The sequence below is a fragment of the Streptomyces sp. NPDC002138 genome, from assembly GCF_040296485.1.
GTDB lineage: Bacteria > Actinomycetota > Actinomycetes > Streptomycetales > Streptomycetaceae > Streptomyces.
This window is the reverse complement of record NZ_JBEOXE010000022.1, coordinates 57,672-112,156: the sequence shown is the minus strand read 5'-3', so window position 1 is coordinate 112,156 and position 54,485 is coordinate 57,672. Positions and strand designations below refer to the sequence as shown.

Annotated in this window: 54 protein-coding genes and 1 tRNA gene (2 of these 55 cut by a window edge); 26 read left to right on the top strand and 29 right to left on the bottom strand. The window is 73.4% G+C overall.

The window, feature by feature from the left end:
* Together ABT084_RS16975 and ABT084_RS16970 are read left to right on the top strand one after the other, a co-directional pair.
* A protein-coding gene (locus ABT084_RS16975) for a glycerol-3-phosphate dehydrogenase/oxidase (RefSeq protein ID WP_351043923.1) crosses the window boundary here: on the top strand, window positions 1-287 show its final stretch. It extends 1,321 nt beyond the left edge of the window; only the last 287 of its 1,608 coding nucleotides appear in the window; its start codon lies off the left edge, out of view; its stop codon occupies window positions 285-287.
* Between the two features lie 147 nt (window positions 288-434).
* Window positions 435-1,415 carry a PAC2 family protein gene (locus ABT084_RS16970; RefSeq protein WP_351043920.1) on the top strand — a complete coding sequence of 327 codons (981 nt, stop codon included), beginning with the start codon at window positions 435-437 and terminating at the stop codon, window positions 1,413-1,415.
* A gap of 332 nt (window positions 1,416-1,747) precedes the next feature.
* On the opposite strand, the gene mshC is transcribed toward ABT084_RS16970, so the two are convergent.
* From mshC to ABT084_RS16950, 4 genes are all read right to left on the bottom strand, one after another.
* Window positions 1,748-2,977: a cysteine--1-D-myo-inosityl 2-amino-2-deoxy-alpha-D-glucopyranoside ligase gene (gene mshC / locus ABT084_RS16965; protein WP_351043917.1), complete on the bottom strand. Its 1,230-nt coding sequence runs from the start codon at window positions 2,975-2,977 to the stop codon at window positions 1,748-1,750.
* A 121-nt stretch (window positions 2,978-3,098) separates the two neighbouring features.
* Window positions 3,099-4,061, bottom strand: a complete 963-nt coding sequence (locus tag ABT084_RS16960) for an SCO1664 family protein (protein ID WP_502968954.1) — start codon at window positions 4,059-4,061, stop codon at window positions 3,099-3,101.
* Complete coding sequence (locus ABT084_RS16955; RefSeq protein ID WP_351043915.1) at window positions 4,025-4,615, bottom strand: DUF3090 domain-containing protein; 591 nt, start codon at window positions 4,613-4,615, stop codon at window positions 4,025-4,027. The genes ABT084_RS16960 and ABT084_RS16955 overlap by 37 nt, the downstream gene beginning before the upstream one ends.
* Before the next feature lie 92 nt (window positions 4,616-4,707).
* Window positions 4,708-5,442 (bottom strand): histidine phosphatase family protein, encoded by a 735-nt coding sequence (locus ABT084_RS16950; RefSeq protein ID WP_351043912.1) that lies wholly within the window; start codon window positions 5,440-5,442, stop codon window positions 4,708-4,710.
* Between the two features lie 54 nt (window positions 5,443-5,496).
* On the opposite strand from ABT084_RS16950, the gene corA reads away from it, so the two are divergent.
* Window positions 5,497-6,489, top strand: a complete 993-nt coding sequence (gene corA / locus ABT084_RS16945; protein WP_351043909.1) for a magnesium/cobalt transporter CorA — start codon at window positions 5,497-5,499, stop codon at window positions 6,487-6,489.
* On the opposite strand, the gene ABT084_RS16940 is transcribed toward corA, so the two are convergent.
* Entirely contained in the window at window positions 6,467-7,294 is an 828-nt protein-coding gene (locus ABT084_RS16940) for a ferritin-like domain-containing protein (RefSeq protein ID WP_351043906.1), read from the bottom strand. The two genes, corA and ABT084_RS16940, sit on opposite strands and share 23 nt — an antisense overlap.
* A gap of 241 nt (window positions 7,295-7,535) precedes the next feature.
* The gene (locus ABT084_RS16935; RefSeq protein ID WP_351043903.1) at window positions 7,536-8,585 is read right to left on the bottom strand and encodes an LLM class F420-dependent oxidoreductase; all 1,050 of its coding nucleotides are present in this window, start codon (window positions 8,583-8,585) and stop codon (window positions 7,536-7,538) included.
* 122 nt (window positions 8,586-8,707) lie between these two features.
* Between ABT084_RS16935 and ABT084_RS16930 the strand changes: the two genes are divergently transcribed.
* Window positions 8,708-9,700 (top strand): aldo/keto reductase, encoded by a 993-nt coding sequence (locus ABT084_RS16930; RefSeq protein ID WP_351043900.1) that lies wholly within the window; start codon window positions 8,708-8,710, stop codon window positions 9,698-9,700.
* Window positions 9,697-12,171, top strand: a complete 2,475-nt coding sequence (locus tag ABT084_RS16925; RefSeq protein ID WP_502968952.1) for an ATP-dependent DNA helicase — start codon at window positions 9,697-9,699, stop codon at window positions 12,169-12,171. The genes ABT084_RS16930 and ABT084_RS16925 overlap by 4 nt, the downstream gene beginning before the upstream one ends.
* A gap of 80 nt (window positions 12,172-12,251) precedes the next feature.
* Here ABT084_RS16925 and ABT084_RS16920 read toward each other — a convergent pair whose 3' ends face one another.
* Window positions 12,252-12,917, bottom strand: a complete 666-nt coding sequence (locus ABT084_RS16920; RefSeq protein WP_351043897.1) for a hypothetical protein — start codon at window positions 12,915-12,917, stop codon at window positions 12,252-12,254.
* Window positions 12,918-12,964: 47 nt separating this feature from the next.
* Here ABT084_RS16920 and ABT084_RS16915 point away from each other — a divergent pair, with 47 nt between their 5' ends.
* Window positions 12,965-13,153, top strand: coding sequence for a DUF5703 family protein (locus tag ABT084_RS16915; RefSeq protein WP_283452490.1), 189 nt, complete (start codon window positions 12,965-12,967; stop codon window positions 13,151-13,153).
* Window positions 13,154-13,201: 48 nt separating this feature from the next.
* Here the strand turns inward: ABT084_RS16915 and ABT084_RS16910 are convergent, their stop codons facing one another.
* The 3 genes from ABT084_RS16910 to ABT084_RS16900 all read right to left on the bottom strand — a co-directional run bounded on the left by ABT084_RS16910 (window position 13,202) and on the right by ABT084_RS16900 (window position 15,902).
* Window positions 13,202-14,020, bottom strand: a complete 819-nt coding sequence (locus tag ABT084_RS16910) for a chaplin (RefSeq protein ID WP_351043894.1) — start codon at window positions 14,018-14,020, stop codon at window positions 13,202-13,204.
* Window positions 14,021-14,202: 182 nt separating this feature from the next.
* Entirely contained in the window at window positions 14,203-14,436 is a 234-nt protein-coding gene (gene chpH / locus ABT084_RS16905; protein WP_351043891.1) for a chaplin ChpH, read from the bottom strand.
* A 140-nt stretch (window positions 14,437-14,576) separates the two neighbouring features.
* Window positions 14,577-15,902: a M20/M25/M40 family metallo-hydrolase gene (locus ABT084_RS16900; RefSeq protein WP_351043888.1), complete on the bottom strand. Its 1,326-nt coding sequence runs from the start codon at window positions 15,900-15,902 to the stop codon at window positions 14,577-14,579.
* Between the two features lie 168 nt (window positions 15,903-16,070).
* Here ABT084_RS16900 and ABT084_RS16895 point away from each other — a divergent pair.
* From ABT084_RS16895 to ABT084_RS16885, 3 genes are all read left to right on the top strand, one after another.
* Window positions 16,071-16,158: transfer RNA gene (locus ABT084_RS16895), tRNA-Leu, on the top strand.
* Between the two features lie 147 nt (window positions 16,159-16,305).
* A complete protein-coding gene (locus tag ABT084_RS16890) occupies window positions 16,306-16,791 on the top strand; it encodes a DUF2975 domain-containing protein (RefSeq protein ID WP_351043887.1) in 486 nt (161 codons plus the stop codon).
* Complete coding sequence (locus ABT084_RS16885; protein WP_351043884.1) at window positions 16,791-17,012, top strand: helix-turn-helix domain-containing protein; 222 nt, start codon at window positions 16,791-16,793, stop codon at window positions 17,010-17,012. The genes ABT084_RS16890 and ABT084_RS16885 overlap by 1 nt, the downstream gene beginning before the upstream one ends.
* A gap of 61 nt (window positions 17,013-17,073) precedes the next feature.
* Here the strand turns inward: ABT084_RS16885 and ABT084_RS16880 are convergent, their stop codons facing one another.
* The 3 genes from ABT084_RS16880 to ABT084_RS16870 all read right to left on the bottom strand — a co-directional run bounded on the left by ABT084_RS16880 (window position 17,074) and on the right by ABT084_RS16870 (window position 21,311).
* Window positions 17,074-18,561 carry an amino acid permease gene (locus ABT084_RS16880; protein ID WP_351043881.1) on the bottom strand — a complete coding sequence of 496 codons (1,488 nt, stop codon included), beginning with the start codon at window positions 18,559-18,561 and terminating at the stop codon, window positions 17,074-17,076.
* A gap of 215 nt (window positions 18,562-18,776) precedes the next feature.
* Window positions 18,777-20,327, bottom strand: a complete 1,551-nt coding sequence (locus ABT084_RS16875; RefSeq protein ID WP_351043879.1) for an APC family permease — start codon at window positions 20,325-20,327, stop codon at window positions 18,777-18,779.
* A gap of 27 nt (window positions 20,328-20,354) precedes the next feature.
* The gene (locus ABT084_RS16870; RefSeq protein WP_351043877.1) at window positions 20,355-21,311 is read right to left on the bottom strand and encodes a hypothetical protein; all 957 of its coding nucleotides are present in this window, start codon (window positions 21,309-21,311) and stop codon (window positions 20,355-20,357) included.
* 214 nt (window positions 21,312-21,525) lie between these two features.
* Between ABT084_RS16870 and ABT084_RS16865 the strand changes: the two genes are divergently transcribed.
* The gene (locus tag ABT084_RS16865; RefSeq protein ID WP_351043874.1) at window positions 21,526-21,996 is read left to right on the top strand and encodes an ASCH domain-containing protein; all 471 of its coding nucleotides are present in this window, start codon (window positions 21,526-21,528) and stop codon (window positions 21,994-21,996) included.
* 155 nt (window positions 21,997-22,151) lie between these two features.
* Here ABT084_RS16865 and ABT084_RS16860 read toward each other — a convergent pair whose 3' ends face one another.
* Entirely contained in the window at window positions 22,152-23,807 is a 1,656-nt protein-coding gene (locus tag ABT084_RS16860) for an FAD-binding dehydrogenase (protein WP_351043872.1), read from the bottom strand.
* Between the two features lie 94 nt (window positions 23,808-23,901).
* Here ABT084_RS16860 and ABT084_RS16855 point away from each other — a divergent pair, with 94 nt between their 5' ends.
* From ABT084_RS16855 to ABT084_RS16820, 8 genes are all read left to right on the top strand, one after another.
* Window positions 23,902-24,432, top strand: a complete 531-nt coding sequence (locus ABT084_RS16855) for an NUDIX hydrolase (protein WP_351043965.1) — start codon at window positions 23,902-23,904, stop codon at window positions 24,430-24,432.
* A 9-nt stretch (window positions 24,433-24,441) separates the two neighbouring features.
* Window positions 24,442-24,840, top strand: a complete 399-nt coding sequence (locus ABT084_RS16850; protein ID WP_351043869.1) for a YidH family protein — start codon at window positions 24,442-24,444, stop codon at window positions 24,838-24,840.
* Window positions 24,837-25,163 carry a DUF202 domain-containing protein gene (locus ABT084_RS16845; RefSeq protein WP_351043867.1) on the top strand — a complete coding sequence of 109 codons (327 nt, stop codon included), beginning with the start codon at window positions 24,837-24,839 and terminating at the stop codon, window positions 25,161-25,163. The genes ABT084_RS16850 and ABT084_RS16845 overlap by 4 nt, the downstream gene beginning before the upstream one ends.
* A 125-nt stretch (window positions 25,164-25,288) precedes the next feature.
* Window positions 25,289-25,585: a hypothetical protein gene (locus tag ABT084_RS16840; protein ID WP_351043865.1), complete on the top strand. Its 297-nt coding sequence runs from the start codon at window positions 25,289-25,291 to the stop codon at window positions 25,583-25,585.
* A gap of 93 nt (window positions 25,586-25,678) precedes the next feature.
* Window positions 25,679-26,590 (top strand): MBL fold metallo-hydrolase, encoded by a 912-nt coding sequence (locus ABT084_RS16835; protein ID WP_351043862.1) that lies wholly within the window; start codon window positions 25,679-25,681, stop codon window positions 26,588-26,590.
* A 229-nt stretch (window positions 26,591-26,819) separates the two neighbouring features.
* On the top strand, window positions 26,820-27,851 hold the full coding sequence (locus ABT084_RS16830; RefSeq protein WP_351043859.1) for a phosphotransferase family protein: 1,032 nt from the start codon (window positions 26,820-26,822) through the stop codon (window positions 27,849-27,851).
* Between the two features lie 11 nt (window positions 27,852-27,862).
* Complete coding sequence (locus tag ABT084_RS16825) at window positions 27,863-29,101, top strand: acyl-CoA dehydrogenase family protein (protein ID WP_351043857.1); 1,239 nt, start codon at window positions 27,863-27,865, stop codon at window positions 29,099-29,101.
* Window positions 29,102-29,254: 153 nt separating this feature from the next.
* Complete coding sequence (locus ABT084_RS16820; protein ID WP_351043855.1) at window positions 29,255-29,893, top strand: acetate uptake transporter; 639 nt, start codon at window positions 29,255-29,257, stop codon at window positions 29,891-29,893.
* A gap of 22 nt (window positions 29,894-29,915) precedes the next feature.
* Here the strand turns inward: ABT084_RS16820 and ABT084_RS16815 are convergent, their stop codons facing one another.
* From ABT084_RS16815 to ABT084_RS16805, 3 genes are read right to left on the bottom strand one after another with little or no spacing between them, the layout of a single operon-like run.
* Complete coding sequence (locus ABT084_RS16815; protein ID WP_502968951.1) at window positions 29,916-30,641, bottom strand: TetR/AcrR family transcriptional regulator; 726 nt, start codon at window positions 30,639-30,641, stop codon at window positions 29,916-29,918.
* A gap of 56 nt (window positions 30,642-30,697) precedes the next feature.
* Window positions 30,698-32,401 (bottom strand): class I adenylate-forming enzyme family protein, encoded by a 1,704-nt coding sequence (locus ABT084_RS16810; RefSeq protein ID WP_351043852.1) that lies wholly within the window; start codon window positions 32,399-32,401, stop codon window positions 30,698-30,700.
* Window positions 32,398-33,201, bottom strand: a complete 804-nt coding sequence (locus tag ABT084_RS16805) for an SDR family oxidoreductase (protein ID WP_351043849.1) — start codon at window positions 33,199-33,201, stop codon at window positions 32,398-32,400. Before ABT084_RS16805 ends, ABT084_RS16810 begins: the two co-directional genes overlap by 4 nt.
* Before the next feature lie 110 nt (window positions 33,202-33,311).
* Between ABT084_RS16805 and ABT084_RS16800 the strand changes: the two genes are divergently transcribed.
* The 5 genes from ABT084_RS16800 to ABT084_RS16780 all read left to right on the top strand — a co-directional run bounded on the left by ABT084_RS16800 (window position 33,312) and on the right by ABT084_RS16780 (window position 37,641).
* Window positions 33,312-34,616, top strand: coding sequence for an exo-beta-N-acetylmuramidase NamZ family protein (locus tag ABT084_RS16800; RefSeq protein WP_351043847.1), 1,305 nt, complete (start codon window positions 33,312-33,314; stop codon window positions 34,614-34,616).
* 135 nt (window positions 34,617-34,751) lie between these two features.
* Window positions 34,752-36,125: a serine-threonine protein kinase gene (locus tag ABT084_RS16795; RefSeq protein ID WP_351043844.1), complete on the top strand. Its 1,374-nt coding sequence runs from the start codon at window positions 34,752-34,754 to the stop codon at window positions 36,123-36,125.
* Window positions 36,126-36,279: 154 nt separating this feature from the next.
* Window positions 36,280-36,822, top strand: a complete 543-nt coding sequence (locus tag ABT084_RS16790; RefSeq protein WP_351043842.1) for a hypothetical protein — start codon at window positions 36,280-36,282, stop codon at window positions 36,820-36,822.
* Window positions 36,823-36,843: 21 nt separating this feature from the next.
* The gene (locus tag ABT084_RS16785; RefSeq protein ID WP_351043839.1) at window positions 36,844-36,966 is read left to right on the top strand and encodes a hypothetical protein; all 123 of its coding nucleotides are present in this window, start codon (window positions 36,844-36,846) and stop codon (window positions 36,964-36,966) included.
* Window positions 36,967-36,981: 15 nt separating this feature from the next.
* A complete protein-coding gene (locus ABT084_RS16780; RefSeq protein WP_351043836.1) occupies window positions 36,982-37,641 on the top strand; it encodes a hypothetical protein in 660 nt (219 codons plus the stop codon).
* Here ABT084_RS16780 and soxR read toward each other — a convergent pair.
* A complete protein-coding gene (gene soxR / locus ABT084_RS16775; RefSeq protein ID WP_330329626.1) occupies window positions 37,628-38,086 on the bottom strand; it encodes a redox-sensitive transcriptional activator SoxR in 459 nt (152 codons plus the stop codon). The genes ABT084_RS16780 and soxR overlap by 14 nt on opposite strands.
* 102 nt (window positions 38,087-38,188) lie before the next feature.
* Between soxR and ABT084_RS16770 the strand changes: the two genes are divergently transcribed.
* Entirely contained in the window at window positions 38,189-38,650 is a 462-nt protein-coding gene (locus tag ABT084_RS16770; protein ID WP_351043832.1) for a MaoC family dehydratase, read from the top strand.
* On the opposite strand, the gene ABT084_RS16765 is transcribed toward ABT084_RS16770, so the two are convergent.
* The 3 genes from ABT084_RS16765 to ABT084_RS16755 all read right to left on the bottom strand — a co-directional run bounded on the left by ABT084_RS16765 (window position 38,641) and on the right by ABT084_RS16755 (window position 41,033).
* Window positions 38,641-39,306, bottom strand: a complete 666-nt coding sequence (locus tag ABT084_RS16765) for a TetR/AcrR family transcriptional regulator (protein WP_351043829.1) — start codon at window positions 39,304-39,306, stop codon at window positions 38,641-38,643. The genes ABT084_RS16770 and ABT084_RS16765 overlap by 10 nt on opposite strands.
* Window positions 39,307-39,377: 71 nt before the next feature.
* The gene (locus ABT084_RS16760) at window positions 39,378-39,695 is read right to left on the bottom strand and encodes a YiaA/YiaB family inner membrane protein (protein ID WP_351043826.1); all 318 of its coding nucleotides are present in this window, start codon (window positions 39,693-39,695) and stop codon (window positions 39,378-39,380) included.
* 180 nt (window positions 39,696-39,875) lie between these two features.
* The gene (locus ABT084_RS16755) at window positions 39,876-41,033 is read right to left on the bottom strand and encodes an acyl-CoA dehydrogenase family protein (protein ID WP_351043823.1); all 1,158 of its coding nucleotides are present in this window, start codon (window positions 41,031-41,033) and stop codon (window positions 39,876-39,878) included.
* Between the two features lie 79 nt (window positions 41,034-41,112).
* On the opposite strand from ABT084_RS16755, the gene ABT084_RS16750 reads away from it, so the two are divergent.
* Window positions 41,113-41,757 carry a TetR/AcrR family transcriptional regulator gene (locus ABT084_RS16750; RefSeq protein ID WP_351043821.1) on the top strand — a complete coding sequence of 215 codons (645 nt, stop codon included), beginning with the start codon at window positions 41,113-41,115 and terminating at the stop codon, window positions 41,755-41,757.
* Window positions 41,758-42,036: 279 nt separating this feature from the next.
* Here ABT084_RS16750 and ABT084_RS16745 read toward each other — a convergent pair whose 3' ends face one another.
* From ABT084_RS16745 to ABT084_RS16710, 8 genes are all read right to left on the bottom strand, one after another.
* Window positions 42,037-43,116 (bottom strand): Zn-dependent alcohol dehydrogenase, encoded by a 1,080-nt coding sequence (locus ABT084_RS16745; protein ID WP_351043818.1) that lies wholly within the window; start codon window positions 43,114-43,116, stop codon window positions 42,037-42,039.
* Between the two features lie 26 nt (window positions 43,117-43,142).
* The gene (locus tag ABT084_RS16740) at window positions 43,143-44,555 is read right to left on the bottom strand and encodes an aldehyde dehydrogenase family protein (protein WP_351043815.1); all 1,413 of its coding nucleotides are present in this window, start codon (window positions 44,553-44,555) and stop codon (window positions 43,143-43,145) included.
* A gap of 106 nt (window positions 44,556-44,661) precedes the next feature.
* Window positions 44,662-46,203 carry a CitMHS family transporter gene (locus tag ABT084_RS16735; protein WP_351043812.1) on the bottom strand — a complete coding sequence of 514 codons (1,542 nt, stop codon included), beginning with the start codon at window positions 46,201-46,203 and terminating at the stop codon, window positions 44,662-44,664.
* A 73-nt stretch (window positions 46,204-46,276) separates the two neighbouring features.
* Window positions 46,277-48,478: a molybdopterin oxidoreductase family protein gene (locus ABT084_RS16730; protein ID WP_351043810.1), complete on the bottom strand. Its 2,202-nt coding sequence runs from the start codon at window positions 48,476-48,478 to the stop codon at window positions 46,277-46,279.
* Window positions 48,479-48,752: 274 nt separating this feature from the next.
* Complete coding sequence (locus ABT084_RS16725; protein WP_351043954.1) at window positions 48,753-49,379, bottom strand: TetR/AcrR family transcriptional regulator; 627 nt, start codon at window positions 49,377-49,379, stop codon at window positions 48,753-48,755.
* Window positions 49,380-49,397: 18 nt separating this feature from the next.
* A complete protein-coding gene (locus tag ABT084_RS16720) occupies window positions 49,398-50,678 on the bottom strand; it encodes a hypothetical protein (RefSeq protein ID WP_351043952.1) in 1,281 nt (426 codons plus the stop codon).
* A gap of 197 nt (window positions 50,679-50,875) precedes the next feature.
* Window positions 50,876-51,733: a cupredoxin domain-containing protein gene (locus ABT084_RS16715; protein ID WP_351043949.1), complete on the bottom strand. Its 858-nt coding sequence runs from the start codon at window positions 51,731-51,733 to the stop codon at window positions 50,876-50,878.
* Between the two features lie 98 nt (window positions 51,734-51,831).
* Window positions 51,832-54,075, bottom strand: a complete 2,244-nt coding sequence (locus tag ABT084_RS16710; protein ID WP_351043807.1) for a right-handed parallel beta-helix repeat-containing protein — start codon at window positions 54,073-54,075, stop codon at window positions 51,832-51,834.
* 231 nt (window positions 54,076-54,306) lie between these two features.
* Between ABT084_RS16710 and hmgA the strand changes: the two genes are divergently transcribed.
* Window positions 54,307-54,485 carry the 5' end (the start) of a homogentisate 1,2-dioxygenase gene (gene hmgA / locus ABT084_RS16705; RefSeq protein ID WP_351043804.1) on the top strand. It continues 1,135 nt past the right edge of the window, so the window shows 179 of its 1,314 coding nt (coding positions 1-179); its start codon is at window positions 54,307-54,309; its stop codon lies beyond the right edge, outside the window.

The window sequence follows — 54,485 nt, the reverse complement described above, 5'->3', positions numbered from 1 at the left end:
GTGACCCGGGCTCCCGGATGGACCCGCTGACCGCGCGCCACCTGGCCTCGCACTACGGCTCGCTGGCCTTCGACATCGCGCGCCTCGCCAACGAGGACCCGGCGCTGGCCGAGCGGATCCACGAGGACGGCCCGGAGATCTGGGCGCAGGTCGCCTACGCCCGTGACCACGAGTGGGCGGAGACGGTGGACGACGTCCTGCGCCGCCGTACGACGGTCACCGTGCGCGGTCTCGACAACGCCGAGGTACGCGGCCGGGTCGAGGAGATGCTGAGCCGCAAGGCATAGCGGAAGGACGCCTGAGGCATAGCTTCCGCGCAGGTGGGGAAGAGGGGTGGTCCCGGGGACCACCCCTTTTCCATGGGCTGTGGCAGGCATCCCGTCAAGGCTTAGGCTGGCCCCCGTACACAAGGGGAACTTCGGAAGGAGACCTGGGTGATCGAGCTTGAGGGCGTGCCCGAGCTGATCGACCCGGTCATGGTGGCCGCGTTCGAGGGCTGGAACGACGCGGGTGACGCCGCCTCCGGTGCGGTCACGCACCTGGACCGGGAGTGGAAGGGCGAGGTGTTCGCGGCGCTCGACGCTGAGGACTACTACGACTTCCAGGTCAACCGTCCGACGGTGTGGCTGGACAACGGGGTACGGAAGGTCACCTGGCCGACCACCCGGCTGTCCGTGGTCCGGGTGGGCGGCGCCAAGCCGCGCGACCTGGTCCTGGTCCGGGGCATCGAACCGTCCATGCGGTGGCGGTCGTTCTGCAACGAGATCCTCGGTTTCGCCCATGAACTGGGCGTGGAGATGGTGGTCATCCTGGGCGCGCTGCTCGGGGACACCCCGCACACCCGGCCGGTGCCGGTGAGCGGGGTGACGTCCGATCCGGACCTGGCGCGGACGATGGACCTGGAGGAGACCCGGTACGAGGGCCCCACGGGCATCGTCGGGATCCTCCAGGAGGCCTGCACCCACGCGGGGGTGCCGGCCGTCTCGCTGTGGGCGGCGGTGCCGCACTACGTGTCGCAGCCGCCGAACCCGAAGGCGACGCTGGCCCTCCTGAACCGGCTGGAGGACCTGATCGACATCCGCATCCCGCTGGGTGAACTCCCGGAGGACGCGCGGGCGTGGCAGGTGGGCGTGGACCAACTGGCCGCCGAGGACAGCGAGGTGGCGGAGTACGTCCAGACGCTGGAGGAGGCGCGGGACACGGCGGACCTGCCGGAGGCCTCCGGGGAGGCGATCGCGCGGGAGTTCGAGCGGTACCTGCGGCGGCGGGACGGTGGGCCGGGGACGGGTGAGCCGGGGGACGGTTCGTACCTGTGGGACCCGTCGAGCGGCAAGCCGAGGCCGCCGCGGCGCAAACCGGACCCCTCCGGGGAGGACCCGGCCGACCCCCCGCCGGAGGAAACCCCGGACCCGTAGCCCTCGCTCGCCGGGCGGGCTGCCTTCGCCCTCAAACGCCGGGCGGGCTGACATCTCCACCCCCGCCGGGCCCCAGCGCCCTCAAACGCCGGGCAGGCTGCACATCCAGCCCCGCCGGCAGGGCGGGACCGCCCGCGGCACAACCAGCCCCGCCGGCGTTTGAGGCGCCCCCGGAGGGCGGACCAGCCGCACCCGGACGCAGCGCCCTCAAACGCCGGGCAGGCTGCACAACCAGCCCCGCCGGCGTTTGAGGCGCCCCCGGAGGGCGGATGCGGGGCGGGCGTGCCGCAGCCCCCGGCCTGGGAGGGCGGGGGCTGCGGGGGGAGCCTGGGTTAGAGGGCTACGCCCAGGAGGGCGTCCACCGTGCGCGAGACGAGGCCGGGCGCGGCCTCGTCGGAGCCGCCGGAGGCGATCTGGGCGTCCGCCCAGCGATCCACGGCCGCCAGCGCGGCAGGCGCGTCCAGATCGTCCGCGAGCGCCTCCCGCACCTCCTCCACGAGCGCGTCGGCCGAAAGCCCGTCCGGCCGGGACACGGCGGCCCGCCACCGCTCCAGCCGCGCCACCGCATCGGCGAGCACCTGGTCCGTCCACTCCCAGTCGGCCCGGTAGTGGTGCGACAGCAGGGCCAGGCGGATCGCCGCCGGGTCCACCCCCGCCCGCCGCAGCGCGGACACGAAGACCAGGTTGCCCTTGGACTTCGACATCTTCGCGCCGTTCAGCCCGACCATGCCCGCGTGCACGTAGGCCTTGGCCATCGGGAACTCGCCGGTCAGCGCCTGCGCGTGCGAGGCACCCATCTCGTGGTGCGGGAAGGCCAGGTCGGACCCGCCGCCCTGGATGTCGAAGCCCATGCCCAGGTGGTCCAGGGCGATGGCGACGCACTCGATGTGCCAGCCGGGCCGGCCGCGGCCCAGCGAGGCCCCGTCCCAGCTCGGCTCGCCCGGGCGGGCGGCCATCCACAGCATCGGGTCGAGCGGGTTCTTCTTGCCCGGGCGCTCCGGGTCACCGCCGCGCTCGGCGGAGAGCAGCCGCATCGCCTCGGCGTCGAGGTGCGAGACCCCGCCGAAGTGCGGGTCGGACTCGACCGAGAAGTAGGTGTCGCCGTCGAGTTCGTACGCGGCGCCCGCGTCCCGGAGCCGCTCCACGAGCGGCACGATGCCGGGTATGGCCTCGACGGCCCCGATGTAGTGCTGCGGCGGGAGCATCCGCAGCGCGGTCATGTCCTCGCGGAACAGGGCGGTCTCGCGCTCGGCGAGTTCGGTCCAGTCGTGGCCGTCGCGCAGGGCCCGCTCCAGGAGCGGATCGTCCACGTCGGTCACGTTCTGGACGTAGTGCACCTGCCGCTTGGTGTCGAGCCACACGCGCTGCACGAGGTCGAACGCGTTGTAGGTCGCCGCGTGACCCATGTGGGTCGCGTCGTACGGGGTGATTCCGCAGACGTAGATACGGGCGACGGGACCGGGGGAAAGGGTGACCTTCCCCTGAGTCGAAGTGTCGTGGATCTGGAGGTCGCGGCCCTTGCCAGGCAGGGCGGGGACCTCAGAAGCGGGCCAGGCATGCATGACTCGAGCCTAACCGGACGGGTGTTCCTGAAACGAACCGGACCTGCGCTCTTGGCGTGATCGCCGCCCTTGCGATCCGGCCCGTTGTGTGCGTACGTCCCCGCGCGGCCGGGGTCGGCCGTCAGACGGGCGGCCAGGGGATCGAGGGCCAGTCGCCGGAGGGCCGGGGGTGCTCCCCGGTGCGCAGCAGATCCGCCACCCGGCCCCGTACGGCGTCCAGCTCGGCCGGTGTGATCAGTTCCGCCAGTCGGGTGGCGAGCGGGGCCCCGTCGGCCAGCAGGAGGGTCAGGGAGGCGAGCGCCGCGCGGGCCTCACCGGTCAGCGGCTCTCCGGCCCAGCCCCAGAGCAGGGTGCGCAGTTTGTCCTCGGTGTGGAAGCTGACGCCGTGGTCGATGCCGTAGAGCCGGCCGTCGGGGGCGGGCAGCAGGTGGCCGCCCTTGCGGTCGCCGTTGTTGATCACGGCGTCGAGGACGGCGAGCCGGCGCAGCCGGGGGTCGTCGGCGTGCACGAGGAGCGCGGTGCGGCCTTCGCCGACCTCGGCGAGCGCGACGGGCTTCCAGCCCTCCCCCGCTTCCTCGCCCTCGACCAGGGCGAGGAGGTTCCCCGCGGGATTCCCCTCCCCGGCGTCGTCGGTCTCCCCCGCCTCGTCGCCGGACTCGATCCACTGCTGGACCATGCCCTCGCCGTACGGCCCGTCGCGCAGCACGGTCGCCGGGATCAGGCCCCACCCCATGGCCTCGGAGACCAGGAAGGCGGCGCGCTCGCGCTGGGCGAGGTTCCCGTCGGGGAAGTCCCACAGCGGCCGCTCGCCCTTGACCGGCTTGTAGACGCAGTCCACGCTCACCCCGTCCTGGGTGGCGGTGCACAGCAGTACGGCGTTGGACGCCTCGCGGATCCGCCCCTGGACGGTCAGTTCGCCGTGGGTGAGCACGTCGAGGACCCCCTGGGTCCGGTCCTCCCGCGTCGCGTCCCCGTCTTCCCGCGTCGCGTCCCGGTCTTCCCGCGTCGCGTCCCGGTCTTCCTGCGTCACGTCGTCCCCCATCGCGTTCACGCCCCGCGCCGGTAGCCGTTCTGGCGCGGACAGACGTGCCCCTCGGGGTCCAGCGGGAGGCTGCACAGCGGGCAGGGCGGCCGGCCCGCGTTGACGACGTCCAGGGCCCGCTTGGCGAAGGCGCGGGCCTGCGCCCCGGAGAGGCGCACCCGCAGCATCGGCGGGCCGTTCTCCTCGTCCTGGAGCAGCCGCTCCTCCGCCTCGGCGAGGTCCTCGTCCGAGTCGGCGTCGAGTTCCACCAGCGCCTGCGCCTCGACGATCATGCGCTGTTCCTCGCCGTCCCAGGCCAGGGCCATGGTGCCGACGCGGAACTCCTCCTCGACCGGCACGTCCAGCGGCGCCGTGTCCGCCGCCTCGGCGGGGGCGACCGCGGGCACGGGGGCATTGCCCCCGGTGCGCCGTACGACTTCGTCCAGCAGCTCGTCCATCCGCTCCGCGAGCGCCGCGACCTGGGTCTTCTCCAGGGACACGCTGGTCACGCGCGGTCCGGTGGAAGCCTGGAGGAAGAAGGTACGGCGTCCGGGCAGGCCGACCGTGCCGGCCACGAAGCGGTCCGGGGGGTCGTAGAGGAACACCTGACGGGGCACGTCCAGTCTCCAGTCTCTGCGGCAGCGGGAGCTCTGCGCACGCGTGTCTGTGCTGATGAATCGGGGCCAGTCCACCCTACTGCGCCGTTCGATCACACAGCGCCCGCACCGCCTCCCACGACGGCGTTCCCGCCGTCTTCGGCGCCTTTGTCCGCGCCCTCCGCAGCGCCCTCCGCCGCGGGATCGGCGGACGGCCGGGGGGCGAGGCCCGCGAAGTCCCCGGTGTCGCCCAGCCGGAGCAGGAACGGGCGGGTCGGGGTGTAGCGGATCGCGGTGATCGAACAGGGGTCGACGTGGATGCGCTGGAAGAGGTCGAGGTGCATGCCGAGGGCGTCGGCGACGAGCGACTTGATGATGTCGCCGTGCGAACACATGAGGTACGCGGCGTCGGCGCCGTGCTCCTCGTCGATCCGCGCGTTCCACTCGCGCACGGCGTCCACGGCGCGCGCCTGCATGGCGCGCATGGACTCGCCGCCGGGGAACGCCGCGGCCGAGGGATGCTGCTGGACGATCCGCATCAGGGGTTCGTCGGAGAGTTCGGAGAGTTTGCGGCCGGACCAGTCGCCGTAGTGGCACTCGCCGATCCGCTCGTCCGGGTGCAGCGGCAGCTCCGGCCGGGCGGCGAGCAGCGGCGCCAGCGTCTGGCGGCAGCGCTCCAGCGGGCTGGTGACGGCGGCCGCGAGCGGCAGGTCCGCGAGGCGGCCCGGCAGCGCGGCGGCCTGTTCGGCGCCGCGTTCGTCCAGCTCGACGCCGGGGGTCCAGCCGGCGAGCAGTCCTGCGGTGTTGGCGGTGGACCGCCCGTGTCGTACGAGGATCAGCGTGGCCATGCGGACAGGGTATGCGCTCGGCGTGTTGTGCGGCCGGGGCCGGGTCAGGGAAGAATGCCCCGGGTGATTGTGGACTGCGCGATTTACCGGGACGGCCGCCGTACCGATGGACCGGATGACTTCTCGGACGCCCTGGCCGAGGCCCGGGCCGCCGGGGACGCCTTCCTGTGGGTCGGTATGCACGAGCCGTCGGCGAAGGAATTCGAGCACGTCAGCCAGGAGTTCGGGCTGCACGCGCTCGCCGTCGAGGATGCCCTGACCGCGCACCAGCGGCCGAAGCTGGAGGTGTACGACGACTCGCTGTTCGTCGTCCTGAAGCCGGTCATGTACGACGACGCCTCGGACACGGTGACCACGGGCGAGCTGATGGTCTTCATCGGCGACTCGTTCGTGGTGACGGTGCGGCACGGCGAGGGGGCCGCGCTCACCGCCGTACGCCACCGGCTGGAGCAGGAGCCGGACGTGCTCAAGCACGGGCCGACGGCGGTGCTGTACGCGGTGGCGGACGCGGTCGTGGACCACTACATCGAGGTGGCGGCGGAGCTGCAGTCGGATCTGGAGGAGCTGGAGGCGGAGGTGTTCGCGCCGATTCCCTCGGACGCGAAGAACACGGCCGGCCGGATCTACGGATTCAAGCGGCAGGTGCTGGAGTTCCGGCGGGCCACCAGTCCGCTGCTCCAGCCGATGGACCGGCTCGCCTCGGGGAACGTGCCGTTCGTGCACGATCACTCGCGGCCCTTCTTCCGCGACGTCTCCGACCACCTGACCAAGGCGAACGAGTACATCGAGGGCCTGGACCGGCTGCTGTCGGACGCCCTGTCGGCGCACCTGGCGCAGATGGGGGTGCGGCAGAACGACGACATGCGCAAGATCTCGGCGTGGGCGGCGATGGCGGCCGTACCCACGATGGTCGCCGGGATCTACGGCATGAACTTCGAGCACATGCCGGAGCTGAAGCACCCGTGGGGCTATCCGGCCGTGGTGGTCGTGATGGTGGTCCTGTGCGTGGGCCTGCACCGGATGTTCAAGCGGCGGGGCTGGCTGTAGCGACCGGCACGCCCGGGCGGGACCGTCCTGCACCGGGGCCGCTGCCGCCGCCGAGGGCGTCGCGCCGCTCGGGCATCCGCAGGCTCACCATGCGGTGCCAGCCCGCGAAGCGCTCGTACGCGTAGCGGGAGCGGATTCCGGCGGCGAGCGCGGCGGACTTCGGCGCGGGCCATCGCAGCAGCCGTCCCATGTGCGCCATGACGGCGAGGCTGACGTCGCGGTGGACGGCGATCTCGGCGAGCGCGCTCTGGCGCAGCAGCCGTTGGATGGTGCGGCCGTGGCCCCCGGCGGCGAGGCGCAGCAGTTCCTCGTGGCAGTAGGCGAGGTGGTTGTCCTCGTCGGCGCTGATCATGCGCAGGGCCCTGCCGACCTCCGGGTGGTCCCCGAAGTGCCGTACCAGCAGGTTCATCTGGTCGGCGGCGCGCTGCTCGGTGACCCGGCTGTGGGCGAGGTAGACGACGATGTCCCGCTCGGTCAGGGGTTCGGCGCGGCGCAGCTTGTCGTGGGCGAGCCCGATGCCGAGCCGCTCCAGCTTCATCGTGTAGTCCGTGTCGGCCGGGACGGTGACGGCGTGCAGTCCCCGGTGGCGCAGCAGGGCGTGGAAGATCCGTCCGTGCTTGTCCTCGTCGGCGCCGTGCCGGACGATCCGGGGCGCGAGGTGGCGCAGGCCGTGCGGCACCAGCGCCGCGATCCGCGCGTTCTCCCAGCCGCCCTGGGACTCGCCGCTGGCGGCGATGGAGCAGAAGAGCTGGAAGGAGTCGTCGTGGTCGAGGATCTCCCGGAACAGGCTGCGGGCAGAGAGCATGGGACGGAACACCTCCGGGCGGATCGGGCCTTCACTCAAGTCCCGATCCCCGGGGCGGGCAACCGTAGGTAGGCCATACGTAGCCCGTGCGGAGCCGATACGTCGCACTACTCGGCCGAACGACGGACCCGAAGGGGTACGCCCGGGGGCGTAACCCGCCGGGCCCCCGGCGCGTTGTTCGCTGTGCCGGCCGTGGCGGGGAAGACCCCCCGAGCCCCCACCACGGCCGCAGGGCTTTTGACTACGCGACCCCGGCCCGCTCCAGGGCCTCGGTTCCGGCGCGCAGGGCGGCGACCCGCTCCTCCAGGGTGAACCCGGCCGGGGCCAGCGTCAGCGTGGTGACCCCGGCCTCGGCGTAGGCCGTCATCTTGTCGGCGATCCGCTCCACGGAGCCGAGCAGGGTGGTCGAGTCGATCAGCGAGTGCGGGATCGCGGCGGCCGCGCCGGTCTTGTCGCCCGCCAGGTACTTGTCCTGGATCTCGGCGGCTTCCTTCTCGTAGCCCATGCGCTGGGCGAGCTGGTTGTAGAAGTTCTGCTTGCGGCTGCCCATGCCGCCGACGTACAGGGCGGTGTAGGGGCGGAACATGTCGGCGAGCGCGGTCACGTCGTCGCCGACGGCGAGCGGGACCGTCGGGCAGACGTCGAAGCCGTCCATGGTCAGTCCGGCCTTCTCGCGGCCCGCCCGGATGTGGGTGAGGGCGGTGGCCTCGAGGTGCTCGGCGGCCGGGAAGATCAGCAGCGCGCCGTCGGCGATCTCGCCGGTCTGCTCCAGGTTCTTGGGGCCGATGGCGGCGATGTAGAGCGGGATGTGCTCGCGCGTGGGGTGCACCGTGAGCTTGAGCGGCTTGCCGGGGCCGCCGGGCAGCGGCAGGGTCCAGTGCTCGCCGTCGTGCGAGAGGCGCTCGCGGCTCATGGCCTTGCGCACGATCTCGACGTACTCGCGGGTGCGGGCCAGCGGCTTGTCGAACTTCACGCCGTACCAGCCCTCGGAGACCTGCGGGCCGGAGACGCCGAGACCCAGGCGGAAGCGGCCGCCGGAGAGGGAGTCCAGGGTGGCGGCGGTCATCGCGGTCATCGCGGGCTGGCGGGCCGGGATCTGGAGGATCGCGGAGCCGATGTCGATGCGCTCGGTCTGGGCGGCGACCCAGGCCAGCACGGTGGGGGCGTCGGAGCCGTAGGCCTCGGCGGCCCAGCACACGTCGTAGCCGAGGCGGTCGGCCTCCTGGGCGACGGCCAGATTGTCGGCGTCCATGCCCGCGCCCCAGTAGCCGAGATTGATGCCGAGCCGCATGTCGTCCCCTTTAAGCCGGTACACGTCTGTACTGATGAGTAACGTCGCTGTCCCCGGGGACTCTAGCGCGCCGGGGCACCATCCGTCAGGGCCTCACGCGTCCCGCAGTACGCTCAGCGCTCATGGAGCAGAGGCATCTCGGCCGCACCGGCCTGCGCGTGTCCCGGCTGGGCCTCGGCACCCTGACGTGGGGCCGGTCGGCCGGCGGGGAGAGCGAGGAAGCCGCCGCCGATCAGCTCAAGACGTTCTGGGACGCGGGCGGCACGCTGGTCGACACCGCCGACGTGTACGGGGACGGCGAGGCGGAATACCTCCTGGGCCGGCTCCTGGACGGGCTGGTGCCGCGCCGGGACCTGGTCATCGCCACCAAGGCGGGCGGGGCGGCGGATCCGGACCGCCGCTTCGACTGCTCGCGCGGGCACCTGCTGGCGGCGCTGGACGATTCGCTGGCGCGCCTGGGCACCGATCACGTCGACCTCTGGCAGGTCCACGCCTTCGACCCCTTCACCCCGCTGGAGGAGACCCTGCACGCGCTGGACCTCGCGGTCAGCAGCGGGCGGGCGCGGTACGTGGGGGTGACGGACTTCTCCGGCTGGCAGCTGGCGAAGGCGGCGACCTGGCAGCTGGCCGCGCCGGGCGTCAGGACGCGGCTCGCCTGCACCCAAATGGAGTACTCCCTGCTCCAGCGCGGCGTGGAGCGGGAAGTGCTGCCCGCGGCCCTGGACCTGGGCGTCGGGCTGCTGCCCTCGTCCCCGCTGGGGCGCGGGGTGCTGACCGGCAAGTACCGCGACGGCATCCCCGCGGACTCCCGGGGGGCCTCGCAGACCCTGGCCGCCTTCGTGGATCCGTACCTGGACGACACCGCGAGCCGGATCGTGGACGCGGTGGCGACGGCGGCCCACGGGCTGGCCGTGACCCCGCTCCAGGTGGCCCTGGCCTGGATCCGCGACCGCCCTGGGGTCGCGGCCCCGATCGTGGGGGCCCGTACGTCGGCCCAGCTCGCGGAGGCCCTGTCGGTGGAGGCGCTTAGTCTTCCCGAGGAGATCTGCCGCGCGCTGGACGACGTCTCGGCGCCCGTGCACCGCTATCCCGATCCTGACTGGAGCATGCTGTGAGTACGGACCGCACGGACCCGCCCCCGGAGGCCACCCCCACCGCCCCCGAGGCGACAGGGGCGCACGCGGAACCGGGCGCCTCCGGCGAGGCGGCGCGGAACGACGCGGCCCCGCCCGCCCCGGCCGCCGACGGCGACGCCCCGTCCGCCGTGGAGCCGGAGGGTGTCGACGGCGACGCGCCGTCCGCCGTGGAGCCGGACGGTGTCGAGGGTGACGCTCCGTCTGCCGCCGAGGCGGACGGTGTCGAGGGTGCGGCCGACGCGGACGCGGCCGGGGCGGAAGGCTCCGGCGGTGGCGTGGACGGCCAGGACGAGGGCGCGGCGGAGTCCGGCGGGCCGGACGCGTCGGCCGACGCGGAGGGCTCGGGCGGTGCCGACGGCGCTCCGGCCGACGAGAGCGGCGCGCACTCCGGCGCGGGCGACGACGGGGGCGCCGGAGCGACGGGCGCGGGGATTCCCGGGCAGAGCGGCGAGGCCGGCGCGGCCGCGGGCGGGCTCAGCGAGGCCGCCGCCGAGCTGGCCGCGCAGAAGGTCGAGCGGGAGCGGATCGCGCGGCGCAAGGCCGAGCGCACGGCTCCCGTCGAGGCCGGGGCCAAGCTCAGCGGCACGGCGGCGGACCTGCTGGCCGCCGTCCGCGCCGTGGAGGGCGGGGAGAAGCCGCCCTCGCGGTACTTCGACGACGCCCCGGCCGCGCCCCGCCGCACCCCGGCCCCGGCACCGGCCCCCGCCGCCGAACGCCCCCGGACCGCGCCGCGGCCCCCCGCGCCCGCGGAGGCCGTCGCGGCCGTGCGCGCGCTGCTCGCCCGTACCGGCGGCCCCGAGGCCGTCGCCGCCAAGGCCGCCGAGGCACTCGGTGAGGACGCCGCCGGGCGGCTCACCGAGGACCCCTGGCAGCTGCTGTCGGTACCGGGCGTCCGCCCGACCCAGGCCGACGGGTTCGCCCGCGCCCTGCTGGGCGCGGACTGCGGCCCCGGGGACGAGCGCCGCACGGCCGCCCTCGTGGCCTGGCTGCTGGCCCAGGCGGCCCTGAAGGGCCACACCGCGCTGGAGGCCTCGGTGCTGACCGGCGCCCTCGGCCAGTACGCCGTGCCCGACCCGGCCGAGGCCCTGGAGCAGGCCATCGGCGACGGCGACGTCCTCGTCTTCCAGGAACCCGTCGGGGAGCCCGTCGCGGAGGGCGAGGAGCAGCCCGTCCGGATCCTGGTCGGCCCGGAGGGCCTGGCCCTGGCCGAGGAGAGCCTCGCCGACGGCCTGGCCCGCCTGGTCAACACCTTCGGTGAGGCCGCCGACCCGGCCGAGTGGGCCAAGGCCGCCCCCGGCGACGGCGCCGCCGCCGAGCTGATCCGCGCCGTCGCGGGCCACGGCCTGGTGACCCACACCGGCGGCGAGGCGGCCCGCGCGGAGCCCCTGGCCCTGCTCGCCACCGCCCGCGCGCTCGGCCTGCGCGCCTGGCTCGCCTGCCACACGCCCGCGACCCGGGACGCGGCGGGCGAGGGCGCCGCGACCGTGGCGGGGCTGCTGGCCGGGACCGAGGGACCGGGCCGGGACCAGGACGGCCAGCTCGCCCTGGACCTGCTCGTCGTCACCGACGCCCCGCAGCTCGATGTGGAAAGCGCCGCCGCGCTCGTCGAATCCGTCCCCGACGGTGCCCGGCTGGTGCTGTCCGGGGATCCCGCCGTGCTCGGATCCGCGGGCCCCGGGCGGGTGTTCGCGGACGTACTGGCCGCCCGCGCCTGCCCCGGGCTCGCCTCCCGCGTCCCGGACCCGGGCCCGCTCGGCGAGCTGGTCTCCGGGGTCGGCGCCGGCGAGCTGCTCGCGGTCGAGGCCCCCGGCAAGGAGGTCGTCATCGTCCCGGTGCGCGATGCCGGGGAGGCCGTCCACCGCACGGTCCAGCTGGTGTCCGAGTCCGTACCGCGCGCCTTCGGCATCCCCGCCGAGGGGGTCCAGGTCATCACCCCGGGCCACGGCGGCTCGGCGGGCACCCGGGCGCTGAACGCCGCGCTCAAGGAGCGGCTGAACCCGGGCCCCGGCCGGTTCGGCGGTTTCGACCCCGGCGATCGGATCGTGTACGTGCCCTCCCCGGGCCGCGCGCTGCCGGGCCGGGTGGTCACGGCCGACGCCGAGGGGCTCCACCTGGACTGCCCCGGCGCGGGCGGGCGGGTCGTCGTACCGAAGGAGCGGGTGGAGTCGGCGGTGCGCCACGGCTGGGCCGTGACGGCGCACCAGGCCGTCGGCTCGCGATGGCCGGGTGTGGTCGTCGTGCTGCCCGGTGACGCGGCGGACGCGCTGTCGCGGGACTGGGTGTACACGGCCTTCGGGCGGGCCGAGCGGCACCTGTCCGTGGTGCACGGCGTGGACCAGGCACTGCCGCGCGCGGTGGCGGAGGTCACGGCGAAGCCCCGGACGACCCGGCTGAGCGGCCTGCTGCGCGCCCTCACGGCCGCCGCGGCGGCCGGGGACCGCCCGGAGTGAGCCGGGAGTGAGACCGGGGCCCCGTCCCGCGCGGTGATGCGCGGGGCGGGGCCCCGGGTCGGTACTGGATCCGCCCGGTCCTAGGCCGTCTCTTGGGTGGCGGTCGGTGCCAGGCCGGGGTGTTCGGCGTCGATGTCGTCCTCGTCGAACTCGTCGTCGAAGACGGAACTCACGTCGAACCGGTGCAGCACGTGCTCCGGATCGGCGTGGTCGAAGGGGGAGCCCAGCCACTCCCCCGGTTCGGCGGCTTCCTCGGTGGGCGCGAGCCAGAGCGTGGAGTCGCCCTCCTCGAGCCCGAACTCCTTGTAACGGGAGGCGATCTCGTCCGGCTCGTACTCGCCGAAGAGGACGCCGAGCGCGCCCCCGGTCCCGCCGTCGTGGACGCGTTCGGCGTCCGGGTCGTGGGCGGCCACGCGCTCGGCCTGGGCGATCAGCCGCTGCGGTTCGGCGACCACGTAGTCGCGGCGGATCAGCACGCTGAACGCGGTGGGGTCGGCGGGGCCGGTGTACGGGACACCGTCCTCGGTGTCGGGGATCTCGAAAGGAGTGACCTCGTCGTAGCGGTCGTAGAGGAGTTCGTCGTACTCCTCGGCGGCGGCGGCGAGTTCGTTGAACGCGGCGTAGACGGCCGGATCATCGTCTCCGGACCTGCCCTCGACCGCCGCGAGGTGACGGTCCAGCGCGGTCTTGACGGCCTCGGCGGCGGCACGTACCTCGGCAACAGTGGGCAGAGCGGCATCAGACATAGAGCAGACGCTATCCGTACCGGGGCTCCGTCTGCACAATAGATGCGATGCCGGAATACGAATTTGTCGACGTGTACGTACCGCGCGGGGTGCCTCGCAAGGAGGCGACCCGGCTGCTGACCGACCATGCCGAGTACGGGAACTGGGAGCTGGACCGGCTCACGCTGCACCGCGACGGGAGCCGTCGGGTGAGACTGCGGCGCCGGATCATCCGTCAGATACGCGCGACCTGGTGACGCGGGCCCCGGCAGGGGCCCGCGTCACGGGCGGTACGTGAGCCCCCGTCAGGCGGCGTTGCGGGCCCGCCGGTAGAGCAGGGCGCCGGCCAGCAGCATCCCGCCGGCGAGCGGTACGGCCGCGCCCACGGCGCCACCGGCTCCGGTGGCGGCGAGGGCCTCGGTACCGGTGCCGGTACCGCTCCCGCTCGGGGTTCCGGGGTGGGTGACCGGGGTGCCGGTAACGCTCCCGCTCGGGGTTCCGGGGTGGGTGACCGGGGTGCCGGTGCCCGTCCCGTGGCCGCTCTGCGTGCCCGGGGTCCCGCCCGGGGTGCCGGTGTGTCCGCCGGGGGCGCCGGGGTTCCCGCCGGGGGTGCCCGGCGTACCGGGGTTGCCGCCGTGCCCTCCGGTGCCGCCGTGCCCGCCGGGCGTGCCCGGGTTACCGCCGTGGTCGCCGTTGCCGCCGTGGCCGCCCGGCGTGCCCGGGTTACCGCCGTGGTCGCCATTGCCCCCGTGGCCGCCCGGGTGGCCGCCGTGCCCCCCGTGGTCATCCGGCTCGCACGGCTCGTCCGGGTGGTTCTGGCCCGGGTACTCGTGGCCCTGGTGGCCGCTCGGCCTGCCGGAGGTGTTCGCGCAGTGGTTCCCGAACGCGGGGTTCAGGGCTCCCACCACCGTCACGCTGTTCCCGCAGGCGTTCACCGGCGCGTCCACGGGAGCCTCGAGGGCGTTCCCGGACAGCAGTCCCGGCGAGTTCGCGGCGTGCCCGGACGCGGTGGCACCGCCGCCGTCGGCGTGGGCGTACCCGCCGCCCAGCGCCAGCATGCCGCCCGCGGCCGCCATGGTGATCAGTGTCTTCCGGGCGGTCTGTTGCCGTCGGATGTGTCGCATGTGTACGTGTCCCCAACCCTGGTCCGCTGTGCGCGGCCGCAGCTCTGTACGTTCGCTTCGGATCGGCGTACCGGCGGTACCGGTCTCCCCCGCCTCGTACGTTCCGTACGCCGAAGAACTGTCCGGAAAGCCCTGCGCCCCGGAGCGCTGGAATGCGCTCCGGGGCCGGGGACTTCAGAGCGTCAGCTGTTGACGCAGGTGGTGCCGAACGCCGGGTTCAGCAGGCCGATCACGGAGATCGTGTTACCGCACACGTTCACCGGGATGTGGACCGGAACCTGGATGACGTTGCCGGAGGCGACACCGGGGGAACCGATGGCCGCACCCTGGGCACCGGCGTCGGCGACGGCCAGACCCGCACCAGCGAGTACGAGGCCACCAGTGGCAGCCGCAGCGGCGACAACCTTCTTGATCATTGTTCCTCCTAGTAGGCAATGCGGTACCAGCCGCGGACCGCACCACCTGTAACGAGGAGTTCCCACCGGGGCTACGAGCGTATGAGCGCATTCACTCTTCCCAGTGGAATCCGCACACGCACCCGATTCCCTCCGCGGGCTCAGGCGTTGTCGATGAACCGGTCCAGGACCCGCACGCCGAACTTGAGGCCGTCGACCGGAACCCGCTCGTCCACCCCGTGGAACATCCCGGCGAAGTCCAGCTCGGGCGGCAGCTGGAGCGGTGCGAAGCCGAAGCAGCGGATGCCCAGGTCGTCGAAGGACTTGGCGTCCGTACCGCCGGAGAGCATGTACGGGACCGCGCGCGCGATCGGGTCCTCGGCGCGCAGGGCGCCCTGCATGGCGTCGACGAGCCTGCCGTCGAAGTCCGTCTCCAGCGCCTTGTCCCCGTGGACGTCCTCCCGCTTCACGCGCGGGCCGAGGATCCGGTCCAGGTCGGCGAAGAACTCGTCCTCGTAGCCCGGCAGGAAGCGGCCGTCGACGTGCGCGGTGGCCTGGCCGGGAATCACGTTGACCTTGTAGCCCGCGCCGAGCATGGTCGGGGCCGCCGAGTTGCGCAGGGTGGCGCCGACCATCTTGGCGATGCCGCCGAGCTTGGCGAGCGTCGCGTCCATGTCCTCGGGGTCGAGCGGGGTGCCGAGCGCGTCCGAGAGTTCGTCCAGGAAGGACCGTACGGTCTTGGTGACGCGCACCGGCCACGTGTGGCGGCCGAGGCGGCCCACGGCCTCGCACAGCTCCGTGATGGCGTTGTCGTTGTTCGTCATCGACCCGTGGCCGGCGGTGCCGTCCACGGTGAGGCGCATCCAGTGCATGCCCTTCTGGGCGGTCTCCACCAGGTACAGCCGCAGGTTCTCGTTGACGGTGAAGGAGAAGCCGCCGACCTCGCCGATCGCCTCGGTGACCCCCTCGAAGAGCTCGGGATGCTTGTCCACGAGGTGCCGGGCCCCGTAGGTGCCGCCCGCCTCCTCGTCCGCGAGGAAGGCCAGCACGATGTCCCGCGGAGGCTTGCGGCCGCTGCGCATGCGGTCGCGCACGACCGCGAGGGTCATCGCGTCCATGTCCTTCATGTCGACGGCCCCGCGACCCCAGAGGCAGCCGTCGGCGATCTCGCCCGCGAAGGGGTCGTACGTCCAGTCCGCGGCGTTGGCCGGGACGACGTCGGTGTGGCCGTGGATCAACAGCGCGGGCCGGGACGGGTCCTCGCCCTCGATGCGGGCCACGGTGGAGGCCCTGCCCTTGTGCGACTCGAAGATCTGCGGCTCCAGGCCCACCTCGGCGAGCTGCTCGGCGACCCACTCGGCCGCCTTGCGCTCGCCGGGACCCGAGTGGTCGCCGTAGTTGCTGGTGTCGATCCGGATGAGGTCCCGGCAGAGGTCGACGACCTCGTCCTCGCCGGAGACGGTCCTGCCCGCGCTCGACTCGCTCACGCTGCTTCCTCCCACTGATCAGTACCGAACTGCCCCCATCCTCCCGCCCCGGACGGCTGCGCCCAAGGGCGATCCCCGGTCATCGGGGGGTGTGATCGAGGACCCCGGAATGTTTGGTAATGTTTTCCCTGTCGGAACGGCCCGCGAGGGACGCGAGACAGACACCTTGTCCGGGTGGCGGAATGGCAGACGCGCTAGCTTGAGGTGCTAGTGCCCTTTATCGGGCGTGGGGGTTCAAGTCCCCCCTCGGACACCAGCAGGACCCCAGCTTCGGCTGGGGTCTTTTGCGTTTCCGGGGCCGCGCACACCCCGGCCCCCACCTCGACTCCCGCCTCGGCCCACCCCTTGCCTGACTTATCGATATTCGATAGATTCCCATCGCTAGTCGATAGGAGGAGGGGTCATGGGGAAGCTGGCCGTGCATGCGCTGCGCGTCGTGCTCGTGGTGATGTTCGCCGGGGCGGTGTTCGTACAGGGGCTGATGGTCTGGGCGTTGGCCACCGACCCGGAGGACGGGACGCTGCCGCTGACCCCGCTCCGCGTGGTCGTGATCCTGGGCGCCGGGGCGCTCCAGGTCGTCCTGGTCTGCGTGGGGCGGCTGGTGACGATGGTGCGGCGCGGCACCGTCTTCTCCCCCGCCGCCTTCCGGTACGTGGACGGCGTCATCGGCGCGGTCGTGGCCGGCGCCCTCCTGTGGTTCACGCTGGCGGCCCTCATGGCGACGGGCCCGGAGATGGAGCCGCCCGGGATCCTCGCGCTGGGCGGGATCGGCGTGGCGGTCCTGGGGGTCGCGCTCATCGTGCTCGTCCTGCGGATGCTGCTGGCCCAGGCCGTGGCGCGCGACGTCGAGGCCGCGCGGATGCGGGCCGAGCTGGACGAGGTGATCTGATGCCGATCACCGTGGACATCGACGTGATGCTGGCCCGGCGGAAGATGTCCGTGGGCGAGCTCGCGGAGCGTGTCGGGATCACCCCCGCCAACCTCGCCGTGCTCAAGAACGGCCGCGCCAAGGCGGTGCGCTTCGCGACCCTCGCCGCGCTCTGCGAGGTGCTCGAATGCCAGCCGGGCGACCTGCTGCGCTGGGAGGCCGAAGTCTCCGCGGACGCGTGAACGCGCGAAAGGGCCCCGCCGCGTGGAGAACACGGCGGGGCCTGTGTGCGCGGGGGCGCGGTCAGTCGCGGCGCGGCGCGGCGGCCTCCTCCCGCTCCGCGGCGATCTCGGCCACCCGGCGGCGGACCAGGAACCAGCCGCCGACCAGCGCGGCGGCGATGAGCGGGAGGAAGAGGATCGTGCGGCGACCCACGCCACCGTCGCTCCACATCAGGACCAGCACGGTGACCAGGAAGACCAGGGTCACGATCTGCGTGTACGGGGCCCAGGGCAGCCGGTACGAGGGGCGCTCCACCCGGCCCTCGCGGGCCCGGCGCCAGAAGTGCAGGGAGCAGAGCATGACCATCGCCCAGGTGCCCAGGATGCCGATGGAGGCGAAGTTCAGGACGATCTCGAAGGCGTCGTCGGGCATGAAGTAGTTCAGGCCCACGCCCATGACGCCGAAGGCGGCCGTGAAGAGGACGCCGCCGTAGGGGACCTTGCCCCGGTTCATCTTGGCGGTGAATTTGGGCGCGGAACCGGCGGTGGCCATCGAGCGCAGGATGCGGCCGGTGGAGTACAGGCCGGAGTTCAGGCTGGAGAGGGCCGCGGTGAGCACGACCAGGTTCATGATGCCCGCGGCGCCGGGGACGCCGAGCTTGTCGAAGACCGTGACGAAGGGGCTCTGGTCGGCGGAGTACTCCGTGTACGGCAGGAGCAGCGCCAGCAGGACCACGGAGCCGACGTAGAAGACGCCGACGCGCCACATGATCGAGTTGATCGCCTTCGGCATGATCTTCTCGGGGTTCTCGGTCTCGCCCGCGGCGACTCCGCACAGCTCGACGGAGGCGTAGGCGAAGACGACACCCTGGACCACCAGGAGCATGGGGAGCATGCCCGCGGGGAAGATGCCGCCGTTGTCGGTGATGGAGCCGAGGCCGGGGGTGTGGCCGTCGATCGGGTGGCTGGTGGCGACCAGGTAGATGCCGACCAGGAGGAAGGCGACGAGGGCGCCGACCTTGACGATCGAGAACCAGAACTCCATCTCGCCGAAGTACTTCACCGAGATCAGGTTCACGGCGAGGACCACGGAGAGGGCGATCAGCGCGAGGATCCACGACGGGATGTCGCTGAACATCGACCAGAAGTGGGCGTAGGTCGCGGCCGCCGTGATGTCGGCCACGGTGGTGGTGGACCAGTTCAGGAAGTACAGCCAGCCCGCCGTGTACGCGCCCTTCTCACCCATGAACTCGCGCGCGTAGGAGACGAAGGCTCCCGAGGACGGCCGGTAGAGGACCAGCTCGCCCAGCGCCCGGACGACGAAGAAGGCGAAGACGCCGCACACCGCGTAGGCGATCGCGAGGGAGGGCCCGGCGTTGGCCAGGCGGCCACCCGCGCCGAGGAACAGGCCGGTGCCTATGGCTCCGCCGATCGCGATCATGTTGATGTGGCGGGACTTCAGGTCCTTGCTGTAACCCTCGTCACCGGCGTCCACGTGAACGGACTGGACGGACGCCTTCGGTGCGGCAGGGGCCCGGGACGCGGCCTCTTTCAGGGTGCGGTCACTCATCTATGACTTCGCCTTCGTGGGGTGAACGGGCAGGTCCGGGCCGCCGCGCAGGAGAGCTGGGTGGTTTCGCCTGTGCCCCGCGGTCCGGATTTGATCGCCCCAGGAGACCATGCGTGTCGCGCTCAGGCCAAAACCGGCCCTTTACCCGCAGAGGCCCCCGGCACCCCTCGAAAGGGGTACCGGGGGCCTCCGTGCCGTTCTCGGGCGTACACCGGTCAGGCGTGCGCGGTGGCCTCCGCGGCCTGGTCCAGGCGGAAGGCCTCGTTCCCCAGGCCGATACGGGCGTGCACCTCGGGGCGCCGGGAGCGCAGGACCGCGCCGTACACCAGGCCGCCCACCGCGGCGAGGCCGATGATGCCGGGCAGCGCCCAGCTGAGCGCGGAGCCCTTGTCGGCGCCGACCAGGACGGCGAAGTCCTTGACGGTGTAGACGGCGATGCCGAGCAGGGCGAGGCCGGCGGCCCCCGCGGCGACCAGGCGCCAGACCTGGGCGGAGGCGGTGCCGCGGCGGACGAAGAAGGCGATGACGGCGAAGGAGGCGGCGGCCATCAGCAGGGTGATGCCGAGGGCGCCGACGCTGCCCATCCAGGTGAAGAGGTGCAGGACGGGGGCGGTGGGGTCACCGGCCGGGTTGTCGTCGGTGAGGGCGAAGCCGAGGACGACGGCGGCGGAGACGCCGGTCTGCAGCAGGGAGCCGGTGCCGGGGGCGCCGGTGCCCGCGTTGGTGCGGCCGAAGGCGGCGGGGAGCAGGCCCTCGCGGCCCATCGCGAAGGCGTAGCGGGCGACGACGTTGTGGAAGCTGAGCATGGCCGCGAACATGCCGGTGACGAAGAGCACGTGCAGGACGTCGGTGAAGGCGGCGCCGAGGCGGTCCTCGGTGAGCGCGAACAGCAGTCCGGGGCCCGCGGCGGCGGAGGTCTTGACGACCTGGGAGGGTCCGGTGGCGACCGTCAGGGCCCAGGCGCTGAGCGCGAAGAAGAGGGCGACGAAGCCGACGGCGAGGAACATGACGCGGGAGACCACGATGTGGGGCTTGCTGGTCTCCTCGGCGTAGACCGGGGACTGCTCGAAGCCGACGAAGGCGGCGATGCAGAAGCACAGGGCGGTGCCCAGGCCCGGGCCGCTGAGGGTGGCCGGGTTGAAGGCGTGCAGGGAGAGGCCCTCGGCGGCCGGCTTGCCGAGGGCGGCCAGGTCGAAGATGACGACGAGGGCGCACTCGATGAGGATCAGGATGCCGATCACCCTGGCGTTGAGGTCGATCTTGAGCCAGCCGAGGGCGCCGGTGGCGGCGACCGCGAGGAGGGCCGGTATCCACCAGGCCACCTCGAGGTCGAGGTAGGTGGTGAGCAGTCCGGAGACCTCGAAGCCGAGGATGCCGTACACGCCGACCTGCATGGCGCTGTACGCGACGAGGGCGACCACGGAGGCGCCGGCGCCGGCGGTGGCACCGAGGCCGCGCGCGATGTAGGCGTAGAAGGCGCCGGCGTTGTGGACGTGCCGGCTCATCTCGGCGTAGCCGATGCTGAACAGCGCGAGGACGACGCCGAGGATGACGAAGAGCAGCGGCTGGCCGACGATGCCCATGACGCCGAAGGTGGTCGGCATCACGCCGGCCACGACCATCAGGGGGGCGCTGGCCGCCAGTACGGAGAGCAGCAGTCCCGCGGTGCCGAGCCGGTCGGCGCGCAGGGCGCGGTCCTGCCCCTTGTACGTGCGGATCTCGGCCGCGCTGTCGCGCGGGGACGTCGTGGAACTGCCCGTCGCCATGGCGGGGGTCCTTTCGGAGAGGGAAGTTCAGGCGGAGCCGAGCGCGGCGCTGCGCGCGGCGAGGAAGGCCTTGTGCGGGTCGAGGTCCGGATAGGACCAGGGGGCCCGGGTGGCATGGCTTCCGATGCGGTGGAAGAGTGCGGCGGCCTCGGCCGGGCGGCCCTCGCAGAGCTTGGCGTGGGCGAGGAAGTTGAGGTCGACACGGTTGCGGGGGTGGTCCTCGCGTTCCCACTCGAGCCACCAGTCGAAGGCGGAGCGCAGGACCTGCCGGGCGCGGCGGCCGGACCAGTGCTCGGCGGCCGCGGTGGCGCCCGGGCCGGACCCGCCGTGGGCGGCGGCGAGGACGCGGTAGCGCTCGGCGTGGGCGATGACGGGGAGGACGGCGAGCGGTGAGTCGGCCGGGGACTCCTCGGCGGCCCAGGCGGCGAAGTCGTAGACCTCGTGGAGCGGGTCGTGTCCGCTGCCGGGGAGGCGTTCGGCGAGCCGGGCGACCATCACGTGGTGGGCGTGGTGGTGTTCCCGGTGCCGGGCGCGGACCTGGTCGAAGTGCCGGCTGAACTCCTCCTCGGTGCCGAAGGCGCGGGAGAGGAGCAGCAGGCCGAGCCAGGGCGTGGGGTCGGCGGGCAGCAGGGCGGCGGCGCGGCGGCAGGCCTCCTCGGCCGCTTCGGGGGTGCCCTTGCGGCGCAGGGCGGTGAAGACGGCGGCGCAGGCGAGGAGGGTGGCGGCGTCGGCGCTCTCGGGTTCGGCGAGCAGCCATTCGCGGGCCCAGGCGGTGGCGGCCGGGGTCTCGGCGAGGACGACGACGCGGTGGCCGCGGCGGTCCCAGTCGTCGGCGGTGGCCGCGAGCAGGCTCCGGGCGGTGGCCCAGCGGCCCTGGGTGAACTGGGAGCGTACGTCGACGAGTTCGACGTCGCAGAGCGCCGCGTCGAAGAGCTGGGCGTCCCGCTTGCGGGCGCGGCCGAGGGGCGGCGGAGGCGGAGACATCCGCGGTTTCCCTCCAGAACGCGAGCGCGGGTCGACACGAGCGGTGGATGATCACGCACAGCAAACCGGCAGGTACAGCTCCGCGTCAAGGTTTGGTCCACGGGGTGGCGGGTTTCAACTGGTGCGGGGGGTGGCGGAGTTGGTGTGCATATGCCGGTTCGGTGACCTGTGTGCGGGCGGCTTGCGAGGGCGGGCGGGCACCTAGGGTGGCGGCATGACGATCCACGACGATCTGCCGCCCTTTCTGCTGGGGTTCCCCGGGCCCCTGCGCGACCGGTTGGTGGCGGCGGTGCTGAGCGGTGCGAAGACCACGACGACGGGCCTGCTGGCGGGGTACGAGGCTGAAAACGAGCCGCTGCCGCGGGCCGGGGACCGGATGGCGCTCATCGACTCGGCGGAGCGTGCGGTGGCGGTGGTGGAGGTGCTGGACGTGCGGGTGCTGAGGCTGGCGGAGGTGGACCTGCGGCACGCGGTGGACGAGGGCGAGGGGGACACCTCCGTGGCCGAATGGCGTGCCTCGCACGAGGAGTTCTGGCACAGCGCGGCCCTGCGGGAGGCCCTGGGCGACCCGGATTTCACCGTGGACGAGGACACGATGGTCGTCGCGGAGCGGTTCCGGGTCGTGGAGCGCCCGGGCTCTCCCACCCGGACCCGGGCGGGCCGTTCGAACCTGCCCGGCGATTGAGGGCCCGCCGGAGGCGACGCGGACCCGCGGGGGGCGACGGCGCGTTGCCTCCACGCGGTGCGTGGGCCCTCCGGGGGCGCCTCGAACGCCGGCGGGGCTGGAAATGGCGGCCCGGGTCGCCACGGCGGGGCTGGACAGGGACGGCGGACCCGGGGTCAGCTCACTGCCTTGGCCGCGGCGCGGCCCGCGGCTCGGCCCGAGAAGAGGCAGCCGCCCAGGAAGGTGCCCTCCAGGGCCCGGTATCCGTGGACCCCGCCACCCCCGAAGCCCGCGGCCTCCCCCGCCGCGTACACCCCCGGCAGCGCCTCACCGCCCGCGTCCAGCACCCGCGAGGACAGGTCGGTCTCCAGGCCGCCGAGGGACTTGCGGGTCAGGATGGAGAGCCGGACGGCGATCAGCGGCCCCGCCGCCGGGTCCAGGATCCGGTGCGGGGCGGCCGTACGGATCAGCTTGTCGCCGAGGTACCTGCGGGCCCCGTGGAGGGACATGACCTGGAGGTCCTTGCTGAAGGGGTTGGCGATCTCCCGGTCGCGCGCGGTGATCTCGCGGCGCAGCGCCTCCTCCTCGATCAGCCCCTCCTTGGTGATCGCGTTCATGCCGCGGACCAGGGCCCCGAGATCGCGTTCGACGACGAAGTCGACGCCGTTGTCCATGAAGGCCTTGACCGGTCCGGGGACGTCCTGGCGGGCCCGGTTGATCACCTCGCGGACGGACTTGCCGGTGAGGTCGGGGTTCTGCTCGGAGCCGGAGAGACCGAACTCCTTGCCGATGATCCGCTGGTTGAGGACGAACCAGGTGTGGTCGTGGCCGGTCTTCATGATGTGGTCGAGGGTGCCGAGCGTGTCGAAGCCGGGGAAGAGCGGTACGGGCAGCCGCTTGCCGGTGGCGTCCAGCCAGAGCGAGGACGGCCCGGGGAGGATCCGGATGCCGTGCCGGGACCAGATCGGGTTCCAGTTCTCGATGCCCTCGGTGTAGTGCCACATCCGGTCCTTGTTGATGTGGCTGGCGCCCGCCCGCTCCGCGATGCCGAGCATCAGGCCGTCCACGTGGGCGGGGACCCCGGACAGCAGCCGCTCGGGCGGGGTGCCGAGCCGCTCGGGCCACTGGGCGCGCACCAGGTCGTGGTTGCCGCCGATGCCGCCCGAGGTGACGATGACCGCCTGGGCGCGCAGGGAGAAGGAGCCCGCGCTCTCGCGGCTGCTCGCGCTGCCCCGTACGGCGTCGGAGGGCTCCAGGACCTCGCCGGTGACGGTGTCCAGCGCCCCGGCGGTCCGCGAGAGACCGGTGACCCGGTGCCGGAACCGCAGCTGGACCAGCCCGCGGGCCACCCCGGCCCGGACCCGCCGCTCGAAGGGCGCGACCAGCCCCGGGCCGGTGCCCCAGGTGATGTGGAAGCGGGGTACGGAGTTCCCGTGCCCGGTGGCGTCGTAGCCGCCGCGCTCGGCCCAGCCGACCACGGGGAAGAACCGCACCCCCTGCCGGTGCAACCACGGGCGCTTCTCCCCGGCCGCGAAGTCGACGTACGCCTCGGCCCAGCGGCGCGGCCAGGCGTCCTCCTCGCGGTCGAACCCGGCGGTGCCGTGCCAGTCCTGGAGGGCCAGGGCGTGGCTGTCCTTGATGCGCATGCGGCGCTGCTCGGGGGAGTTCACGAAGAACAGGCCGCCGAAGGACCAGTGGGCCTGGCCGCCGATCGACTGCTCGGGCTCCTGGTCGAGCAGGATGACCTTGCGGCCCGCGTCCACCAGCTCGGCGGTGGCCACGAGCCCCGCCAGCCCGGCGCCGATCACGATCACGTCTGCGTCGTACCCCATGCGTTTCCCGTCCTGACCTCGGTGGATGGGAGAGATCCTGGCTACCTCGCGGTAACCAGTCAACAGTGAGGAAGGGATGGGCCGTATGAACGCGATGGATCCGGCGGACGAGGTACTGGACGTGGTCGACCGGGAGGACCGGGTGACCGGGCGAGCCCCGCGGGGCGAGGTGTACGCCCGGGGGCTGCTCCACCGCTGTGTGTTCGTGCGGGTCCGGGACGCCGAGGGGCGGATCTTCGTGCACCGGCGGACGGCGTCGAAGCTGGTCTTCCCGTCCCGCTACGACATGTTCGTGGGCGGGGTGCTGGGCGCCGGCGAGAGCTACGCGCAGGCGGCGCTGCGGGAGGCCGAGGAGGAGCTGGGGGTGTCGGGGCTGGAGCCGCCGACGCCCGTGCTGAAGTTCCTGTACGAGGGCGAGGGCGGGGCCTGGTGGTCGTACGTGCACGAGGTCCGGTGTGATCTGCCGGTGCGCCCGCAGGTCTCCGAGGTGGAGTGGTACGCCTTCGTGGAGGAGGCCGAGGTGGCGCGACGGGCGGCCGACGGATCCTGGCCGTGGGTCCCGGACGGGCTGGAGGCGTACCGGCGGCTGGAGGCGTTCCACCGATCATCGGACTTCGGCCACTAGATTGGCCGGATGATCGACTTCGTCAGGGGCGTGCGCCTCTGGTTCGCGCCGCGGCGGATCCGGGACGAGGGCGCGACCCCCGACTACCGGTTCTCCCTCGCCAACGAGCGGACCTTCCTCGCCTGGATCCGGACGGCGCTGGCCCTGGTGGGCGGCGGCTTCGCGGTGGACCAGTTCCTGCCGGACCTGCGCTGGGCGGTGCGGGTCGGGATGGCCCTCGCGCTGCTGGCGGTGGGCGCGGCCTGCGCGCTGCGGGCGGTGAACCACTGGGTGCGGTGCGAGCGGGCGATGCGGCGCGGGGAGGACCTGCCGCTGTCGCGGTTCCCGGTGGTGCTGAGCCTGGGGGTCGGGCTGGTCGCGGTGGCGATGATGGTCGTCATGCTGCTGGGCTGGACGACGGGGCGGTGAGCGGGTCCGGGGCGCGGCCGGCCGGGCGGGATCCCGGGCTGCAGCCCGAACGCACCCGGATGGCGTGGCGGCGTACGACGCTGAGCGCGTCGGTGACCGCGGTGCTCGGGGTGCGGCAGGCGCTGCGCGGGCCCGGCTCGCCGGTGGAGGTGGTCGCGACGGTGCTGATCGCGCTGATCTGGCTCGTGTTCCTGGGGGTGGCGCACCGCAGGATGACGGCGCTCGCCGCCGGCCGGCCGCCGGGGCTCGCGCCGCGCGCGGCGGTCGCGGCCACGCTGTGCACGGTGGGCCTGGCGGTGTTCGCGATGGCGCTGATCGGCTGAGCGGGGCGGCCGGGAGGCCGGGGCGGGCGCCCCGGCCTCCCGGCCGCCGGTGCGATGATCGGGCTTGCGCGCGCCGCGGGGTGCACAACGGGTGATACCGGTCGGCCCGCACTAGCCTCGGCGCCATGACGACCCTGCACCACGAGCACGCGACGCACGGACACGACCACGGCCCCGGCTGCGGGCACCCCCAGGTCGACCACGGTGACCACGTCGACTACGCGCACGACGGCCACTTGCACCGGGAGCACTCCGGGCACTGGGACGAATGCGAGCCCGCCGGTCACGTGACCCACGACGGGCACGACCACGCGCACGGCTCGGACTGCGGCCACGAGGCCGTCCGGCACGGCGACCACGTGGACTACGTACACGACGGCCACCGGCACGCCGAGCACGACGGGCACTACGACGACCACTGAGCCGCGCGCGCGGCGGTGACCCCGCCCTCCCCCGGGCCCGCGTCGACTGGCAGGATGCTGCCCGCCCGTCAACGCGACCCGGGGAGAGCGCAGATGACCGCAGAGAAGCCCTACCTCGTCCAGCCGGCTCCCGGCGTCTTCGCCTACATACAGCCGGACGGCGGCTGGTGTCTGAACAACGCCGGGTTCGTGACCGGCGGCGGCCGGAGCCTGCTCGTCGACACCGCCGCCACCGAACGCCGGGCCCTGGCCCTGCGGGACGCCATCACCTCGACCGGGTCGCCGCTGCCGCGCACCGTGGTCAACACGCACCACCACGGCGACCACACCTACGGCAACGCCGTCTTCACCCCCGAGGCGCTCGTCCTCGGGCACGACGCGTGCCGCTCCGAGCAGCTGGACGCGGGGCGCCAGTTGGAACTGATCTGGCCGGAGACCGATTTCGGCGCCCTGCCGATCACCGCGCCCGACCTCACCTACAGCGAGCGCGCGACGGTGCACGTCGGCGACACCGAGGTGGAGGTGATCCACCCGGGCGTCGCGCACACCGTCGGCGACTCGGTGGTGTGGCTGCCGCGGCAGCGGACCGTCTTCACCGGGGACCTGGTCTTCGCCGAGGGCACGCCGTTCCTGGCGATGGGCTCGCTGGCCGGTTCGCTGCGGGCGCTGGAGGTACTGCGCGCCCTGGACGCGGAGACCGTCGTACCGGGCCACGGACCGCTGACGGACCCGTCGGCGTACGAGGCCACCGAGCGCTACCTGCGGTACGTCGACCAGCTCGCCCGGGAGGGCAAGGAGCGGGGGGACGCCCCGCTGGAGACCGCGCGCCGGGCGGACCTCGGCGAGTTCGCGGGGTGGCGGGAGAGCGAGCGGCTGGTCGCCAACCTGCACCGGGCCTACGCGGAGCTGGACGGGGGCCCGCTCGGGGAGCCGCTGGACATCATGACGGTGCTGCGGGACATGACGGTGATGAACGGCGGGGTGCCGATCGCCTGCCACGCGTGACGCCACGCGCGACGGCGCGTGTGACGGCGCGTGTGACGGCGCGTGTGACGGCACGCCGTCCGGGGCGAATCCGCTCGTGGTCCGCCCCGGGCCCGGGGTGAAGTTTCGGTCCGCCCTCTGGACGGCATACCGACCGGTCGGCATGATGGCTCCCAGACAGCTGGACAGCCACGCATCCGCCGCCACCCGACCGGGCGCCGCCCGCCCACTCCGTACGGAGGTCCGCACCATGACCACAGCACCGGCCGATCCCCGGGGTCTCGATCTGGAGCGGCTGCGCGGTCACCTCGACCACGCGCTGCCGGGACTGGTGACCGGGGCGCTGAGCGGCCGGCTGATCGAGGGCGGCCGCTCGAACCTCACCTACGAGGTCACCGACGGCGCCACGCGCTGGGTGGTCCGCCGCCCGCCGCTCGGCCACGTCCTGGCCACCGCGCACGACATGCGCCGGGAGCACCGGGTGATCGCGGCGCTGGCCGGCACGGCGGTACCGGTGCCCGGGGCGCTGATGCTCTGCGAGGACGAGTCGGTGCTCGGCGCCCCGTTCTACGTCATGGAGTACGTGGACGGGGTGCCCTACCGCACCGCGGGGCAGCTCGCCGCCCTCGGCCCCGAGCGGACCCGGCGGGCGGTGCTCGGGCTGGTGGACACCCTGGTCGAGCTGCACGCGGTGGACCCGGAGGCGGTGGGCCTGGGTGACTTCGGCCGCCCCGAGGGCTTTCTCGACCGGCAGCTGCGGCGCTGGGGCAAGCAGCTGGCGGCCTCCCGGGGCCGCGAGCTGGCCGGGATCGACGAGCTGCACGGCGCGCTCGGCCGGGCGCTGCCCGCCTCCCCCGCCGCCACCGTCGTCCACGGCGATTTCCGGCTCGACAACGTGCTGATCGGCGGGCCGGACGACACCATCCGGGCGGTGCTGGACTGGGAGATGTCCACGCTCGGCGATCCACTGACCGACCTCGGGCTGCTGGTGATGTACAGCTCCGACCTGGGGCTGACCGAGTCCCCGGTGAGCACGACGAGCGGGGCGCCCGGCCATCCGGCGCCCGCCGAGCTGATCGAGCGGTACGCCGCCCGCTCGGGCCGCGACACCGGGGCGATCGCCTGGTACACGGCTTTCGCCTGGTTCAAACTCGCCGTGATCCTCGAAGGCATCCACTACCGCTTCACGCTCGGCCAGACCGTGGGAGCGGGTTTCGACCGGATCGGCGAGCTGGTTCCGGTCTTCATCGCACACGGTCTGACCACCCTTCAGGAAGGCTGAGGCACGCACTCATGGACTTCGCATTCGACACCCGGACCGAGGAACTCCGCGAGCGGCTGCTCGCGTTCATGCAGGAGTACGTCTACCCGGCGGAACCCGTCGCCGCCGAGCAGCGCGCGCGGCTGGCCTCGCCCTGGGACACCCCGGCCGTGTTCGGTGAACTGAAGGCGGAGGCGCGCCGCCAGGGCCTGTGGAACCTCTTCTTCGTGGACGGGCACGGCGCGGGCGGCCCGGCGTACGGCGCCGGGCTGACCAACCTCCAGTACGCGCCGCTCGCCGAGATCACCGGCCGCAGCCCGCACCTGGCGCCGATGGCGACCAACTGCGCGGCCCCGGACACCGGGAACATGGAGCTGCTGGCCCAGTTCGGGGACGACGCGCAGAAGAAGCAGTGGCTGGAGCCGCTGCTGGCCGGGGAGATCCGGTCCGCCTTCGCGATGACCGAGCCGGAGGTGGCCTCCTCGGACGCCACCAACATCGAGACGCGCATCGAGCGCTCCGACGACGGCGCGAGCTATGTGGTCACCGGGCGCAAGTGGTTCATCTCCGGCGCCATGAACCCGGACTGCAAGGTCTTCATCGTGATGGGCAAGACCGATCCGGACCACGCCGACGCGCGCCGCCAGCAGTCGATGATCCTGGTGCCGCGGGACACCCCGGGCGTCGAGGTCCGGCGCGCGATGAGCGTGTACGGCTACCAGGACCACGACCACGGCGGTCACGCCGAGGTGGTCTTCGACGGGGTACGGGTCCCGGCGGCGAACCTGATCGGGGACGAGGGCAGCGGCTTCGCGATCGCCCAGGCCCGGCTCGGGCCGGGCCGCATCCACCACTGCATGCGGCTGATCGGGATGGCGGAGCGCGCCATCGAGCTGATGTGCCGGCGCGCGGTGGAACGTACCGCCTTCGGCAAGGAGCTGGCCGCGCAGGGGGTCGTGCAGAACTGGATCGCGGACGCCCGGGTGACCGTGGAGCAGCTGCGGCTGCTGGTGCTGAAGACGGCCTGGCTGATGGACACGGTGGGCAACCGGGGCGCGCACACGGAGATCCAGGCCATCAAGATCGCCACGCCGCGCGCGGTGGTCGGGATCCTGGACCAGGCGGTGCAGCTGCACGGGGCGGGCGGGGTCAGCCAGGACTTCCCGCTCGCGGAGCTGTGGGCGGCGGCGCGGACGCTGCGGCTGGCGGACGGTCCGGACGAGGTGCACCAGCGGTCGCTGGCGCGGCGGGAGCTGAAGCGGTACCGCTGACGCGCGGGCGGCGGCCGGGGGCACGGGGCGGGCAGGGCCTTCCGGCCCGCGCCCCGGCGGCCGTTCGGGCTGCGAGGGGGACGTTCGACTGGTCTAGACCATCACGAAGGCCCGATATATTCGATGTGTCCCCCATCGAAAGTGTCTCTCGCCATGCCCAGCTCCCCTCTGGCCCCGGCGCCGGTGACCGCCGCCCCGGTCGCCGCGCCCGCGCCCGCCCCCGCCGCCGCGCCGGGCCGGGTCGCCAACCCCGGACCGCTCGGTCTGGCCGCCTTCGCGCTGACCACCTTCGTGCTCAGCCTCTTCAACTCGGGCCTGGTCCCGAACGCGGCCCTCAGCGCCGTCGTGCTGCCCCTGGCGCTGTTCTACGGCGGCCTCGCGCAGTTGATCGCGGGCGTCATGGAATTCCGCCGCGGCAACACCTTCGGGACCACGGCCTTCGTGTCGTACGGCGCCTTCTGGATGTCCTTCGCGGGCTACGTGAAGTTCGTCGTCCCGACGCTGCCCGCCGACCAGGCGCACATCGCCACCGGCTGGTTCCTCGCGGCCTGGTTCGTCTTCACCGCCTGCATGAGCGTCGCCGCGCTGAAGCTGGACCTGGCGCACCGCCTGCTGTTCGTCTCCCTGGCGCTGACCTTCCTCTTCCTCGCGCTGGGCGACCTCACCGAGGTCACGGCGCTCGGCCGCACCGGCGGCTTCCTCGGCCTGCTGACCGCGGGCATCGCCTGGTACGTCTCCCTCGCCGTGGTGGCCGAGGACACCTGGGGCCGCAGGGTCCTCCCGCTGGGCTGAGCGCCCCCACCGGGCCCCGGGCTCACGGACGCAGCGAGCGCAGCAGCAGGTCGGCCAGGTGATCGGCGACCTGCTGGGGCGTGAGGGGGCCGTCCTCGCGGTACCAGGTGGACAGGTGGTGGACCGACCCGAAGTGGTAGTCCACGATCAGGTCGGCGGGGGTGACGGAGGCGAAGACCCCCGAGCGCTGGCCCTCTTCGACCAGGGCCCGGAAGCGCTCGTGGTAGCGCCGCCGTTCGGCCCGTACCTGCTTGTACTTCTCCGGGCTGAGCTGGTGCATCGAGCGGAAGAAGATCATCGCGTCGTCGAGGTTCTCGATCGTGGTGACCACCACGTCGGCCGCCGCCGCGCGCAGCCGCTCCTCGACCGGGGCCGCCGAGTCGGCGATCGCGTCGAGCCGCTGCTGCTGCAGGCGCAGCATCCGCGCGTACACCTCGTGCAGCAGGTCGTCCTTGGACCCGAAGTAGTGGTAGAGCGCGCCCTTGGTGACGCCGGCCGCCTCGACGATCTCCTGGACCGAGGTGCGGTCGTAGCCCCGCTCGGCGAAGAGCCGGGTCGCGACGGCCAGCAGCCGCTGCGGCACCGGGACGTCCTGTGCCACCACGGATTCCTTGGCGCGCGCGGACTCCCTCGGCCGCTTGGACTCCTCGGGGCGCGCGGCCTCCTGCGGGCGCGCGGCCTCCTGCGGGCGCGCGGGCCCCTCCGGGCGTGCGGATTCCTGCGGCCGCGCGGGCTCCCTGGTCTCCATGGCCTTCGCCTTCCCTTCGCCTTCACCGTCGAACGCGTCGCGCCCACCGCTGGTTTTCAGCCGCGCTCGCGCAGTTCCCGTCGCAGGATCTTGCCACTGGTCGTCTTGGGGAGAACAGGCAGTACCTCGACCTGGCGCGGGTATTTGTACGCGGCGATGCGCGCGGCGCAGTACGCGGACAGCTCGCCGGGCTCCACTGACATACCGGGACGAAGACTGACGTACGCCTTCACACTCTCCCCCCGGTACGGGTCCGGGACGCCCACGACGGCGGCTTCGCGGACGGCCGGGTGGGTGTAGAGGAGGTCCTCGACCTCCCGCGGCCAGACCTTGAAACCGGACGCGTTGATCATGTCCTTCTTGCGGTCGACCACATAGAGCCAGCCATCCGCGTCCATGAACCCGATGTCCCCGGTCCGCAGTTCGCCGTCCGGGAAGGCCTTCGCCGTGTCGGCTGGCAGCCGCCAGTAGCCGGGCACGACCTGCGGCCCGCGCACGGCGATCTCCCCGCTCTCGCCGAGCGGCACCTCGCCGCCGCGCTCGTCGAGGACGCGTACGAGCGTCTCCGCGCCCGGGAGGCCGACGGACAGGGTGCCCGAGGCCGGGTCGACGGGGGCTTCGAGGTGCGGGGGGACGGAGGCGCAGGGGGCGGTGCACTCGGTGAGCCCGTAGCCGTTGCGGAGGTAGAAGCCGAAGGCGGCGCGCAGCCGCTCGACCAGGGCGGGCGGCAGCGGGGCGCCGCCGGAGGAGATCACCCGGAACGAGGCGAAGTGGTCGCGGGTGGCGCCCGGGTGCGCGGCCAGGGCCATGAAGGCGGTGGCCGGGCCGACGGTGTAGGCGGGGCGGTGTTCGAGGAAGGCGTCCAGGACCACCCCGGCGTCGAAGCGGTGGGCGAGGGCGAGGGTGCCCGCGTTGCGGAAGCAGGCGGCGAGTTCGCAGACCAGGCCGGTGATGTGGAAGAGCGGGGCGAGGGCGAAGTAGGTGGCGCCCTCGGGAACGGGGTGCCCGGTCACCTGCCGCTCCGCGTTGTAGGTGACCGCGCCGTGCGGGTTCAGGGCGCCCTTGGGGGTACCGCTGGTGCCGGAGGTGTAGCTGATGAGCGCGGTGTCGGCGGGGCCGGTGTCCGGGAGGGCGGGGGCCGGGTGGCCGTGCCGGGCGACGGCCAGGAAGTCCTCGGCGGGGGCCCGCGGGGGCGGCGGTTCGTGGTCCGGGTCCAGCACGCGGGTGTCGCCGCGGGTCTGGAAGTCCAGGTCACGGGCGGTGAGGACGGTGCGTACGTCCGTACCCGCGACCGCGTCGCCCAGGTACGCGGCCCACGCGCGCCCCTCGCACACCAGCGCGGTGGCCCCGGAGTCGCGCAGGATGTGCGCGACCTCGGCGGACTTGTACATGGGGTTGAGCGGGACGACGACCGCCCCGGCCTTCCAGACGGCGAGGACGGCGAGCGCGAAGTGCGGGGTGTTCTGCAGCATGACCGCGACCCGGTCCCCGGCGCGCACGCCGCGTCCCGCGAGGTGACCGGCGACGGAACCGGAGAGCGCGTCGGCCTCGGCGTAGCCGATCCGCCCGTCGAAGTAGGCGAGCGCGGTCCGCTCCGGCGCCCGGGCCACCGCGTCGCGGAAGGCGTGCAGCACGGTGGGCGGCGGGCTCACCGGGCCGCGCTGGGCCTCGGTGAGCCGGCCGAGCCAGGGGCGCTCGGCGTACGGCGAGCCGGGGGCGGGGGCCGGGGGCCGGTCCGGGTGGTGCGCGGGCGGGGTCACTCCGTCTCCCACTTCTGCTGGAGGTGGTTCATGCCGCTGAGCCAGCGGTCGGGATCGGTGGCGCGGGCGGCGGCGAAACCGGCGACCTCGGGGTGCGGGAGGATCAGGAACCGCCCCTCGGCCATGCCCTCGAAGAGGGCGTCCGCGACGTCCTCGGGCGCGATCGCGGTCGGCGCGAGCACCAGCTCACCGGCGGAACCCGCGGCGGTCAGCATGTCGGTGCGCACTCCTTGCGGGCAGATGGCGTGGACCTGGATCCCGCGGTGGCGGTAGGTCAGCGACAGCCATTCGGCGAAGGCGAGTGCACCGTGCTTGGTGACACTGTACGGCGCGGCTCCGATCATGGTCAGGAGCCCGGCGGCCGAGACGGTCGAGACGAACCGGCCGCTCCCCCGCTCCAGCCACTGCGGCAGCAGCGCGCGGGCGGCGCGGACGTGGGCCATCACGTTGGTCTGCCAGGCGGCGTCCCAGACGGCCTCGTCGGCGAAGGCGTCACCGCCCGAGGCGAGACCGGCGTTGGCGCAGTAGACGTCCACCGTCCCGCCCAGCGCCTCGCGGGCGTCCGCCACGATGGCCGAGGCGTCGCCGGGCAGCGCGATCGCCCGGGGTCCGATCTCCGCCGCCACGGCCGCGGCCTTGGCGGGGTCGAGGTCGTTGACCACGACGGTGGCCCCCTCGGCGGCGAACCGGCGCGCGAGGGCGGCGCCGATGCCGCCGCCCGCGCCGGTGAGGACGACGCGCGCCCCTTCGTAGCCGTGCCGGCCGTCGTACTCCTGTCGGCGGTGCTGGTCCGTGCTCACTGGATCGCCCTTCGTCGCCTGCCGCGGCCCGCGCCGGATCGCGCCGGTCGACGGCAGACTAACCAGTCGGTATGCCGGAGTGGAAGAGTGCCGACGCCTAGCGTGAGCCGATGGATCTGTCACGACGGGGACTGCTGGGAGTGGCGGGGGCGCTGGGGGCCGCGGGCGCGGTCGGCGCCGCCGCGCCGGGGGCGAAGCCGGAGCCGAGGTCGCGGGCGCGGCCGGAGGCGAGGTCGCCGGAGCGGCCGGAGGCGAGGTCGCCGGAGCGGGTGGTGACCGGGCTGGAGCGGCTGATGGCCGACGGGTACGGGGAGCTCGCCGGGCAGCGGGTCGGGGTGGTCACCAACCCCACCGGGATCACCGCCGACGCGCGCCACCTGGTCGACGTACTGCACGCGGACGAACGCGTGAAGCTGGTCGCGGTGTTCGGGCCCGAGCACGGGTTCCGCGGGACCGCGCAGGCGGGCGGCTCGGAGGGGACCTCGCGCGATCCGGCGACCGGGCTGCCCGTGTACGACATCTACGACAAGAGCGGGCAGGCGCTCGCGGACGTCTTCACGGCGGCCGGGGTGGACACGGTGCTCTTCGACGTCCAGGACGTGGGGGCGCGGTTCTACACCTACATCTGGACGCTGTACGACTGCATGCGGGCGGCCGCGCTGGCGGACAAGGCCCTGGTGGTGCTGGACCGGCCCAACCCGATCGGCGGGGCGCGGGCCGCCGGTCCGGTGCTGGACCGCGCGTACGCGAGCGGGGTGGGCCGGGAGCCGATCGCGCTCGCGCACGGGATGACGGCGGCCGAGCTGGCCCTGCTGTTCAACGGCGAGTTCCTGGCGGCGCGGCCGGCCCGGCTGCGCACGCTCCGCATGTCCGGGTGGCGGCGCGCGGCGCGCTTCGCGGAGACCGGCCTGCCCTGGGTGCCGCCGAGTCCCAACATGCCGACCCCGGACACGGCGCTCGCGTACGCAGGGACCTGCCTGTTCGAGGGGACGAACCTGTCCGAGGGGCGCGGCACCACCACGCCCTTCCAGGTGCTGGGAGCCGAAGGCATCGACCGGCGGTGGGCCCTGGAGGCCGACGCGCTGGGGCTGCCCGGGGTGTGGTTCCGGGAGGCGTACTTCACGCCGTCCTTCTCCAAGCACGTGGGGCGGGTGTGCGGTGGGGTGCGCCTGCTGGTGCACGATCCGGAGGTCTTCGATCCGGTGCGGACGGGGATCGGGCTGCTGGTGAGCGCGCGGCGCGGCTGGAGCGGGTTCGCCTGGCGCGCGGACCAGTGGATCGACCGGCTGACCGGCTCGGACCGGGTGCGGCGGATGGTGGACGCGGGGGCGGGGGTGTCGGAGGTCGCGGCCGACTGGGAGCCGGGGCTGACGCGGTTCGCGGCGGTGCGGGAGGGGTACCTGCTCTACCGCTGAGGCAGGGGGCGGCGGGGCCGCGGGGTGCTCCGCCCCCGGTGCTGCCGCGGGGCTGGCCGGGCGGGGGCTCCCGCAGGATGCTGTCGGCACACCGGCCGCGCCGCGGCCCGGCGGCGCGACGCGGAGGGGGACGTCATGGCGGGTGCGGGTGCGGGTGCGGGTGCGGGGCTGTCGGGTGCGGGTGCGGGGCTGTCGGGTGCGGGAGCCGCGGGTGTGGGCGTACGGCCGTACGTGGAGCTGACCTTCGACGCCGACGGGGACGTGGACCCGGCCACCCGGGACGCGGTGGCCCGCCTGGACGCGACGGACCTGCTGGTCTTCGCGCACGGCTGGAACAGCGACCGCACGGCGGCGACCCGGCTCTACGACCAGTTCTTCGCGCCGTTCCCCGGTCTGCTGGGGGCGGGGGTGCGGCCCGGGTACGTGGGGGTCGTCTGGCCCTCCATCCGCTTCTCCGACGAGCCGATACCGGACTTCGAGCACCAGGGCGCGCTCGGGGAGGGCTGCTGCGCGGCGCGGCTGGACGCCGGGACGCGGCGGGCGCTCGGGGAGTTCTGGCCCGGCCGGGAGACCGAGCTGGACCGGCTGGCACACCTCCTCGACGAACAGCCGGACTCCGTGTCGGCTTTAGTCGAATTCGGCGCCCTGGTGCGCGAGTTGAGCGGTACGGACACGACCGAGGGCGCGCTGGCCGCCGCCTCGGGCCCCGTGCCGCTGATGTTCACCGAGGACGTGCTGGAGGTGTGCCGCGCCTTTACGGACGCGCTGGCCGAGACCGGGGCGCTGGACGGCGCGCCACCGGAGCCGGGGGCGCGGGGCCTCTCGCTCGGATCCGTCGGGCACTCGCTGTGGAACGGGGCCAAGGAGCTGCTGCGGCAGGCCACTTACTACCAGATGAAGAAGCGGGCCGGAACCGTCGGCGAGCACGGACTCGGCCCGGTCCTGGCGGGGCTGGCGCGGCCTGCGGGCGGCGGCCCCGGCCCGCGCGTCCACCTGATCGGGCACAGCTTCGGGGCCCGCCTCGTGTCGTTCGCGCTGCGCGGGGTGCCGGAGGGCGGCCCGAGGTGCGTGCGCTCGGTGACCCTGCTCCAAGGGGCTTTCTCCCACTACGCGTTCGCCGCGCGGCTGCCCTTCGGGCCGGGCGGCGGGGACCTGCACGGCCTCCACACCCGGGTGGACGGCCCGGTGGTGGCCTGCCATTCCGACTACGACACGGCGCTGAAGGTGCTCTACCCGCTGGCCTCCCGGATGGCCGGGGACGCGGCTGGATTCGCGGGTTTCGACACCCGCTGGGGCGCCGTCGGGCACGACGGCATCCAGGAGGTGCCGGGCGCGGTCCGGCTGACCCTGGACGCGGCGCTGCGCGGGGGTCTGCCGGCCTCCGGATGCGTGAGCGTGGACGCGGCGTCCGTGGTGCGGCACGGAGGGGCGCCTTCCGGGGCGCACAGCGATATCTGCCATGCGGAACTTGCCCGTCTGGTCACTCTGGCGGGGCGCGTGGGGCACTGACTTCCGGCCATGTGCCACCCGCACGCCTCGACCGCCCCCGCATGCGCCCGCGCCCGGGCGGGCATGTTGGGCACATCAAGGACATGTGACGTCACTCGATGCCGTGTGCGAGCAGCCCGCATGCGAGCACGAGCGCGACGGAGGTGCAGGTGTGATGGCGGGTTTCCGTAGTCTGGCGTACCAGGTGCGCGACGCGGGCAACGACCGGGCTCTGCGGCGCCATTCCCTGCGCCGCTGTCTGGAGCGTTTCGCCCCGTACGGCCACCGGGCGACCTGGTGGCACCTGTGCGACCGGCACGGGATAGGGCCCGACGACCGGGGCGCGGACCCGCTGCGGCTGGTCGCGGCGCTGGAGGAGCTGGAGGACGCGCGGGCGGTGTGGCTGGAGTACGAACGCCATTTCGCCGAGCGCAGGCGCCGGGAGAAGCACGACGGGCTGCGCCGGCCGGAGTGGGCGTGGAGCGGCGAGGCGGTGGTGCGCTGCGCCGATCCGGACGTCCGCCCCGAGGGCGCGCTGGGCGAGGTGCTGCGGCGGCTGGTCAAGGCCCTGGAGTCGGAGCCGGGCACGGCCTGCCCGGTGTGCGGGGACCAGGAGCTGCGCTGGCCCGCGCCGGCCGGGCCGGGCCACTGGGTCGGGCCGGTGTGCGCGGGCTGCGGGATCGTGGTGCCCAGACCGGCGCTCGCGGACTCGGCGTGACGCGGGTGGGTGCGCGGGCTGATGGCTGAGGCGGGAGCGGGCCCCGGCGCGGGTGCGGGGGCCCGGCCCCAGGTGGCGCTGAACGGTGCGCGGACCGCGGCCGACGGGGCCGCGGTGCCGATGTCCCCGCAGGCCCTGGTGTAGTCGGCGTTACGGTCCGTGGCCGCCGGGGCCGCCGAGGTCCTGGTGCGCCCGCGGACCCCGTGCGGGCGCGAGAGCCTGTCGCCCAGGGTGGTCGGGCCGGTGCTGCGGGCCCTGCGGGAGGGCGGGGTCGCGGCCCCGCTGGTGGTGTGCGCGAGCGTGGGCACGGAACCGGACCCCGCGGCGCGGGTGGCCCGGGTGCGGTCCTGGGAGGTGCTGCCGGACCGGGCGGAGGTGCGGTTCGCGGAGCCGGGGGCGGCGGAGCTCGCGGGGGCGCTGGCCGAGCGGGGGGTGGCGGTGGACGCGGTGGTGCCGGGGGGCGTGGGGGCGGCGGGGGGCGTGGGGGCGGCGGGGGTGCTGTCGGTGCGGGGGGCGGTGGCGCGGCTGGTCGTGGAGGTGGGGGCGCAGGGGTTGGTGGGTCCGGAGGGGTTGGAGAGGTTGGATGGTCCGGCGGGTTCCTGGGGTGGGGTGAGCGGGGTGGGCGGGGCGCGTGAGGTGCTGGTGTACGGCCGGGATGCCGCCGCCTGGGACGTGTTGCTCGACGGCGCGGGAAGGGGGCCGCGCCGATGGGCGCGGACCGGACTGGGCGACGTACTCCATCTTCCGGACGGTCGCCCCGCCCGCTCCAACGAGGAACTGGTCGCGGTGGCGCTGGCGCTGCTCGCTACCGGGGCGTGACGTAGAGACGGGAGCCGGTGATGCGGTCGCCGAAGACGTCGTCCGGGTTGGACAGGACACAGGTCTCCAGCGAGAGGCAGCCACAGCCGATGCAGTCGCTCAAGTGGTCGCGCAGGCGCCCCAGTTGCTTGATCCGCTGGTCGAGCTCGGCGCGCCAGTTCTCGGACAGCCGGGCCCAGTCCTCGTGCGTGGGGGTGCGCTCCTCCGGGAGCTGCGCCAGGGCCTCGCGGATGGTGACCAGCGGGATGCCGACGCGCTGGGCGGCGCGGACGAAGGCGACCCGGCGCAGCGCGTCCCGGGTGTAGCGGCGCTGGTTGCCCGCGGTGCGGCGGCTGCTGATCAGGCCCTTGGTCTCGTAGAAATGGAGCGCGGAGACCGCCGCGCCGCTACGCGCGGACAGCTGGCCGACGGTGAGTTCGTGGACTTTTTCGGGAATCTGCGGCACCGGGCCGAGCGTAGCCGGTGCCCGCGGGCGTCCGTTGACAGACCCATGCGGTCACAGCATGCTGAGCAAGCGCTTATTCGTTGATCGAGACAGGGGCACAGCATGGCCGAGCCGAGGATCTTCACGTCCGCCGAGGAACTGCGCGCCGGGGTCGGTGAGGCGCTGGGGCCGAGCGAATGGCTGGAGATCGACCAGAAGCGGATCGATCTCTTCGCGGACGCCACCGGCGATCACCAGTGGATCCACGTCGACCCCGAGCGCGCGGCGTCCGGCCCCTTCGGGACGACCATCGCGCACGGCTATCTCACGCTGTCCCTGCTGCCCAGCCTGGTACCGCAGACGATGCGGGTCGAGGGCATGAGGATGGGCATCAACTACGGGACGAACAAGGTGCGTTTCCCCGCCCCGGTACCGGTCGGCTCGCGGCTGCGGTCCACCGCCGTGATCACCGAGGTGACGGAGGTGGGCGAGGGGGTGCAGGTCGCCGCGACGGTGACGGTCGAGCGCGAGGGCGCCGACAAGCCGGTGTGCGTGGCGGAGACGGTGTCCCGCTACTACTTCTGAGCCGCTTGCGGCGCGGCCGGGCCGTCCCGACCCTGCCGCGCCCCGACCATGCGGAGCACGAGGCCGGCGTAGAGCGCGCCGACCTCGTCGGGGGTGCGGTGCCCGGACGTGCTGAACCAGCGGGCCACGTCGATGCACAGCGACAGCACGGCGAGGGTGGTGCCGGGCACGTCCGGTACGTCGAACTCCCCCGCGCGGACCCCGTCGGCGAGGATCCGGCGGACGGCCGCGTCGCTGCGGCGGCGCAGCGCCACGATCTCGGAACGGTGTTCCGGGGCGAGGGCGTCCAGCTCGTACTGGACCACCCGCGCGGTGGTGTGGTGCGCGGCGTGCCACAGCACGAAGGACCGGACGGCGGCCTCGAGCCGCTCGGCGGCGGTGCCGGGCACGTCCGCGGCCGTCTCCAGGATCTCCAGGGCCTTGTCGTGGCCGATCCGGCTGATCCGGTGGAGCAGCTCTTCCTTGGTCTTGTAGTGGATGTAGAGCGCGGCCGGGCTCATCCCGGCCCGCCCCGCGATGTCACGCGTGGTGGTGGCGTGGTAGCCGCGCTCGGCGAAGGCCTCGACGGCGGCGATCAGCAGCCTGCGCGCGGCGTCGGGGGTGACCTCCGACCACGGCTGGTAGCCGCCGGTCGTCGCCTGGTCCGCGATGTCCATCGCCGCTCACCCTCTTCGCCGTGCTCGTCCCCGTGTGGAAGTGAATACCTTACCGGAGGGTGAGCAAGCGCTTAGCGGTCTTGCGCGGGCTTCGGCAGCGGCGGCCTCGGCGAGAAGGGGTCGTACTCCGTCATGATCTTCTCCATCCGCGCCTGGTCGACCCGGGTGACGATCTGCGTCACCTCCTGGCGGTCGCGGACCACCTTGGCGAGCGTGAAGGCGGAGGTGGTGAGGTAGAGGACCGCGATGCCGAGGAAGGCCCGGACCCATGCGTTCGCCTCCAGGTTGTAGATCCCCAGGGCGACGGCGCCCATGGCGATGCCGAAGGAGGCGACGGCCTGGCCGTAGTAGGCCCCCGTGTTCTGCTGCTTGACCGGTGTCTCGTTCATGGCTCCAGCATCGCGAGCGGACGCGGCGGGGGTAATCCGCTCGCGTACTCATGTGCGTACTCAGAGCCGGGTGTTGGGGGCCGGGCGGGGCGCGGGGAGGCCCGCGGGGCGTGGGGCGCGGGCGCGGGGCGTGGGGCGCGGGCGTGGGCGCGGGCGCGGGCGTGGGGAAGGCCTGTGGGGTCAGAAGGCCGAGACGCCGGTCAGGGAGCGGCCGATGAGCAGCTTCTGGATCTGGCTGGTGCCTTCGTAGAGGGTCATCACCCGGGCGTCGCGCAGCAGCTTCCCCGCCGGGAACTCGTCGATGTATCCGTAACCACCGTGCACCTGCAGGGCGTTGCTCGCGGCGCGGACCGCCGCTTCGGAGGCGAAGAGCTTGGCGGTGGAGGACTCGGTCGCGAAGGGGAGCCCGCGGTCGATGAGGTCGGCGACCCGCCAGGTGAGCAGCCGGGCCGCGTCCACGTCCACGGAGATGTCGGCGATCAGCTCCTGGACGAGCTGGTGGCCGGCGATCGGTCGGCCGAACTGCTCGCGCTGGGCGGCGTACGCGAGGGAGGCGTCCAGCGCCGCCTGCGCGATGCCGACGCAGCCCGCGGCGACCGACATCCGGCCCTTGGCCAGCGCGGACATCGCGACCGAGAAGCCCTTGCCCTCGGGGCCGAGCAGGGCGGAGGCGGGCACGCGCATGTCGTCGAAGGTGAGCTCGGCGGTGGCCTGGCCGCGCAGGCCGAGCTTGCCGTGGATCTCGCGGCGGGTCAGACCGGGGGTGTCCGTGGGGACGAGGAAGGCGGAGACACCGCGGTGGCCGGGCTCGTCGTTGGTGCGGGCGAAGAGGAGGACGACGTCGGCCCAGGTGCCGTTGGTGATGAACATCTTGGCGCCGTTGACGGTGTAGGTGCCGGTGGCGGGGTCGTGGACGGCGCGGGTGGTGAGGTTCCCGGCGTCGGAACCAGTGCCGGGCTCGGTGAGGCCGAAGCAGCCGAGGGCGTCGCCGGAGCACAGGCGCGGCAGCCAATCGCGCTTCTGCTCCTCGTTCCCCCAGGCGGCGATGGTCTTGGCGACGAGCCCGAGGGATACGGAGACGATGCCGCGCACGGCGGAGTCGGCGCGGCCCAGTTCCTCGGTGACCAGGACGTAGGAGAGGTGGTCACCGCCGGAGCCGCCGTACTGCTCGGGGACGGTCAGGCCGAGGAAGCCGACGGCGCCGAGCTTCTTGACGACGGCGCGGTCCACGCGCTCGGCGCGGTCCCATGCGGCGGCGTACGGCGCGACCTCGCGGTCCGCGAAGTCGCGGGCGAGCTGCCGCACCGCGGTCTGTTCCTCGCTGAGTTCCAGGTTCATGGCCACCCCTCGGACGCGTTGGCCGGCGCCATAAATTAGCGCCGCTAGTTTATGGCGGGCAGGCCCTACTATGTGGCGCATGGCCAGACCGCGCAAGCCCCTGCTGAGCAGAGAACGCATCGTCGAGGCGGCGGGCGCGCTGGTGGACGCGGAGGGCCTGGAGGCGGTCTCCACCCGACGGCTGGCGGCGGCCCTGGGGGTCAGCGGGCCGTCCCTGTACAACCATTTCCGCACCAAGGACCAGATCCTGGAGGCGGTCGCGGACGCGGTGAGCGCGCGGGTGGACCTGTCGATGTTCGAGGACGGGGATCCGCGGGACTGGCGCACGGCGCTGGCCGACTGGGCGCACTCCTACCGCGAGGCGCTGGCCGACCATCCCCACATCGTGCCGGTACTGGCCCGGGGCCCGGGCCGGCGCCCGGCCGGGCTGCGGGTGGCCGACGCGGTCTTCGGCGCGATGACGGCGGCGGGCTGGCCGCCCGCGCAGGCGACCCGGATCGGCGCGCTGATGCGGTACTTCATCCTGGGCTCGGCGGTGGCCTCGTTCGCCCGGGGTTTCGTGGACGACGAGGCGGCGTACGACCCGGCCGACTACCCCCACTTGGGCCAGGCCCACCTCCTGGCCGAACGCCGCCAGGAGGTGGACCAGGGCGCATTCGAAACGGGCCTGACGGCCCTCCTGGACGGCCTGACCCTCCAATACGAAGCGCTGCGCACGGCGTAGGGGGGCGGGCTCGGGGCGGGGTCGGGCTCGGGGCGGGCCCGGTCGGCCCCCGGGGCCAGAGGGGGCACTCCGCCGCGTGGGGGGGCGCGCGGCCACCGGGGCCCCAGGGCGCAGGAACCGTACACCCACTCCGGACGCGAGGCTCGGGGAGCCGAACGCAGGCCAGGCCTGGGCGCGGGAGGCGGGAGCAGTCGGCCCGGCCCCTGCGCGCGGGCGACGCACCCGCACCGGGCCCGGTACCGCCACCCGCCACCCGCGCCCAGGGCCGGAGGCCAGGGGCTAGAACACGACCAGGGAGCGGCCCCCCTTGCCCGCGAGCATCGCGTCGAAGGCGGCCGGGATGCCGTCGAGGCCGATGCGGTCGGTCACCAGGGCGCCGAGGTCGAGGCGGCCGGCCCGGACGTGCGCCGCCAGGATCGGCAGGTCCCGGGCCGGGTCGCTGTTGCCGTAGACGCAGCCGGTGAGGGTGCGGGCGAAGTGGAAGATCTCCAGGGCGTGGAAGGTGACCTGCTGTTCCTTGCCCCCGATCCCGACGACCGTCGTCCGGCCGCCGCGTCGCGTCGACTCCCAGGCACCACGGATGGTCTCGGCCCGGCCGACGCACTCGATCGCGACGTCCACGCCCCGGCCGCCGGTCAGGGAGCGGATCTCCTTGGCCGTGGTGTCGGAGGCGAGGACGAACTCGGTCGCCCCGGCCGCGCGGGCCAACTCCTCCTTGGCCGGGGAGACGTCCACGGCCACGATCGGGCCCGCCATCGCGATCCGGGCCGCCTGGAGCGCGGCCAGGCCGACCCCGCCGACACCGAAGACGGCGACGGACTCGCCGGGCCGGACCTGGGCGCTGTGGTGGACGGCGCCATAGCCGGTGAGGACGGCGCAGCCGAGCAGCGCGGCTTCGGCGAGCGGGACCCCGGCCGGTGCGGGCAGCACACAGTGGGCCGCGACGACGGTCTCCTCCGCGAAGGCGGCCACATTGAGCCCGGGGTGCAGCTCGGTGCCCTGCGCGTCGTGGGCGTAGACGGCACCGACCCCCGCGAGGGCGTTGACGCAGAGCCAGACCTCGCCGATCGAGCAGTGGTGGCACTGCCCGCAGGACGGGGCCCAGTTGAGGACCACCCCGTCGCCGGGGGCGACGTGGGTGACGCCCTCGCCGGCCGCGAGGACGGTGCCGGAACCCTCATGGCCGAGGACGGCCGGTACGGGCACCCGCATGGTGCCGTCGGTGAGGGAGAGGTCCGAGTGGCACACCCCGGCGGCGGTGAGCTTGACCCGGACCTGCCCGGGTCCGGGGTCGGGGAGCACGATCTCCCGGATCTCCAGGGGTGCTCCGATGGCGGGCAGGATGGCGGCGCGGACCATGATCGTCGTCTCCGTGTTTCCGGGGCTCAGAACTGCAGGGACTTGGTCTGGAGGTACTCGGCCAGGCCGTGCGGGCCCAGTTCGCGGCCGACACCGGACTGCTTGTAGCCGCCGAAGGGCGCGAGCGGGTTGAACCGGCCGCCGTTGATGTCCACCTGTCCGGTGTCCATGCGGCGGGCGAAGGCCACGGCGGTCGCCTCGTCCGCCGCCCACACCGCGCCGCCGAGCCCGTAGACGGTGCCGTTGGCGATGCTCAGGGCCTCGTCCTCGTCGGCGTAGGCGAGGATCGACAGCACGGGGCCGAAGATCTCCTCCTGCGCGATGGTCATGTCCGGGGTGACATCGGCGAAGACGGTGGGCGCGACGAAGTACCCGCGCTCCGCGGGCGCGTCGGAGCCGCCGGCGACCAGGCGGGCACCTTCCTCGACGCCCTTGGCGATGTAGCCACGGACGCGCTCGTGCTGCTTGGCGTTGATGACCGGCCCAAGGCGGGTGGCCGGGTCACGCGGGTCGCCGGTGGGGTATTTCGCGACCGCCGCGGCGGCGAGGGAGACGGCTTCCTCGTAGTCGTCGCGGTGGACGAGCATCCGGGTCAGGGCATTGCAGCTCTGGCCCGCGTTGTTCATGACGTGACCCACTCCGGCCGCGACCGCCTTGGCGAGGTCGGCCCCGGGGAGGATGACATTGGCCGATTTGCCGCCCAGTTCGAGGGCGACCCGCTTGATGGCGGCGCCCGCGGTGGCGCCGATCCGCTTGCCGACGGCGGTCGAGCCGGTGAAGGAGACGAGGTCCACCCCGGGGTGGGCGGCCAGCGCCTGTCCGGCGACCGGACCGGTGCCGGTCACCAGGTTGAACACTCCGGCGGGAATGCCCGCCTCGTGCACCGCTTCGGCGAAGAGCTGTGCGGTCAGCGGGGTGTCCTCGGCGGGCTTGAGGACGACGGTGCAGCCGGCGGCGAGAGCGGGTGCCACCTTGGCAACGACCTGGTGCAGGGGATAGTTCCAGGGAGTGATGGCCCCGACGACACCCACCGGTTCGAGCAGGACGGTGGAGTTCCCGATGCGCTCCTCGAAGGCGTAGGCCGCCCCCAGCTCGGCGAACGAGTGGGCCACGGCGATGGGCGCCCCGACGTGGACCATCTCGGAGAAGCCGAGCGGGGAACCGAGCTCCGCGGTGATGGTCTCCGCGATCTCGCTCTTCCGGGCGACCAGGACGTCCCGCAGGGCGCCCAGCCGCGCGGCCCGCTCGGCGGGCGGGGTCGCGGCCCAGCCGGGGAAGGCGGCGCGGGCGGCCCGTACGGCCGCGTCCACGTCCTCCTCGGTCCCGGCCGGGACACTGGCGATGACCTGCTCGTCGGCCGGGTTGACGACCTCGATCCGGTCCTGTCCGGCGGCGGGCCGCCATTCCCCGCCTATGTACATCCCGTCGTGGGCCTTCATCGCATTCCTCCCGAGCACGAGCGCGTGAACCGCATGGACCGCGTGAACCGCATGGACCTCGCGGCCACCCTACAAACTAGCGTCGGTAGTTTTCTGTGCGCCAGGGTCAGACGGTGCCGAAAAGCATCCCCGCCCCCAGCACGACGAGGGACGTGAGGGCCGCCCACTTCACGGTGAAGCGGGTGTGGTCACCGAATTCGACCTTGGCCATGCCGACGAGGACATAGACCGCCGGGACCAGCGGGCTGGACATGTGCAGGGCCTGACCGGCCAGGGAGGCGCGGGCGATCGCGAGCGGGGAGACCCCGTGCGCGGCCCCGGCCTCGGCGAGGACGGGCAGGACGCCGAAGTAGAAACCGTCGTTGGACATGAAGTAGGTGAGCGGCAGGCTGAGCAGGCCGGTGACGAGCGCCATGTGCGGGCCCATCCCGTCGGGAATGGCCCCGACCAGCCAGCCCGCCATGTCCTTGACCATGCCGGTGCCGGTGAGCACTCCGGTGAAGACGGCGGCGGCGAAGACCATCCCCGCGACGTTGAGGACGTTGTCGGCGTGCGCGGCGATACGGGCCTTCTGCTCGGCCATCTTCGGATAGTTGACGGTGAGCGCGAGGGCGGCCCCGAGCAGGAAGAGCACGGGGATGGGGAGCAGCTCCATGATCATGGCGGTGAGCAGGACCATGGTGAGCCCGGCATTGAACCAGTAGAGCCGCGGCCGAAGAGTGGCCCGGGCAGGATCCAGCCCCTGGAACCCCTCGTCCTCCGAAACCCCGGGCCCGTCGGAGGCCCGGCTCCCGACACCGGCGCGGGCCGGTCCGGCGGCGGAGGCCGCATCCGCGTCCAGGGCGTCGGCGGCGGCCCCGGAAGCGGTGGCGCCCGTACCGGCCGGGACGACGCGTCCGGACGCCGCCGACACATCGACGGGCACGCCCACGGCGACCCGGGCATCCACATCCACGTCAGCGGCGGCATCGGCATCGGAGCCCACGCCGGCACCGGCGCCCACGCGCGCATCCGCCGAACCGGGCAGGGACAGCACGCCCACCCGACGGCGTTCGCGCAGCCCGAGCACGTAGGCCAGGACGAAGACGCACAGCAGACCGACGGCCAGGGCCGGGATCATCGGTACGAAGATGTCGGCGGCGTCGAGCTTGAGCGCGGTCGCGGCGCGGGCGGTCGGGCCGCCCCACGGCAGGGTGTTCATGACGCCGTTGGCCGTGGCGGCGACTCCGGTCATCACCACCAGGCTGAGGCCGAGCCGCTTGTAGAGCGGGTACATGGCCGACACCGTGATCATGAAGGTGGTCGAGCCGTCCCCGTCGAGCGAGACGATCGCGGCCAGCACCGCCGTACCGACCACCACCCGCATCGGGTCGGCCTTGCAGAAGCGCAGGATGCCCCGGACGACCGGGTCGAAGAGGCCCACATCGATCATGACGCCGAAGTAGACGATGGCGAACATCAGCATGGCGGCGGTCGGCGCCAGCTTGCCGACGCCGTCGATGACGTAGTCGCCCAGATGCGCGCCCTTGCCGGCGAACACGCAGAAGAGCGCGGGGATGAGAACGAGCGCCGCGATGGGCGACATTTTCTTCATCATGATCAGGACCAGGAAGGTCGCGATCATGGCGAAGCCGAGGAAGGTCAGCATGCTGGGAACGTAGGTGTCCCCCGGTAACCCCAACAAGACGTCGACGCGTGAGCAATACGAGCAAAACCCCAGCTCAGGGCAGTGGCACCAGCTCCACCGGGAAGCCGTTGAGCACGGCGGTACCCGACAGCGGGTCGAGCCGGGACCCGTCCAGGAGCTGATTCACATTGACTCCGGGCACCACCCCGGCGGCGCCGAGCCGCGTACCGGGCCGGTCGTGGCCCCAGCCGTGCGGGAGGCTGACCACCCCGGGCCGGATGGCGTCGGTGACCTCGACCGGCACCTCGAGGCTGCCACCGTCGGCGGTGATCCTGGCGCGGCCGCCGTCGGCGAGGCCGAGGCGTCCGGCATCGTCGGGGTGGACGTGCAAGGTGCAGCGGTTGGAACCCCCGGTCAGGGCCGGGATGTTGTGCAGCCAGCTGTTGTTGGACCGCAGGTGGCGGCGGCCCACGAGCACCAGGGCGGCGGGGCGGTGCGCGAGCGCCTCGCGCAGCCGGGGCAGCTCGGCGGCGATCGGGTCCGGGAGCAGTTCGATCCTGCCGCTGCGGGTCTTGAGCAGGCCGGGCACGCGGGAGGCGAGGGGGCCGAGGTCCACCCCGTGCGGCTCGCGGAGGAGGTCGTCGAGGGTCAGGTCGTACGGGCCCAGGCGCAGCATCATGTCGAGCCGCCGCTCGGGACCGGTGTGGCCCGTGAGCGTCCCCGCCCATGCCCGCGGGTCGGCACCGGAAAGCGGCGACTGCGGATCGGCGGCCGCCCGCGCCAGGGTGTCGGCGATGGCGGCTTCGTCCACGGTCCGGGGGTCGGCGCCGTGCCGCCCGGAGACGGCGAGGATCAGCCGGGCGTGGATGTCGCACTCGTCCATCCGCCCCTCCTCCAGCGGGATGGCGGGGGGCGAATAGCGCGCCTGGTTGTGCACGGCGAAACCGTTGAAGGCGAAGTCGAAGTGGGAACTTTGGGCGGGCGGCGGCGGAGGCAGGACGACATGGGCGTGGCGCGAGGTCTCGTTGAGGTACGGGTCGACCGAGACCATGAAGTCGAGCCCGGACAGCGCCCGGTCGAGCCGGTCGCCGTCGGGCGCGGACAGCACCGGGTTGGCGGCGACGGCGATCACCACCCGGATCTGCCCCTCCCCCGGGGTCTCGACCTCCTCGGCGAGGGCGGCCATGGGCAGTTCACCCTTGACCTCGGGGTGGCCGGAGACCCGGCTGGCCCAGCGGCCGAGCGCGAACCCCCGCCCGGGCCCGGCGGCGGCCCGGGGCGCCGCGGCGGTCGCGGAGAGCGGGAACAGCGCGCCGCCGGGACGGTCGAGATTGCCGGTGAGGATGTTCAGTACGTCGACCAGCCAGCTGGCGAGGGTGCCGTGGGCGACGGTGCAACTGCCGATCCGGGCGTAGACGGCGGCGGTCGGGGCGGCGGCCAGGTCGCGGGCGAGCAGCCGGATCTCATCGGCGGACAGGTCGCAGGCGGGTGCGACCTCTTGGGGGGTGAACGCGCGGAGGGCTTCGGAGAGTTCCCCGAGTCCCTCCAGATGTTCCGTGAGGACTCCCGGGTCGGTCAGCTTCTCGGCGAGCAGGGTGTGCGCGAGGGCCGCGAGGAGCAGGGCGTCGCTGCCGGGGCGCGGGGCGAGGTGGCGGTCCGCCAGGCGTGCGGTGCGGGTGCGCCGCGGGTCGACGACGACGAGGGTGCCGCCGCGGGCGCGCAGGGCCTTCAGCCGGCCGGGGAAATCGGGGGCGGTGCACAGGGAGCCATTGGATTCGACCGGATTCGCGCCGATGAGCAGCAGGAAGTCGGTGCGGTCGAGGTCGGGCACCGGGATGGCGAAGGGGTCACCGAAGAGCAGGCCGCTGGAGACGTGCTTGGGCATCTGGTCCAGGGTGCTGGCGGTGAAGAGGTTGCGGGTGGCGAGGGCTTTGAGGAGCAGGGGCGGATAGAGGGCGCCGGCCATGGTGTGGACGTTGGGGTTGCCCAGGACGACGCCCGTGCACTGGGGTCCGTAGCGCTCGACGAGCGGGGGAACGGCGGCCGCGATGGCGTCGAACGCCTCGTCCCAGGTGGCTTCCTGGAGCGTGCCGTCACGGCGGACGAGAGGGGTGCGCAGCCGGTCGGGGTCGGCGTCGAGGGCGCCGAACGCGGCGCCCTTAGGGCAGATGAACCCCTGGCTGAAGACGTCCTTCCGATCGCCGCGGGCGCCTGTGACGGCGGTTCCCTCGATGGTCAGGGTGAGGCCGCAGGTGGCTTCGCACAGGGGGCAGATGCGCAGGGCGGTACGGGACATGGGCCCTCCTGGGGACGGCAGGCTGCGGTGTCACGCGGGCGACCCGAGCATACCGACCGGTACGGACGGTGGGGAGCCCCTTGCGCGTGCCGAACACCGCCGGCCTCCGGACCGGCGGATTCGGGTCCGCGGGCAGCGAGGAGCGCGCCTCGGGTGCGGCGGAGCAGCGGGCGCGCGGGTATCCGAGCGGGAGGCCGAGCGTCGGAGCGTCCGCAGGCCGGTGGGTCCGAGCATTCAAAGGGCCCGAGGGGCCGAGGGGCCGAGGGGCCGAGGGTCAGTCCAGGACTCGGGCGAGGTACGCGTGCATCATCGCCCGTATCTCGTCGATGATGTCGGGATCCCCGGACGGGGCGGTCCGGAAGGCGAGCTGCACGAGGGCGTCGGTGGCTTCGACCGCGACCAGGACCGTACGCCGCAGGACCGGGTCGGGAGTGCGGCCCAGGTGCAGGCAGAGCAGTTCGGTCAGGCGGCCGGCGACCAGGTCGTTCGGGTCGGCGGGGTCCGCCGCCTCGCTCGACGGCGGCGGGGGCACGCCGAAATCGACCAGGGCGAAGCCGGGGACGGTGCGTTTCATCGCGAGGTACTCGTCGAGGACCGCGTCCACCACGGGCCGCCAGTGCGCGTCCGGAAGGGCCGCGAGCCGCGCGGTGATGCCTTCGGCGTAGCGGTCGAGGTTGCGTTCGGCGAGGGCGTAGGCCATGGCCCGCTTGTTGCCGAAGAAGCGGTAGACCGAGCCGATCGGGACACGCGCGCGGACGGCGACGGCCCGGGTGCTCAGGTTCTCGTACCCCGTCTCGTCGAGGAGTTCGGCGCAGGCGTCGAGGATCCGGGCGAGCCGGTCGGCGCTGCGCTGCTGGATCGGGGCGCGGCGCAGGGGGTGGGCTGGAGGCACGGGGTCCATCATGCCGGTCCTCGGTTCTCAGTTCAGCAGGAGGCTCAGCCCCCCGAGGGTGTACGTGATCATCAGCGCGAGCAGGGGCAGTTGCCCGGCGACCGCCCGGGCGGGCGGGAAGAGGCGTACGGAACGGTCGTGCGCGGCGATGACTCCGAGGACGTGGCCGCTGACGACGGCGATGACCTGGAGTGCCGCGAGGCCGCCGGGGTCCAGGGGTGGGGCGGGTGCGGGGGCATGGCCAACACCCCCCGCAATGATTACTGTGCGTGACGCTTCCGTGACGAACAGGGAGAAATAGTGGGCTACGAGGTAACCGAGAGCGATGGGAAGGAGGGAGTGCGCGAAGGCGGTCAGCGGTCCCGGGAGCGGGCCGGAGACCAGGCGGGTGGCCGCGGCGCAGAGGCAGTAGAGGGTGGCGACGAGGATGACGGAGCCCAGGAGTCCGAGGGTGGCCGCGGGGGTCCGGCCGAGGGGGGAGGTCTGAATGGTGTTGATCCACGAGGGGTTGTCGGAGAACCCGTCATAGGCGGTTGACCCGAGCAGGACGCAGACGGTGGCGACGAGTCCCGGCCGCTCGGGTGTGGCGTCGAGTCCGTGGAAGGGGTTACGGAGGACCAGGCGGCCGTCGTCGCGGCGGCCGAGGGGGGAGAAGCGGGCCAGGAGGGTGGAGTACGCCTCGAAGGGGTCTCCTTCGGCGAACCACGATTCGCCGAAGCGGGCCGCGAGGCCGAGCTGGACGGTGCCGAAGACGACGAAGGCGGTCAGGAGGGTGGTGCGCGAGGCGGGGTCGGGGGAAACGAGCTCGAGCCAGGTGAAGCCGAAGAGGCCGATGGCGGCGGGCCAGAGGCCGAGCCGAGGTGGAAGGGGGTGCGCGGGCCGGTCCGGGGCGAGGGGGCCGCGGCGCAGCAGGCGGTGAAGGCGGCGCAGCAGCCGGTGCAGGGTGCGCAGCGGGTTGAGCAGGCTCCAGACGGGGCCGAGGAGGAGGGAGGCGGGGACGAGTCCGACCCAGAGCAGGACGTAGACGGCGCCGGGAGCGGGATTGCGGGCGGGGTCGTCGGGACCGAGGAGGAGGTGCAGCAGGACGAGAAGGGCGGCGGCGAGTCCGAGGACGCGCAGCGCGGTCCGGGTGGTCGGCGCGTCGGCCACCCGCTGGACGGCGGTGGGCAGCGGGCGGCCGGAGCGGTCGCCGCGGAAGCGGGAGGTGGACCAGAGGAGGCCGAGTGCGAGAAAGGAGACGAAGAGCGCGGTGAAGGCACCGGCGAAGGCGTAGAAGGGCGAGATGGGCAGGTCGTGCTGGGAGCCGATGCCATGGGCGAGGGCGGCGAACGGATGGGCGACCGGGTCGGCGAGCGGATCGACGAGGGCGCTCCGGAGCCCTTTCGGGGCGGATAGCGGTGTCGGGCCCGGCACCGGTGTCGGCGCCGAAGCCCCCGTCGGCACCGGGACCAGGGCCGTGGTGGGTCCCTGAGCCGCGCCCGGGAGCAGCGCGGCGAGCGTCCGGGTCACCGGACGAGGAGCTGGGTCAGGACCAGGTCGGATTCGTGGGTCTCGACCTCGAAGAGGCCCGTGCGGTCGACCGTCAGGACCAGGGTGGCTTCCTGGCCCGCGGGGAGCGGCAGTTCCTTGTCATAGCCGTGGACGTGCAGGGTGTCGGCGCGATCGCTGGTGACGCGCAGCGCGACCCGCTCGCCGCGCTTCAGCTCCGTCCGGCCGGGGGCGGGGGTGACCTTGCCGTCGTGGATGGCGATGGTGACGGTCCGGTCTGCCGTGGCGGCCGGGTCCGGGGCCGGGGGCTGGGCGGGCGGCTGGGACGGGGTCGGGGGCGAGGTCGGCGCTCCGGGGGCGGCGTGGTCGTGGCTCGCCGGGCTCTGGGCGGGCGCGGTCAGCCGGGTCGTGGCTTCCACCGGTTTGCCCTCGACCGCCCAGGCGGTGTGGTCGTCCGCGTAGAGGCGGACGGTCAGGGTGTGCGGGCCCTCGGGCACCTGTGTGGCGGACAGGTGGTACCAGGGGCCGTACAGGCGGGCCAGTTTGCGGCCGTCGAGCAGGAGGTGGGCGTGGCCGCCACCGGCGAGGGCGGCGCCGCCCACGCTGTCGGGGGTGAAGTGGAAGTTGCCCACCTCCAGTTGGAGGTTCCAGCCGTCCTCGCTGTCGGGGCGGAGGGTGAGTTTCACCTCCGGCGCCCCCTGGGCCGGGACTTGGCGCAGCCGGTGGCCGGCCTCGTCCTGGGTGTCCAGCAGGGTGCCGACGCCGCCGGAGGCCTGCTGGTGGGTGGTACCGGGCTTGTGGTGGGTGGTGGCTCGCCCGCCGCAGCCGGCCGTGCCCACCGCGGCGAGCAGGAGGAGCGCCGCGCAGGCCGCCACCCGGCGGGCCCGCCCGGTCCGGGGGCGGGGGCGGGGACGGGGTCCTGGGCTTGGGCGGGCGCGCAGCGGCCGGGGCGGCGTCAGTTGCTCACCGGCGCTCACGCGGCGCCGTCCCGGGTGGGGGCCGGGCGCGCCGGTCCGGGTGTGCGGTCGCCCTCGCCGCCACTCGCACCGGCACCGGCCCGGCCACCCGCACCACCGGCCTCCGCACCGCCGGCCTCCGCGCCGTCTTCCGCACCGCCGGGCTCCGCACCGCCGGCCTCCGCACCGCCGGCCTCCGCACCGTCCTCCGTGCCGCCGCCGTCGCCAGGGGCTGTGGGAGTGCGGGGTGGGCCGGGGCGGGCGGAGGCTATTACGGCCCACAGCACCCACACGATCGCCACCAGTGCGCGGATCCACGCCGGGCTGAGGGGGATCCACGGAATCATCAGTACGGCCTTGTCGAAGGCGTCGAGCAGGGTCAGTGCGCCGAGCAGCAGGGTCAGTCGCGCCAGCCAGGGGCGGCCGGGCCGTAGCGCGAGCCCGGTGCCCGTCCACCACAACCCGAGGAGGAGGAGTGCGAGAGCCGGGACGAAGGTGACGGTCAGGGCCATCGTCGAGCCGGCGACGTCCAGGGCGAGCCCGGCCAGGCCGAGCAGCGCGGAGAGCGTGCCCAGCCGCGACGCGCGCAGCCGGCGCCACCACAGCACCCCGCCGACCAGGGCCAGTACCACCGCGACGGCCAGCGCGATCTGGGTCTCCACCCGCTCCAGACCCCGGGCGCCGTACCAGTCGCACCCCGCCGGAAGCTTGCGTGCCTGAACGTTGTAGTCGGCGCACACGAGCAGTTGGGCCAGCTTGACCGGTTCTCCCGCCAGCCGGGCCGAGCCGCCCGACACCTCCCCGCGCGTGTGACCGCACTGCGGGAGCGTGCCGGGGGTGGAGCCGTCGGGTCCGTCCTGCCAGCAGTTGCCCTTGCCCTGACCGTCCCACCAGACGTCCGCGCCGTTGGGGCGGGAGGCTCCGGACTTGTCCTTGCCCAGGATGTTGCCCGCGTAGCGGTTGTGGTGCGAGGTGTCGGCCTGCTTGCTCCAGGCCGACTCGCCCCGGATGAAGGCGGGGACCGCGCTCAGGAAGAAGCCGGCGCGCCGGTGTCCGTAGACCCAGTTGTTCTCGTACACGTTCCAATTGCCGCCCGCGGTGATGATGCCGGTGCCCGGCGGCATGGAGATCTGCGGGCAGACCACGCCCCGTTCGTAGCCGCGGTCGACGGGTGCCTTGGCGCAGGTGCCGTCGGCGACGTACGGGTAGAAGTCCTCGTTGTTGTCGTGGATCAGATTGCGCTCGAACAGGGCGTGGTTCTGCGGGAGTCCGGGGTGGCCGGGGAAGGCGCTGTCCATCGAGGCGCCGCCCATGTTGCCGTCGAACTCGTTGTCGTGCACCCACACCGAGTCGCCCGCGGTGCCGGAGTATCCGACCATGTTGTGGTGGCTGCGGCAGCCGGTGATCTCGATGGAGTGGCGCGGGACGTCGTAGCCGCGGCCGTCGTTGATGTCCGAGGCGCTGCCGGGGTAGATGCCGGAGTCGCCGTTCCCGTAGGACTCGCAGTTCTTGTACAGGCCGTGGTCGCTGGCGAAGGTCAGGAAGCCGTATTCGTCGTTCCACCGGGTGAGGACGTCGTCGATGACGAAGCCGTCGCCCGCCAGGACGTACAGGGAGTTGAACGTGGTGCGCTGCGCGGTGAAGTTCTTGAAGTAGACGCCGTCGGAGTTGTCGGCCCGGATGGCGTTCAGCTTCTGGTACTTGGCGTCGATGACGACGTCCTGCCGGGATGCCCCGGTGCCTTCGATCTGCAGGTTCTTCTTGCCGAGGATGGCGACGAGGTTCTGGTTGTGGCGGCACGCCACCTGCTGCTCGTACGACAGGATCTGGTAGCCGAGGGCGGAGTTGGGCGCCTTCAGCGACGCGCACGCGCCCGTCGGCTTGGGCAGCGAGGGCTCTTCCTCGTACAGGCCCGGCAGGATCGCGATGTTCATCCCGGGCCGGTCGACGGCGTCGACGGCTTCCTGGAGGTTGCGGTAGCCGCTCTTGCCGCACCGGTCGTACAGGGCGAGGTTGCGCTGCCTGAGCTGTTCGGGGAATCCGGCTGTCCGGCGTTCGAAGTCGGGGCGGTCGGTCTTGCAGACGAGGAGGTCCGGTTCGCCCGTGCGGTACTCCGGCACGCTTCCGGAGCCGTCGGGGAGGGTGACCGGGCGTTCCTCGTGCGCCTGCGCGGCGGGCGCGGCCACGAAGAGGGCCAGGAGGGAGAAGAGGGCGGCGAGGAGAGCCGCCGGAACGGCTGGGAGCCTGCGGGTCCACGACATGCGCGAGAGAGTAGAGCAATGTTCATGTTTTTGGATCCCCTCCCGCACGAATCGGTCGGCGGTGCAGCCGCACGAAGCGTTCGGGGCGGCGCGGCCGCGCACCCTTCAGTGCGCGCGGCCGCACGCATCGTTCGGCGGGGGCGCGGCCGCCGACCGGGGCGGACCGTTGACGTCAGGGCTGCGGAATCCTACTGTCGACCATAGGATTCCTTCGACGGAGCGGGAGCAGCGATGAGCGAGCAGGCCAGGAAGACGGCGGAGGGGTTGGAGTACCTCACCGGCTTCGGCAACGAGCACAGCTCGGAGGCGGTTCCCGGCGCCCTGCCAGTGGGCCGGAACTCGCCCCAGCGGGCCGGGCTGGGCCTCTACGCCGAGCAGCTCAGCGGCAGCGCCTTCACCGAGCCGCGCCC

What these genes read in the sequence shown, in the direction of transcription:
- mshC (WP_351043917.1), bottom strand. Translation starts at nt 2,977, where the DNA reads ATGCATGCCTGGCCCGCTTCTGAGGTCCCCGCCCTGCCTGGCAAGGGC.
- ABT084_RS16950 (WP_351043912.1), bottom strand. Translation starts at nt 5,442, where the DNA reads ATGGCCACGCTGATCCTCGTACGACACGGGCGGTCCACCGCCAACACC.
- corA (WP_351043909.1), top strand. Translation starts at nt 5,497, where the DNA reads ATGCCCCGGGTGATTGTGGACTGCGCGATTTACCGGGACGGCCGCCGT.
- ABT084_RS16940 (WP_351043906.1), bottom strand. Translation starts at nt 7,294, where the DNA reads ATGCTCTCTGCCCGCAGCCTGTTCCGGGAGATCCTCGACCACGACGAC.
- ABT084_RS16935 (WP_351043903.1), bottom strand. Translation starts at nt 8,585, where the DNA reads ATGCGGCTCGGCATCAATCTCGGCTACTGGGGCGCGGGCATGGACGCC.
- ABT084_RS16930 (WP_351043900.1), top strand. Translation starts at nt 8,708, where the DNA reads ATGGAGCAGAGGCATCTCGGCCGCACCGGCCTGCGCGTGTCCCGGCTG.
- ABT084_RS16920 (WP_351043897.1), bottom strand. Translation starts at nt 12,917, where the DNA reads ATGTCTGATGCCGCTCTGCCCACTGTTGCCGAGGTACGTGCCGCCGCC.
- ABT084_RS16915 (WP_283452490.1), top strand. Translation starts at nt 12,965, where the DNA reads ATGCCGGAATACGAATTTGTCGACGTGTACGTACCGCGCGGGGTGCCT.
- ABT084_RS16910 (WP_351043894.1), bottom strand. Translation starts at nt 14,020, where the DNA reads ATGCGACACATCCGACGGCAACAGACCGCCCGGAAGACACTGATCACC.
- chpH (WP_351043891.1), bottom strand. Translation starts at nt 14,436, where the DNA reads ATGATCAAGAAGGTTGTCGCCGCTGCGGCTGCCACTGGTGGCCTCGTA.
- ABT084_RS16890 (WP_351043887.1), top strand. Translation starts at nt 16,306, where the DNA reads ATGGGGAAGCTGGCCGTGCATGCGCTGCGCGTCGTGCTCGTGGTGATG.
- ABT084_RS16885 (WP_351043884.1), top strand. Translation starts at nt 16,791, where the DNA reads ATGCCGATCACCGTGGACATCGACGTGATGCTGGCCCGGCGGAAGATG.
- ABT084_RS16880 (WP_351043881.1), bottom strand. Translation starts at nt 18,561, where the DNA reads ATGAGTGACCGCACCCTGAAAGAGGCCGCGTCCCGGGCCCCTGCCGCA.
- ABT084_RS16875 (WP_351043879.1), bottom strand. Translation starts at nt 20,327, where the DNA reads ATGGCGACGGGCAGTTCCACGACGTCCCCGCGCGACAGCGCGGCCGAG.
- ABT084_RS16870 (WP_351043877.1), bottom strand. Translation starts at nt 21,311, where the DNA reads ATGTCTCCGCCTCCGCCGCCCCTCGGCCGCGCCCGCAAGCGGGACGCC.
- ABT084_RS16865 (WP_351043874.1), top strand. Translation starts at nt 21,526, where the DNA reads ATGACGATCCACGACGATCTGCCGCCCTTTCTGCTGGGGTTCCCCGGG.
- ABT084_RS16860 (WP_351043872.1), bottom strand. Translation starts at nt 23,807, where the DNA reads ATGGGGTACGACGCAGACGTGATCGTGATCGGCGCCGGGCTGGCGGGG.
- ABT084_RS16855 (WP_351043965.1), top strand. Translation starts at nt 23,902, where the DNA reads ATGGATCCGGCGGACGAGGTACTGGACGTGGTCGACCGGGAGGACCGG.
- ABT084_RS16850 (WP_351043869.1), top strand. Translation starts at nt 24,442, where the DNA reads ATGATCGACTTCGTCAGGGGCGTGCGCCTCTGGTTCGCGCCGCGGCGG.
- ABT084_RS16840 (WP_351043865.1), top strand. Translation starts at nt 25,289, where the DNA reads ATGACGACCCTGCACCACGAGCACGCGACGCACGGACACGACCACGGC.
- ABT084_RS16835 (WP_351043862.1), top strand. Translation starts at nt 25,679, where the DNA reads ATGACCGCAGAGAAGCCCTACCTCGTCCAGCCGGCTCCCGGCGTCTTC.
- ABT084_RS16830 (WP_351043859.1), top strand. Translation starts at nt 26,820, where the DNA reads ATGACCACAGCACCGGCCGATCCCCGGGGTCTCGATCTGGAGCGGCTG.
- ABT084_RS16825 (WP_351043857.1), top strand. Translation starts at nt 27,863, where the DNA reads ATGGACTTCGCATTCGACACCCGGACCGAGGAACTCCGCGAGCGGCTG.
- ABT084_RS16820 (WP_351043855.1), top strand. Translation starts at nt 29,255, where the DNA reads ATGCCCAGCTCCCCTCTGGCCCCGGCGCCGGTGACCGCCGCCCCGGTC.
- ABT084_RS16815 (WP_502968951.1), bottom strand. Translation starts at nt 30,641, where the DNA reads ATGGAGACCAGGGAGCCCGCGCGGCCGCAGGAATCCGCACGCCCGGAG.
- ABT084_RS16800 (WP_351043847.1), top strand. Translation starts at nt 33,312, where the DNA reads ATGGATCTGTCACGACGGGGACTGCTGGGAGTGGCGGGGGCGCTGGGG.
- ABT084_RS16795 (WP_351043844.1), top strand. Translation starts at nt 34,752, where the DNA reads ATGGCGGGTGCGGGTGCGGGTGCGGGTGCGGGGCTGTCGGGTGCGGGT.
- ABT084_RS16790 (WP_351043842.1), top strand. Translation starts at nt 36,280, where the DNA reads ATGGCGGGTTTCCGTAGTCTGGCGTACCAGGTGCGCGACGCGGGCAAC.
- ABT084_RS16785 (WP_351043839.1), top strand. Translation starts at nt 36,844, where the DNA reads ATGGCTGAGGCGGGAGCGGGCCCCGGCGCGGGTGCGGGGGCCCGGCCC.
- ABT084_RS16770 (WP_351043832.1), top strand. Translation starts at nt 38,189, where the DNA reads ATGGCCGAGCCGAGGATCTTCACGTCCGCCGAGGAACTGCGCGCCGGG.
- ABT084_RS16765 (WP_351043829.1), bottom strand. Translation starts at nt 39,306, where the DNA reads ATGGACATCGCGGACCAGGCGACGACCGGCGGCTACCAGCCGTGGTCG.
- ABT084_RS16760 (WP_351043826.1), bottom strand. Translation starts at nt 39,695, where the DNA reads ATGAACGAGACACCGGTCAAGCAGCAGAACACGGGGGCCTACTACGGC.
- ABT084_RS16755 (WP_351043823.1), bottom strand. Translation starts at nt 41,033, where the DNA reads ATGAACCTGGAACTCAGCGAGGAACAGACCGCGGTGCGGCAGCTCGCC.
- ABT084_RS16750 (WP_351043821.1), top strand. Translation starts at nt 41,113, where the DNA reads ATGGCCAGACCGCGCAAGCCCCTGCTGAGCAGAGAACGCATCGTCGAG.
- ABT084_RS16745 (WP_351043818.1), bottom strand. Translation starts at nt 43,116, where the DNA reads ATGGTCCGCGCCGCCATCCTGCCCGCCATCGGAGCACCCCTGGAGATC.
- ABT084_RS16740 (WP_351043815.1), bottom strand. Translation starts at nt 44,555, where the DNA reads ATGAAGGCCCACGACGGGATGTACATAGGCGGGGAATGGCGGCCCGCC.
- ABT084_RS16735 (WP_351043812.1), bottom strand. Translation starts at nt 46,203, where the DNA reads ATGCTGACCTTCCTCGGCTTCGCCATGATCGCGACCTTCCTGGTCCTG.
- ABT084_RS16730 (WP_351043810.1), bottom strand. Translation starts at nt 48,478, where the DNA reads ATGTCCCGTACCGCCCTGCGCATCTGCCCCCTGTGCGAAGCCACCTGC.
- ABT084_RS16725 (WP_351043954.1), bottom strand. Translation starts at nt 49,379, where the DNA reads ATGGACCCCGTGCCTCCAGCCCACCCCCTGCGCCGCGCCCCGATCCAG.
- ABT084_RS16710 (WP_351043807.1), bottom strand. Translation starts at nt 54,075, where the DNA reads ATGTCGTGGACCCGCAGGCTCCCAGCCGTTCCGGCGGCTCTCCTCGCC.